This window comes from Mycobacterium sp. NPDC048908 (genome assembly GCF_043197955.1).
In the GTDB taxonomy this organism is placed as follows: domain Bacteria; phylum Actinomycetota; class Actinomycetes; order Mycobacteriales; family Mycobacteriaceae; genus Mycobacterium.
Map to the genome: position 1 here is coordinate 1 of NZ_JBICUE010000015.1, position 57,671 is coordinate 57,671.

Consider the following 57,671-nt stretch of genomic DNA (forward strand, 5'->3'; position numbering starts at 1 on the left):
CGCTCACGCAAAGCCATCGCCACCAGCAACTGATGCGACGCGACCCCGTTGGACACGTTCTGCTCAGCGGCCACCTCCGCAGCGACGGCATCCCAATTGTCCAAGCACCACTGGTCGCGCTCGGCCGAACCGTCGGCCGACCACCGCGCCTCCAGCAGGTCAGCGGTCGCCGCCAGCCGCCGCGCGCACGCCGCGTTCTCCACCCGCGCCCACCCGCCCACCGCGGCGGCACCTGACGTGCCCGCGGCGGCTGCGGCCAGCAAATCGAACGTACTTTCGATAATATTCCGCCAACGGCGGTGCACCGACGAGACACCACCGGATCACCCCAGCCTGTGGATGAAATCGCGCCTGGGGATAACTTCGTCGGTGAGCCAAACGGTTGCCGATCTCCGGAACACGCTGTTCGGTGGACCGACGAGGAGGGAGAGGCTGTGACGGCACGACGGGACAACGTGCTGCTCGTGCATTGGCACGACCTCGGCCGCTACCTCGGCGCGTATGGCCGCACCGACGTTTCCAGCCCGCGCCTGGATCGACTCGCCGAGCAGGCCATTCTGTTCACCCGTGCGCACTCGACCGCACCGCTGTGCTCGCCGTCGCGCGGATCGCTGTTCACGGGCCGCTACCCGCAGAGCAACGGTCTGATGGGCTTGGCGCACCACGGGTGGGAGTACCGCGCGGGCGTCCGCACCCTGTCCCACATCCTCTCCGAATCTGGTTGGTACACAGCTTTATTCGGCATGCAGCACGAGACCTCTTATCCGGCCAAGCTCGGCTACGACGAATTCGACGTGTCCAATTCGTACTGCGAGTACGTCGTCGAGCACGCTTCGCACTGGCTCACCGACGCGCCCCCGCAGCCGTTCCTGCTGACCGCCGGCTTCTTCGAGACACACCGGCCGTATCCCCGTGACCGCTACAACCCGGCCGACGCCGACGACGTCGTGGTGCCCGACTACCTGCCCGACGCCGATGAAGTCCGCGAGGACCTCGCCGAGTTCTACGGCGCGATCTCAGTGGCCGACGCCGCAGTGGGCCGACTGCTCGACACGCTGGACCAGACGGGGCTGGCCGAGTCGACGTGGGTCGTCTTCGTCACCGACCACGGGCCTGCGCTACCGCGCGCGAAGTCGACGCTGTACGACGCGGGAACCGGAATCGCGCTCATCGTGCGGCCACCCCGCACCGCATCCATCGAAGCTCAGACCTACGACGAGTTGTTCAGCGGCGTCGACTTGCTTCCGACGGTTCTCGAACTGCTCGGCGTCGACATCCCCGCCGACATCGAGGGACTGTCGCACGCGCGCAGCCTGCATACCCTGCCCACCACTCCGGTCCGGACCGAGGTCTACACCACGAAGACGTATCACGACTCGTTCGACCCCATCCGTGCCATCCGGACGAAGGAATACAGCTACATCGAAAACTACGCAGCACGCCCGCTGCTCGACCTGCCGTGGGACATCGCCGAAAGCGCGCCCGGCAAGATCATGGAACCGCTGGTGCATGCGCCAAGGCCGCAGCGCGAACTCTACGACCTCGTCGCGGATCCGACCGAGTCACACAACCTGCTGGATGCCGAGGTCTCGGACGAGACCGAGGCCATCGCCAACGATCTCGCGCTGCTCCTCGACGACTGGCGCCAGAAGACCAACGACGTGATCCCCTCCGAGTTCGCAGGCACTCGCATCGCGGAGCGTTACACGCAGACCTATCTACGCATCCACGGCCGCGCGGTCACCAGCCGATCGGCGATCGCAGCCGAACGCGGCGTCGGAGACGAGCGCCGCGGCGGCCAATAGATTTACTCATCGTGATCGCAATCATCAGCCGTTCCAACCGATTTGATTGCAGTTAGGCTCACCCGCATGTCGCATCCGACCGCGTATCTGGTGCTTGCCTCCCAGCGCAGCGGCAGCACACTGCTCGTCGAGTCGCTGCGGGCCACAGGGGTGGCGGGCGAGCCGGGCGAGTTCTTCCAATACCTTCCGACGACGAGCCAGTCACCGCAGCCGCGACAGTGGTTCGACGGCGTTGACGACCCGTCGATTGTTCGCCTGCTCGATCCGCTCGACGAAGGCAAGCCCGACCTGGCCCCGCCCGAGATCTGGCGTGACTACATCCGCACCGTCGGACGCACCCCCAACGGAATCTGGGGCGGAAAGCTGATGTGGAATCAGACCCCGCTGCTGGTGCAACGCGCCAACGGCCTGCCCGATCGCTCGGGCGCCGGATTGCTCTCAGCCATCCGAGACGTCGTCGGCAGTGATCCCCTTCTCATCCATGTCTACCGTCCTGACGTTGTGTCCCAAGCGGTCTCGTTCTGGCGAGCAGTTCAGACCCGCGTGTGGCGCGGCAGGCCCGACCCCGTGCGCGATTCGCGAGCCGAGTACCACGCCGGGGCGATTGCGCATGTGGTGAGCATGCTGCAACAGCAGGAAAAGGCTTGGCGGACATGGTTCGACGAGGAAGACGTCAACCCCATCGAGATCTCCTACCCGGTTCTGTGGCGCAACCTCACCGAGATCGTCGGCGACGTTCTGGAGGCGCTCGGCCAGGATCGCCGGCTGGCACCCTCCCCTGTGCTGGAACGGCAGGCCGACCAACGCTCGGACGAATGGGTGGATCGCTACCGGGCGGACGCGGCGCGCGACGGCCTGCCGACCTGAGCCACCACGAAGATTCGGCGGAACGGGAAAAACGTCGTACCGTCGGCCCGCGCCGGGTAGGCGGCATCGAGCATGGGGATCAGCTCCCGCTGGAATTGCTGCCATTGTTCCTCGTCGAGACGACTCTTCACCGGCGTGAGCGCGGTGCCGGTGATCCAATCCAGCACCGGATGCTGCCCACTCAACTCGTGGATGTACGTGGTCTCCCATGCGTCGACGTTGCACCCGGCGTCGCTGAGCAGCGCCGCGTAATCCGCAGGGTCAACGACTGGTCCTTCCCGAAATGGAAAGTCGCGCAGTGGTTCTGACCACTTATCGCTGTGTACCAGCTCGCGCACCGCTCGATGCGACGGCGCGTCGAAATTGCCAGGCACCTGCATCGCGATCCACGAGCCCGCCGACAGCTGACTCGCCCATCGGACCAGCAAGTCGGCGTGTTCCGGCACCCAATGCAGCGTCGCGTTGGTCAGCACGACGTCGGTGTCGGGTTTGGGCGTCCACTCACGGACGTCACCGACGTGAGCGTCGACACCTCTCTCCCTGGCCGCCTCGACCATCTCCGGTGAGCTGTCCCATGCCTCAACGACCGCGTCCGGCCAACGCTGAGTGAGGGTGGCAGTGAGATTGCCGGGCCCGCAGCCGAGATCGACCACGCGGCGCGGCTTGTCGGCGTTGATCCGCGAGAGAAGGTCGAAGTACGGCCGGCCCCGGTGGTCGGCGAAGGCCAGATAGACGTCGGGATTCCACATGACGCCAGTGTCGCACCCACGCGACTCACAGCGGGTTCCCAGCGGTGGTACAGGGCCGCAGCTGGTAACACCGGCACGGTATGCGGGTGACCACGGTGGTCGAGCAACCGGTGTCGGGGCAGGCGGCCCCGCACATTCCGGCTGGGCGCTTGTCGCGCTGGTCGTTGTGCGCGTTGTTGGTGGCGACGGCCGTGCTGTACCTGTGGAACCTGTCGGCGAGCGGGTACGGCAATAGCTTTTACGCCGCCGCCGCGCAGGCCGGTTCGCAGAGCTGGTCGGCGTGGTTCTTCGGCTCCCTTGACCCGCGGAATTTCATCACGGTCGACAAGCCGCCTGCCTCGCTGTGGGTGACCGGGCTTTCGGTGCGTCTGTTCGGCATGAACAGCTGGTCGGTCCTGGCGCCGCAGGCCCTGATGGGCGTCGCGGCCGTCGCAGTGTTGTACTGCGCGGTGCGACGCGCGTTTCCTCACCCGGGTCATGGCGCCGCGGCGGGATTGTTGGCCGGCGCGGTGCTGGCCGTTACGCCTGCCGCCACCATGATGTTTCGCTTCAACAACCCCGATGCGCTTCTGGTGCTGCTGCTCACCGTGGCTGCCTACTGCCTGATGCGCGCCACGATGGCCGCATCATGGCGTTGGCTGATGGTCGTCGCCGTAGTGATGGGCGCGGCGTTTTTGACCAAGATGCTCCAGGGCTTCCTGGTGCTGCCCGGTTTCGGCCTGGCGTATCTTCTTGTCGCACCGACATCTTGGGGCAGACGGATGGCTCACCTCATCGGTGCGACGGGTGCCTTGGTGGCGTCGGCGGGCTGGTGGGTGCTGCTGGTGCAGTTGACACCCGCCTCCGCGCGACCCTACATCGGTGGCTCGACGGACAACACGGTGCTGGATCTCGCGTTCGGTTACAACGGAATCAACCGGCTTCTCGGTCGCCACCGCGCAAGCCGACCACTCGGCAATTGGGGCGGGGCGAGTCCGATGTTCGGTGGGCGTACGGGCGTGCACCGGATGTTCACCGGCGAGATGGCCAACGAGATCTCGTGGCTGATGCTGGCGGCGCTGTCCGTCGTCGCATTCGGCGGCTACCTGACCCTGCGTCACGCGTTGAGCCGCGGTGAACTGTGCGCCTGGCTGATGTGGGGCACGTGGCTGCTGGTGACCGCGGTGGTGTTCAGCTTCATGGGTGGATTGATTCACCCTTACTACACGGTCGCGTTGGCACCCGCGATCGCAGCGCTGGTGGGCGTCGGCGCGGTATGGGCGTGGCGGCGACGGTCCCGGTGGGACGGCCGCTGCGCGCTGTTCGCGATCATCACGGCGGCCGCAGTGCCTTCTGCTATCTTGTTGCAACGCAATCGCTTTGGCCCATCATGGTTATCGTGGTCGATCATCGCGCTCGCCATGATCAGCGCCGTCGCGGTGCTGTGGCACCGGCCACCGGTCGCCGCGCTGGCGGCCGGAGCGTTGGCCGGCCTGACGGGCACCGCGGTGTTCTCCGTCGCCACCGCCGCTACCGCGCACCACGGCACGATGCCGACGGCAGTGCGGCCGTCCATGGTCGCAGGCGGCTGGTTGAACGACGACGCCGGCAACCCGCAACTCGCAGCACTGCTTTCCGCAACGCGGACGCCGTGGTCGGCGGCGACCAACGGGTCGCAGTCCGCCGCTGCCCTCGAAATCACCTCGGGCACAGCGGTGATGGCGGTCGGCGGCTGGACCGGTGACCCGGTGCCGACCCTGCAGCAGTTCATCGACGCCGTCCACGCGGACAAGATCACGTATTACGTCGAGGCCGGTCGAGGACCGACGTCACCGGCCGTCCACGGCGAGGTCATCCACAGCACGCGCCACACCACATCGCACACCCGCGAGATCGCCGACTGGGTGGCCGCGAACTATCCCGGCACCTTCATCGGCGGATCGACGGTGTACCGGATGAACTGAGCGCTACCATGCCGATGTGTCCAGTTCGCGGGACTCCGAACCTGTCGATCCGCCAATCCCCGTCCCCGATGTTCCCGGTGCCGACGCGTCGGTGTGCGGACTGCCCCGTCGCATCGACCTCACGCTGCGGCAACGCCTGATCGTCGACTCGTCCGCTGTTGCGGACATCGCCCTGCGCACGGGCATCGCGTCGCTGCTGAGCGTGACGATGGTGCCGACCCTGTTCGCCACCGCGTTACGCCGGTCGCAGGCTCAGGCCGAACGCGACCACCTGCGGTTCTACGCCGAGCTGGCCAGCGTGCGGGATCCGGAAGTGTCGTTCCCGAGGCCCACCGAACCACCGCGGATCTCGTCACGGCCCGCCAACCCGGTCGCCGAGTGGATGGCCAAGGGCCGCGTGAACAACATTCGCTTCGACAGCAGTTTCGAGGCGGTCAACCCCGCGTTGCGTGATCAGTGCCGAGGATACGTCCGCAACAACGTGGTGCGCGCGCAACACTGGGTCCACGATGACGGCCCGCACCCGACACTGTGTGTGATCCACGGGTTCATGGGATCGCCGTATCTGTTCAACGGGCTGTTCTTTTCGCTGCCATGGTTCTACCGGTCCGGATACGACGTGCTGTTGTACACCCTGCCGTTCCACGGTGCACGCGCCGAAAAGGGTTCACCGTTCAGCGGTTACGGCTACTTTGCCCACGGCTTCGCCGGCTTCGCCGAAGCGATGGCGCAGGCCGTTCACGACTTCCGGTCACTCATCGACTATCTGGAGTTCACCGGCGTGGACCGGGTGGCGCTCACCGGGATGTCCCTTGGTGGTTACACTTCGGCCCTGATCGCCTGCGTCGACGACCGCATTCAGGCGGTGATACCCAACGTTCCTGTGGTCACACCCGACAGGACGGTCGATGAGTGGTTCCCCGCCAACTACGCGGTCAGGCTGCGGGATCTGATCGCGGGCGCGGACGACGAAATCGTGCGTGAGGCCACCAAGTATCCGTCCCCGTTGAATTATCCCCCGCTCGTGCCGAAGGACCGGCGACTGATCATCACCGGCCTCGGCGACAGGCTGGCACCTCCCGGGCAGGCCGAAATGCTGTGGGAGCATTGGGACCGCTGCGCGTTCCATTGGTTCCCCGGAAACCACATCCTTCACGTCAGTCAGCCGGATTATCTGCGCCGAATGACACGGTTCATGCGGGACTTCATGTTCCAATGACTGCGCTGATGCGCTGCGTCGACATCGGGTTCAGCGCGTCGAGTGCTGCACGATGCCGCCCGTTCAACGGGATGGCGCCTGCGAAGCTCACGGGTTTGTCCTGTGTCCGGATGGCACACACCGCGGTAGTACGTAGATCGGCTGCGGTACCGCTGATCTCCAGTGCCGTCCACATCTCCCCCACCGGCATGGCGGATAGATCCTGGAGGCTTCCCGCCCGATACGCGGCGAAATACCCAGTGGTGTCACGCATGCCACACCACTTTTCCTTCGCGCCGGGTCGTACGGGGCCCTCGACCGCGCCCACCAATCCGGCATCCCAACCCGTCTCACGGAGGTGGGCGGCCAGACGCCTACCGACGGCTTCCGCAGTCTCCTGCAATGGGATTCGCGGCGAGCGCGCCCGAAGCGCGTCGAGATTGTCGACGGCACCCAACGTCAAGCCGATCCACCTGGTTCGCACCCCGTCGAGGTCGCGGCTGGTGATGCGGATCTTGTCGCACCGGACGCCGTACCGGTCGAGGTAGCTCGCGATCAACGAAACGGGGACCTCGCCTTGCCCGTCGACCTGTAGAAGCACAGCGGTGAACAATGTGGGCTGGGCACTGCGTACAGATCGCGTGCGGCGGCACCACATGTTGAGGCGGCGACGTAACAGCGTCGTGGCGAATGCGCCACGCCACCAGGCGAACAACACGAACACGGCTACCACCACGATGCCCAGCAGCCAACGTTCGCCCGTCGACCGCCACGGATACGCCATCGCGGCGGGCACGATGACCAACGAGGCCAGCGCTATCCGAGCCGTCATGGGGCGGAGTCCTTTCGCCGAAGAAGACCGAGCACGACGAGCGCGGTCGCTATCAGTCCTGCCGCACCGATGAACGCGACGTTGCGTGGCGTGGTGTCCTTCTGGGGCGGCGCCTGCGGTGCGGCGACCTTCCTGACCGCTGCCGCGTCGGGCCGCGGGATCTGCGCGACGTCCCAGGTGAGTGCGGCCAGCGCATCCACTCGGCCCGCACCGACCAGATTGGACGGTGACCGCGCTGCGCCGTGCGCGGTGGCGGTGATCCGGTGGATCACCTCAGCAGCGGTGAGATCAGGAAACCTGCTGCGCACCAACGCCGCGACACCGGAGACATAGGCAGCGGCGTAGCCGGTGCCGCTGATCGCGGACAGCTCCGACTGATCGTTGGGCAGCCCGTTGGCCAGGCCACCGCCAGGGGCGTTGCTCAGCGAGACGATGTTCTCGCCCAGGGCCGCGATGCCGAGCCACGGACCAGCCATCGTGAACAGCGAGGGGCTGCCGCTCACCGCAACCGAGCCGACAGACAACACGAACGGCTGCCACCACGACGGTATCGACACTGACGTGACATCGGCCCACCCGCCGGAATTCGTCTCGCAGGTCGACCCGGTGGTCATCCCGCCTCGAACGTTGCCCGCCGCGGCGACGATCACCGCATCCTTCTGCACCGCTGCGTACCTCAGCGCCGCCCCGAGCCCCGTCTGGTCGATCGTCTTGTTCGCGGCCAAGCATGTCACGGCGGAGATGTTGATCACGCGTGCACCGAGATCGGCCGCGCGCACGACGGCGCGCGCCAGACTTGCGACCTCGACCGCTGCCCTCGCCTCGGCCGCATCGGCGCCGAGACTACGCGGTGCGAACTTCGCCGACGTCTGACGGATCGAAATCAGTCGTGCCCCCGGCGCGACACCGGAGAAGCCGTCGTCGCCCGGCTGGCCCGCGATCAAACCCGCCACCAGGGTGCCGTGTCCGTCGCAGTCGGTCCTGCCATCGCTGGACTCGACGAGATCGCCACCCGCCTCGACGTTCGGCAACCGCGGGCCCGGTTGCACGCCGGTGTCGATGACGGCGACCGGTTGGCCGTCCCCGCGGCTGTGCTGCCATGCTTCGGCTAGGGTGAGCGACAACTGGTTTGGAGTTGACGCGCGCGGATCGGTGTCCGGCAGCACGCCAGTGACCGCACATTGCCCGCGCTGCACCATCGGCACCGGAGGTCCGGCGCTGCCAGGCGGCGGAGTGGCGCCCGGATCCACTTCGGGCGGTGCGATGGCACCCGCGGGCGGCCCTGCGACCACCGCTACGGCGACTACGACCGCCAGCAGGCCGGATATCCGCGGAATCACCGATTCAGCACCAACGCGAACAGGCCGACGAGGTGTGCCGTCACCGGAATCAGCGACGCATCGATACCGGACGCGGCGAAGCCGACCAGCCGTCGCATCGGCAGCGAGTAGCTGTCCGGCCGGCTTGCCGACGGATTGAGTGCGACCGCCACCCACACCGCGACGAGCGCCGCGAGCGCGGCCGCGGCCCACCACGCCGCGTGGTAACGGTGCGAGACGGCGAACGTCACCAGCAGTGCGACCGTCAGTAGGTAGGAATATCCGAGCAGCCACGCCTTGCACGGTGCCGAATCCCACACCCGCGCACGCAGACTCGCACCTGCTGCCGCCGCGACGACCACGTACCACGCCCACGGCGACGCGCCGGGTGGGCCGACCAAGACCAGCGATCCTGTCACCGACAACAACACCGCACCGGCGAGAAATCCGGTCTGATGAGAGTCGCTGATCCGCACCCGGCGCGGCAGATCTTCCAGCACCTTCAACGGCTGCACCGATGGCGTGGGATCACCGGGAGCAGGAATGATCGGCAGTGGAAACCGAGCCGACAGCGCGGACAACTGAGGGGCCTGCACAGTCACCAGCAGCGCGAACAACACGAGGCCGCAGCCCAGCGTCGCAATCGGCAATTCCCACAACGTATCTGCCGATGCGGCGAGCACTACGCCGACACCCACGACCGCCGCGGCGGTGAAGATAGCGATCCCACGTTCTGCAACGGCGACGGCGATGATCGACCACGCCGTCACACCTGCCGCGGCAAGCAATACCTGAGTCGGTCCGAAATCGCCTGGTACAGCAACCAGTAACGCCACACACACGGGCGCCAGCCCTGTCACCGCCAGTCCCGTCGCGAGCCGCGGTGACCGGATGCGGCTGACGAGCGCGGCGGCCACAGTCGCGGCGGCCACCCCGCTGACCACGAATTGGCCGAGCGCCGCGCCGGTTGCGAAGCGATGGGCGACCGCAAATCCGGTGATCACCAGAATCAGGCCGATCAGCGCACCGCCTGCCCCACGTCGAATATGGCTGGCGTCCCAGGGACGTTCGCGTGCCGCGGAGAAGATCACCGCGGCGTCGGCGATGTCCTCGACGATCCCGGGCGCAGGCGGGCCCTTGGGCAGCGGCTGAAGCGCGAGCAGATCGCCGTCGGTCACTCCGACGGTGTCGAGGGTGGCGTCGAGGCTGAAGGGTGCGCCACCTATCGGCGCCAGGCTGAGCGGCCCCGGAGGGGCCGCCTCCTCGTCGACGGGCAGCACCATGCGCTGCACCGCGCGCACGATCTCGCGCAACGGTAGCTCGGCGGGTAACGCGAGTTCGGTCATCCGGGCACCGTCGTCGGCACCGGCCAGCACGGCCACTCGCACGATCGGCATCACAGCGGCGTCGGGCATCGGTTCTCCGTTCTGTCGAAGTCTCGGGTCAGGGTGATGTCGGGGAACCAGGACCCGTCGGGAAGCGTCGCGGTCAGACGGTCGACCGCAGTGGCGATCGCCAGCGGTGTGCCGGGGGCGAAGGTGGAAACCCATTCGCCGTCGTACGCCTGGGCAGGACTGACGAGGATGCGGCCTTGGAGGGTGTCCACGATGCTCACGCCGACGTCGGTGGTGATGCGGTGACCGTCGCGGTGTTGTCCGGCGAGGACCTCGACGTACGTGCGCCGCCGATCAAACGCCGCTTCCACCACCGGCCGCGCGGACACCGGTATCCCCAAGTGGTCCATGACATCCTGCAGCCGCGCTCCATTGCGGAGTTGCTCGTCCGCGTGTGTGCCTACCCTGGCCGGCAGCGAGAATTCGTCGAACCTGGCGGGCGGCTGGCGGGCCAGACCCGCCGCGAGGACCGGCACCAGCGCGTGCGGATGATCGACGTCCATCGCGGTGAAGGTGACCAGATCAGCGGCACGCAGCGCGACAACCGTGCGGTCATCCCTGCGCGCGATCACACCACGTAGCAGCTCGCCGCGGCCCCTGACGAACCGCAGTTCCAACCACTGCGCTGGTCGGCAGGTGGTGCGGATCCATTGCGACACCGTGGGATCGACGGCGCCGTCGGCGGTCATCACACTCATTCGTGTCAGTTGCCCGGTCTGCGCGGCCGCAAAGGCGGCGCACTGCGCCTGCTCCGTGTACGGCTGCGTGATCGCCAGCACCCATGGGAACGAACCGGCGCCGCACGACTCGGCGAGGAACCAGGCCGAGTCGGCGGTCAGCTCAATGGCGTTGGCGCGCACTCAGCCCCATTTGGCGCCCTCGGCCTGATCCCGGGCGCTCATCGACATGGTGTTCGTCTCGTGTGTGCTTGCCATCGCCCGGTACGCGCGGACCAGTTCCTCCATGCCCGCGTTCCACTGTGCTTGCCACGCTTGGTAGGTCATCCCGGTATCGCCTTGCCATCCGCTGGCCAGTGCGGCCTGCTCAGTGGCGATGTCGGTGCCGACGGCATGCAGAGCTCCTGCGTAGCTTGTCATTTCGCTGGAGTGCGCGAGCATGGCCGGATAGTTGTACATGATCTTAGACATGCGTTTCCTTCGATTCAGATTGCGGTGTAGGTGCTGGCGGCGGCGGCGTCCTCGGCCGTGTAGCTGCTCGCGGCGTCGCCGATGTTGGCCTGCGCGATGTCCAGCAGCGTGTTGATTCGCGTGGAGACCTCGACGAACCGGGCGTGTGCGGCTTGGAACGCGGCGGAGGATTCGCCCATGTGGAAGGCCTGCGCCGATTGGGCGGCCTGTTCTGCCTGCGCGATCGTGCTGCGCATCAACGCGGCCTTCGCACCGAACGCCGCCTCGGAGGCGACCAGTTGCGGAATGTGAGCGTCCAGCATGCTCATTGCTCGTCCTATCTCTCGGGATTGTCGTGGTCGTCCCACGTCGACGGAAGCATCGGGTTGACGGGTCCACCGCCGAACGAATCACCCGGCAATGTGGCCAATCCGGCCGCTTGCCGCGTTCCCGCGGTTGCGGTGCCCGAGAAGCCCATCGGGCCTACTCCGCGGGTGGACGCCGTGATACGTGGCTCCTCGACCGGCGGGCTCGGGTCGAGGCCGGTGTCCATGTCCATGAACTCGTCTCCGTAATCGCGGGCGATGGCGCCCCGCTTCTTGCGGGCACGTCGCCGTTCGCGAGCCGAGGTAACGCTCGGTGCCGCTGCGAGCGCCGGGATATCGGCCGCGGGTGCCTTCGCCCCGGTGCCCTCCCGCACGGTGGGCGTGAAGCCTTCACCGGGGTCACCGCCGGGCACGAGGTAAGGCACCGACGTCGCGGCAGCGGGCGCGGCTGGTGCGCCCGGCGATGGGGGTGCACCAGCGCCTGCCGTCGCGGCCGCCGACCCGGGTGTGGCCACCGTGGGGGCGACACCGGCCACCGGCCAGACGCCCGGTGGGTCCGTGCGGGCCGGGGCCGGCGACGCGGGCGCGGCCGCTTCGGCGGGGACCTCCGCAAACGGAGTGGTCTGGTCGAGGCGCTTCGAAGCGAGCCCGCCGACGACACCGAGGGTGATCGCCAGCAGTGGCTGAATCAGCAGCTGCGGATACGTGAGAGAGGCGCCGACCCAGGAAAAGACTTGGTAGGCAACCGCGAACAGAAGCGGACCCCAGGTGGCCAACGCCTCAGACGGATTGGTCAGGAAGTCGGTGATCAGTTGCAGCGAGTTGCCGATCGGGTCCTGAAGGAAGTTGATGATCGGCTCGAACAATCGGTATGTGTAGTCGCTGTACCACTTCAGCAACTGGGCGATGAGATCTGCGATGTTCTGCCCGGCACCCGCGTCCGCGGCCTGGAGTTGAGCCCCAGACTGGTTCACGTCGGCCGCGGCACGGCCCACCTCCCCGACGCCGGGTCTCAGCACGAACGGCGCGGGCGGCGTCGCCGGTGTCGCGGCCACCGCCGCGCCCGCGACGGCTTGATAGGTGGCCATCGCGGTGGCGGCCTGAATCCACATCCGGACGTAGTCGGCTTCGTTGAGCGCGATCGGGATGGTGTTGACGCCGAAGAAGTTCGTCGCCAGCAGAACCGCATGGGTGGCGTGGTTGACGGCGAGTTCGGCAAGAGTCGGCATGGTTACCAGCGCGGTGGAGTAGGCCGCCGCCGCAGTTTCATGGTGCGCCGCGGTCGCAGCGCTGTCGGCGCTGGCCTGTGCCAGCCAGGCGAGATAGGGCGCGTGGGCGGCGGCGTACTGTTCCGCGCTCGGGCCTGCCCAGGAGCCGGCCTGTACAGCACCGAGCACAGCCGTGAGTTCTGTTGCCGCCCAGACGTACTCGGCGCTCAGCGATTGCCAGGCACCAGCGGCGGCCAGCAGCGACCCTGGGCCGGGGCCGCCGGACAGCATCGCCGAGTGCACCTCGGGCGGCAACGCCATCCAGACGGGTGCGGTCATGCTCAACCGCGCGCAATCACATACGACGCCGCCGCGAGCGCGTCACCGGTGGCATAGCTGGACCCTGATTCTCCTACACCCACACCGGACCGGCCCAGTTCCTCGACCCCCTGCACCGCCGTCGCCTGGTGTTGTGAACCCGCTGCGCTGAACGCGGTTGCGGTCAAAACGGATATCGCGTCGGCGGCAGGTGGAAGTACTGCGGTGACCAACGGCGCCGCGGCGGCGTGAGCGGCGGCCACCCTGGCCGTCAGCGCCTCGACTGCTGCGCTGGCCGCGGCCAGGCCTTCCGGGATGACCCGCAAAGTCATCAGTTGTATTCCCTTCCGTGCGAGGCCGGTTCGGCGACAAGAGGATTGACGAGTTGCACGAACATCGGGGTGTCGGTGTTGGTCAGCACCATGGCGCGGCCCGCGGGCAGTCGACCGAACCGGTGGCCGCGGATCTTTCCGCCGTCGTGCGGATTGCCCGACAACATGATGGTGGTGGCCTGTAGATCGTTGAGCCTGCGCAGCAGCGGGGCCGTCATCACGGCGTGTGCCGACCCTGCTGCCCGCGCGGTGACGATGACCCGCAAACCCAGATCCGAAGCCTGCGCCAGCAGCCCGAACAACGCCGCCCACGGTCGCTGTCCCGCATAGGGCCCTGCGACGGCGGGGCTGTCGGGGATCTGGTCGACGTCATCGACGATCAGGTAGTGCGTGTGGCCCTCATACTTCCACCCGCGGAGCCGTCGGGTGTCCAATCCTTCCGGGGGACGGCGTTTCTCGAGCAGCGCCGACAAACCGAGCATGGCGGGCAGGATCCTGTCGACGTTGGGCGTGTACTCGTTGTCGGGAAACAGTGGCTCGTCGACGAGTTGCAGGCGGCGGTCGATCACCGTGAACGCGACCTGGTCGGGCCGCGAGTTCTCCCGAATGGTTCGGATCAGGTGACGCAGCAGCGTCGTCTTGCCGGACTTGGCGTCGCCGAACACCATCAGCAGCGGGTTGTCGGCGAAGTCGACAACGACGGGTGCCAGGTCGTCTTCGCGCTGTCCGAGCACCACCTGATCGGTCGCGGGGTACAGCGGTGCCACCGTCTCCGGTGACAAGTCGGCTGGCAGGAGCCTGACCTCGGGTGCCGTGAGGCCCGGGTGCCTGGCATTGACGGCGGTGATCGACTCGAGGTCCGGACGCGCGAACAGGAAGTGTTCAGCGGCCATGGTCAGGCCACGCCCGGGTTGGTCGGGCGGCACGGTGTCGGCCGGCCGCCGTAGCGCGCCGGGTACGCGGACATTGCTGTCCGCAGAATCGGTGAGCCGCAACTCCAGTCGCAGCCCCAGACCGTCGCGCATGGCCAGCGGCACCTCGATCCAGTTCGGCGTTGTCACCACCACGTGAATGCCGTAAGCCATGCCGGTGTTGGCAAGCTCGGTCACCTTGGCCAGCAGTGGGTTGCGGGTGTTGAAGGCGTCGGTGTTGTCGCGGCTGAACGCGTAAAGGTTGTCGATGACGAGGAACACTTCGCCGTAGTCGTCGTCCCGGTCGGTGGCGCCTCGTTCCTGCCGGGCCCGAAGCACCTGCTCCAGCTCACCGAAGGTGCGGCGGATCCGCTCGGGTTTCAACGGTGACGCGACAGTGCCGACATGCGCGAGGTCCTGCAACACCCGCAGTTCGCCGCCGCCGTAGTCCAGGCAGTAGAACGTGATGTCACGGGGCGAGTGAAGGGCCGCCGCGGACAGGATGAACGTCTGCAGCGCAGTCGATTTCCCGGATTTCGGGCCGCCGTGAATGACCAGGTTCCCGGCGGCGGACGTAGCATCGAACACCAATGGGTCACGTCGCATCTCGAACGGCCTGTCGATCTCACCCAGTGGCCACCGCCACTCTGCGGCGGGCACTCCGGACCGCTGCAGTAACGCGTCGAGGTCGATCGGGTTGTCCAGCGGCTCCAGCCAAAGCTGCGGGGCTTTCGGTCCGTACCGGGCCAACTGGTCGCCGATGGTTGCGATGAGTTTGCGCGCGGGCCGAATCTCGGCGTCGGCGTCGTCGACGATCACGGTGCCGGGTTCCGGCTCGGCGCGGCCTGCGGTGAACAACTGAGGCCGCGGAACGGCTGGCACCACAATGGATTTGTCGATCCGCGGCGGTTCATAGATGCCGTCGACGTAGGTGCTGCGGAACTTGATCGGTGCCGCGCCGGGTGCGGGCACCAGGAAGCCGACACCCTTGTGCCCTCGGCCGGATTCGATGTGGTAGGCGTCTTCCACCCCGATGATCTGGCGCGAGATGGCGGGACTGGCCACCTTCAGACCGATGCGGTAGGACGTGTTCTTGTCGATGTCCTTGATCCTGCCGACGTCCAACGTCTGTGATGCGAACAGGACGTGGATTCGAAACGAGCGACCCTTGCGCGCAACATAATCGAACAGGTCGGCGTATTCCGGGTGATCGGCCAGCATCAAGGTGAACTCATCGGCGACCACGAACAGCGTCGGCAGCGGTGGTAGGTCAGTGGTCGCGTCAGCGCCCGAGTTGCGGGCGTGCTCGTATTCGGCGACCGAGTTGAACGCGCTGCCCTGCACACGTCTGCCTGCCTCCTTCAACAGCCGTTCGCGACGAGCCACCTCGCCCCGCAGCGTGTCGGCGAACCGGTCGGCCAGTGAGCGCTTCTCGGCCATATTCGAGATGACCGCGACCACCTGTGGGAAGTGCCGGAAGATGTCAGCGCCGGCCTCGCCCTTGAAATCGGCATAGATGACGATCAGCCGGTCGGCGGGATGAGTGGTCAACAGCGACAGGAGGATCGACATCAAGGTCTGTGACTTACCCGAACCGGTCATGCCGATCATCAGGCCGTGCGGGCCGATCCCACCTTCAGCTTCGTCCTTGAGGTCGAAGTAGAGCGGCTCACCGGTGGCGGTGACCCCGATCGGCACCCGAAGTTCCTCGTCGCGGCTGCGCGGCGCCCACAGGCTCGCGACGTCGAGCGCGGACGCGTCGGGGATGCCGAGCAGGTTGCTGAAGGTGGTGCCGCCCGTGCTCGCGACACGCGACACGTTCGACGGGTTGGAATCCCACCGCGACAATCGCCTTGCGATGTGACGCACCTCGTCGGCTCTGAGGTGGTCGGCGGTGCGGATGAACGGCTGCCAGCCACCGCTGTGCCAGCGCTGGATCGCGCCGTCGGTGACCTGCAGGATGGGTCGCTCCGGATCCGCATACTGTTCGCGGTGAGGCTGTTTGGTGGTCCGATGAATGACGGTCGTCCCCGCGGCGAGCAGTGGCCGCGGATCGGTGTCCGGGTCGTCGAGGATGACCAGCCAGTGCTTGGCGTTGCCCGCGGGCGGCCGCAGCCCGGACACCTGGGTGCTCAGGTAGCGGGCCGGCCCGACCCCGTCGACCTCGCCGGATTTGTCGACATGCGGCAACCACTTCAACCAGGACCAGTCGGTGCTCTCCAGATCTGGTCCTGCGAAGGCGATCCCGAGCACTGCGGGGTCATGCCATGTGGCGGCTTGCGCGAGCCACGCGCGCAGCGCACCGCGCACCTCGTCGTCCTCGCCGAGCACAGTGATCTGCGACAGTTTGGTGACGTCGATGGCGGTGGGCGCGTCGCGAAGGGTGCGCTGCGTGTCGAGCAGCCCCCTCAGGGTGCTGTGCGAGACCGGCTCGAGGTCGACTTCGTCGGCTGTGTCCTTGACCCGCAGCGCGGTGTCGAGTGGCACGTCGTGCAGACCGGCGCGCAGCACCAGGAAGTCGTCGTCGCGTGGGTCGCGTTCCCATTGCCGCCTGGTTCCGGGGACAGCGGCGAGCGCGGAGGGGTCCGGATGCGACCACTCGAGGCGGGCCCGCTGGTTCGCGGCGTGGGCCCGTACGTTGTCACGGACCACCGACAAGTACCGCAGATAGTCGGCGCGCTCAGCGTCGACCTCTTCGGTGCGCATCTTATTGTCCGAGCCGCGGTACAGCGCGGTGGCGGCCAGCAGCAGCACGAACGGGAAGAACAGCGTCTGCGGGGTGATCAGCCGCATGCCGGTGGCCACCAGCGCCACGACCATGCCGACGATCAAAATCACTATCAGATACGGCAGCACCCGCCGCAACAACGACGGCGGCACCTGGCGCGGTAATTCCGGTGGCGGCTCGATGGTGATGGTGCCCGTGCGGGTGGCCGGTGTCGGCAGGCGGCGTCGAGCTTCGAAGATCAACCGGCTCACGGCATTTCGCTCCGGTCGGACGGCAGGGCATCGTGCGCCAGCAGCGCGTCGGCGCGGGACAAGGTGGGTCCCGGCGCGAACTGGGACAGCATCGACCATGGAATCGGCAGCGGCCGCCCACCCAAGCCCAATGCCGCGGCGGCCTTCTCATCCTCGACGCCATAACGGACGCCGGTGTCGCTGACCCAGAACAGCGAGCCGGCGCTGTCCACCAGGTAGCCGGTGCCCGGCGCCAGTGCCACCCGGTTCGGGGAGCCCACGAGCGCAACGGTATGCAAACCGTCGGGCACCGGGATTGCGGAACCCGACAGCAGGTCGAGCGAATTCGTGTTCTCTCCTTGAGGTTTGGCCCACCGCGCGCAGATAGCCGGGTGATCAGCGGCATCCGCAACACTCACCCGATCCGCCGGGAAGGCGGCTGTGTCGATCTCCCGGGCCATCGGCAGTCGCGCCACCTGGTCTGCGCCGAGGCGCGGCGGCTGTTCGAGGCCGAACGAGTTGGTGTTGCGCAGGATCGCGGCGAGCACCTCCGAAATCGGCTGTAGACCCTCACTGAGCACCGCGTAGTACCGGATCGTGTTGTCCGCGTCGTATGCCGCCACCACGGCGCCCACCGGCGCAGACGCAGGCAGCGGGAACCTGGGAGGTTCACCGGCATGCGAAAGAACAGGCGCCGTGAGGGCGGGCCCCTCGGGGATGGCATTGAACAAGCCGGTGGCGACGGGCCGTAGCGCCGGGATATCCGTGCCGAGACCAAGCGCATCGGTGACGGCCCGGTCGGCCAGGTCAACCGCGCTGCGCCGACCGTTCCACAGCAGCCAACTCCGGCCATCATGCTGCACCAGAACGCCATGGGTTTTCGGCATATCGGTGGCGCGGCCGCTGCCCGCCCCGAGTTGGCCGGCGATCACCGTGACACCCGGATCGGTGGAACCGTCGCAGACCGTCCACTGTGCATTGCCAGAGGTGCTCTGCACCAGCCGTTCTGGTGCCCCGGGAATACCGAGTAGGTTGCCCCTGGCGAATTTGTCGAGCTCGCTGGACTTCACGCTGGTCGGGTTGTCCGGTCGTCCGGCGATCAACCGGGCGGAGGCGAGGTTGAGCACCGGATGCAGCCGCTCACCGACCTTCACGTACAGCGCCGCGGTCGACCGGTCGGCCAGCACCGCGTCATTGCCTGCAACACCGGAGGGGCGAATCAGCGAGAAGACGAAGCAGCCGGCAAGACCGGTGATCAGAATCAGCGCACCGACCAGGACCGCGCGCGTCTGTGTTCGCAACGGGTCGACCAGCATTCTGGTGTCGTGCAGCGCGACGCCAGATGCGATGCGCCGCATGACGAATCGCCAACCCGACACTTGATGGCGAGTGACGAACCCGCGGCGATACACCACGCGATCGGGGTTGTCGTTCACGGGAGTGCGCGATGAGAACTCCCGCCGATCCTGCCCGGTCAATTCGGCACCGGAAGGCCGAGGCCACGCAGCAACGACGCGGCCGAGGCGGTCACGTCGTCTACGGTGACGGTCATCAACTCGTCATCGGTGAAGTCCTTCGCATCGGAATGGTCGAGGCGGTATTCCCGCTCCTCCTCCGACCGTTCGACGAGGTTACGGACGAACCGGCCGTTGCCCGCGATGTCGAGGCTGCGCCGCGCCACGCCCGCCGCGTCGGGTGTGGTCGCCTCGGCGAGGCGGCCGAAGAGTTTCTCCATATCGGCCAGGGCCGCCGGTTCGAACAAGCTGTCTCGCTTTTCGGCCATCCGTGTCGCGATCTCGACGAGTTCCGCTGCCGAGTACGAAGGGAAGTCGATGCTTCGGGTGAAGCGTGAGCGCAGACCCTCATTGGTGTCGAGGAAATGGTCGAGGTCTTTTCGGTAACCGGCGACGATGACCACAAGGCGGTCGCGGTCGTTCTCCATCCGCGCAAGAAGCGTGTCGATGGCGACCAACCCGAAGTCGTTCTTTGCGCCAGTGGAGACCAGCGCGTAGGCCTCGTCGAGGAACAGCACACCGTCGAGCGCACTGTCGATGATCGCGTTCGTCTTGGCTTCGGTTTCACCGATGTGCTGACCGATCAAATCTGCGCGGTGCACCTCACGCACGGTCTCCTTCCTCAAAAGGCCCAGACCGCAGTAGATCTTCGCGACCACGCGGGCGATGGTGGTCTTGCCGGTGCCGGGCGGCCCCGCGAACACCAGGTGGTTTGTGCGCTGCGCGACGGTCAATCCGCGCTCTTGACGACGAATCGCCATCGCCACCGAACTCTTCAGCCGGGCTACCTGGAACTTGACTTCCTCGAGACCGATGAACTCTGCGAGTTCCGCCTCCGCCTCGACCAGCAGGTGAGCCTTTCGCTCCTTGGCACCGGGATCGACGAAATCCGCCTCGCTCGGCTCGGAATCGGGGTCCCACGGATCGGTCCTGGCTTCGATCCGCGCAGCGGTGGTGGTGACCAACCCGAATGACGAATCCGAAAGCGCCTCTTCGATGTTCGTGTTCAGCGGGTTCGCCGCGTACAAATCCTGCAGCAGCTCGTTGGCCTCGTCGCGGTCCCCATGGGCGCGCAGCGAGAGCGCCTTCGCCAGCGCGGCGTCGACAGCCGCGACCTCGATCGGGCCGTCCGGTACTTCGAGGTACGACAGCGCGGGCGAGAACATGCCGAGCCGGGCCAGCGCGATCCCGAGCGCCACCCGCGCGGCGTGACTGACGACCTCATCGAGCGCCCCGTCGGTGACCACGACGGTGAGCAACCGCACCACATCGGACCAGCGTTCGGCGCGGTAGCAGATGGCCACCCGCACCCAGGTGGCGTTCAGCCAGCCGGGCCGGCGGTCGGCCACATCGCCGACAAGCCGGTCGGCATCGGCGTACCTGCCTGCGTCGGAAAGGGCTGCGGCGTAAGCCAATTGGAAGTCATCGCGATCGGTGGCTCGCAGCCGCAGATAGAGGCCGGTGTCGTAGGTGAAACCGAGCGCGTCAGCAGCGAGGCCGACCTCACGCTGCAACACTCCGGCCGTGAGCGCCGTCCGCCAGATCGACTCGAGCACGCGGGCGTCCGCTTCGCCTGCAGCGGCCAGGCCGGTCCACGCGTCGCATTGCTCGTGCGCGACGCGGGTGAGCGCGGCGAACCCGGAACGGGCGGCGGCCAAATCGGCCGGGCGTTGCCGATCGTCGACGGATAGGCCAAGGGCACGGCAACAGGTGGCGAATCGGCTGACGACGTCGCGGTCGGGGCGGGTGAAGGCCTGGGGAACCGCCAGAGTGTCACTCTGCACGGCGCCCCCTCACTTAGCATTGCCTCAGCTAACTCGATGCGAAGTTAGCATTGCGTAAGCTAAGTGTCGAGACGTACGTCCCGCCGCGACGGAATAAATGCGACCGCGCTGCCGTCAGCACAAAGCGTGACCATTCGACTTGGACTGCAGATCCCGAACTTCACGTACGGCACACCGGTCGCCGACCTCTTCCCCGCCGTCATGGCGCAAGCCCAGGAGGCGGAGGCTGCCGGTTTCGACACCGTGTTCGTGATGGACCACTTCTATCAACTGCCGACGTTGGGGGAACCCGACGAACCGATGTTGGAGGCCTACACGACACTAGGTGCGCTGGCCACCGCAACCGAACGAGTCCAGCTTTCGACGTTGGTCACGGGCAACACGTACCGCAACCCGACCCTGCTGGCCAAGGAGATCACGACGCTGGACGTGGTCAGCGGTGGGCGGGCCGTATTGGGCATCGGTGCCGGTTGGTTTGAACTCGAACACCAGCAGTTGGGCTTCGAATTCGGCACCTTCACAGAGCGTTTCGAGAAACTGGAAGAGGCGTTGCAGATCATCGTTCCGATGACCCACGGTGAGCGGCCGAGCTTCTCAGGCAAGTGGTACCACACCGAAAACGCCGTCAACGAGCCTCGCTTTCGCGATCATATTCCGGTGATGCTCGGCGGCAGCGGCGAGAAGAAGACGTTCCGGATGGCAGCACAGTACGCCGACCATCTCAACATCATCGCCGGCATGCCGGAACTGCCCGGCAAGCTTCGCGCCCTGCACGACCGGTGCGCAGAAGCCGGTCGCGATCCCAAGACACTGGAAACCAGTTGCCTACTCACCGCGGTGGTCGACGGCTTCGATTCGCACCGCGAAATCGACGAGGCGCGCGGCGATCGAGCAGTCTCGGGATCACCCGAACAAATCGCCGACGAGATCAAGCGGCGGGTGCTCGATGTCGGCATCGACGGTGTGATCGTCAATCTGCCGACACACCGCTACACGCCGGGCGTGATCACCAAGGTCGGCGAGGCGCTCAAGCCGCTGGTCAGTTCTTGATCGCGCTGACCAAGCTGATGTTGCCGGTCATCGCGCCGGCCTCGGAATCGGATTCAGGCACCGGCCTGCCCAACGTGCGCAGCTGAAACGCCAATGGAGTGGCCACCGCCCACCAGCCGCGACCACCGAACCACTCGTGCGCGGGCGCGTGCTGCTCGTTGTAAACAAGGCTGAAGAAGTCTTCCTCCCCAGCGGCGCGTTCCTGTTCGCGCTTGGCCGCGAAGACATCGGCGTCCAACGGTGCTGACTCCTCGACGGCCAAGTGGCTACCGGGTGCGGCGAGCGAGTCGATACCACTGAACAGGCGGTGCTGCGCGCTGGCCGGTAGATAGATCAGCAGGCCCTCGGCGATCCATGCCGATGGTTTCGACGGAACGAAACCACTCTCGCACAGCGCCTTCGGCCAGTCGTTGCGCAGATCGACCGCAACCTCTCTGCGCTCGGCGGTGGGCGTGGCGCCATGCGCGGACAACGCTCGGCGTTTGAACTCCAGCACCTGCGGCTGGTCGAGTTCGAACACCACCGTTCCGTCGGGCCACGGCAACCGGTAGCCCCGCGAGTCAAGGCCGGCGGCGAGCAACACGATCTGACGCACGCCGGCTTCGGCGGCGGCAGTGAAGTAGGTATCGAAGTACCGGGTCCGAACGCCCTGGAAGTTGACGAAGTGTTCGCCGAACTCGGTGCGCAGTGGATGCTCCGAGGCGTCGCCGTCGAGCACCTCCGCCCACTCGCCGCCGGCGGCACGGCAAAACACCTCGGCGTAGGTGTCGACCGCCGCGGGATTGGGCTTCTGCGCCTCCAACGCCCGTGCCGCGGCGACGAACAATGCCGTCGATCCGACGCTCGTGGTGATATCCCAGGTGTCATTATCGGTACGCACGTACGCGTTTATACCTGTGCATCCTGACAGCGCGGCCAACGAGCCGCCCTAGACCAGCGGGCGCCCGGTCCGGATCCGCCAGTCGACGTCCTTCAGTAGCACGTTGAACGGGAACTGTCGGACCGGCCGCGGCAGCAAGTGGTTGACGAACCGAAGGACCGCGATCGTGCGGTCGAAGCGCCGCTGCTTCGCGGCGTCCCACTCCAGTTTCATCTCATCTCGGAAGCGCTGCGGCAGAAAGCCCGTCGTGATCATCAAGTTGAAGTCGTCGAGTGCACGCTGAATCCGCCTGGGCAGCTTGATGCCGCGAATGCGGCCCGCCGCGATCGGCCACAGGTACTCGCGCACCGCATCATCGATGTGCACCTTCTCCAGCGAATCCTGCCAATACCGGTCGAACGCGGCGCGGTCCTTCGGCCACATGTCCTCGGGCACCTGCAGCATGGTGCCGAGTGGCATCCCCTCGCGATAGTGCCGGTCGGCCGTGTCTTCGTCCATCTCCCCGACGAACATGCGGTAGATGTCGACGCCGCCCTTGTACAGGCAAGCGCCGACCCACAATTGGAGGTCGCGGTCGAACGCGTGATATTCGACCGGACTCTCGTCGGTCGAATACACCTGGGCGTGCGCGCGGTTCACCGCACGCCGGAACGCCGCCTTCTGCTCGAGTGAACCCTTCGTGGCAACCGCGAGATAGGTGAACGTCGTACGCGCCCGCTTGACCGGATGCAGGTCCACTCGGCCGCTTTCGACGCGGCTCTCCATCACGCCGTAGCCGACGCCTGGCCGGGCCAACTGCATGATCACGTTGGCCGGCCCGGCCAGCAACGCCACCCCCATCAGTGCGTCGTCGAAGCTTGCGCCGCGACGACGCGTCGTTTCAAGCAGCGCCGCAGCGGGCTCGTTGACCGCGCGTTCGACGTGTGCAACCGGATCGCTGATCGCCATCGACCCACCTAGAGACGTTGTGGACAAATGTGAGAACGTCTGTTTCCAGATATATTGCCCGCCCATCGGCGGCGGTGTCAAGATGGATCCGATGGCTCAAGTGCGCCCCTATCGGGGCATCGAGGCGGCCGACCGCGCCGCCGAGCGCCGCAGGCGCTTTCTGGAGGCGGGCCTGGACATTCTCGGATCCGACCCTGATCTCTCCGAGCTCACCGTGCGCGGCATCTGCCGACAGGCCGGCGTCGCACTGCGGTACTTCTACGAGAGCTTCACCGACAAGGACGACTTGGTCGCGGCGGTCTATGACTGGGTGATCGCCGACATCGCGGCGACGACGCAGGCCGCGGTGACAGCGGCGCCGATGAACGAACGCAGCCGCGCGGGAATGGCCAACATCGTGCGGACCATATCCGCGGACACCCGGGTAGGCCGGTTGTTGTTCAGCTCTCAGCTGTCCAATCCGGTGGTGGCGCGCAAGCGTACGGAATCGTTCGCGTTGATGGCGATGCTCACCTTCCAGCACGCGAGCGCCGCGGGCGCGCAGAACATCGACCGCGTCAAGGCCGCGTCCCATTTCGTGGTCGGCGGCGTCACCCAGATGATCACCGCGTGGCTCGCGGGCGACGTCACACTGGACGGCGACCAGCTAGTCGATCAGCTGGCCGCGATGATCGACGCGCTCGCAATGCCTGATCTCTATCGGCCCTAGGGGCGCGCAGAAGTAGTCGATAGCGCGGGCCGGTTCGTCAGGGAAGTAACGGGATTCTCCACAGCGGCATCGACGGGTCGAGCAAGTACAGCCGGGTGGCGGTCAACCGCAGAATGCGTAACGCGCCGCTGATCAATAGCGCCGCGAGCGGTAGCTCGCCTACGACGGCGGTCAACACCGACAGCCACCTGTCTGCAGGCGCCGCCGTCATCACGTCGAACCACGCATCGCAGACCAACAGCACACCGGTGGTGAACGCGGTGAGGATCAACAACTGCCGGCGCAGCAGACCCAGCGCCGCCGTGAGGGCCAGGAACATCAGCAGCAGGACGTCGAAACCTACCCAGGTGGTAAGCCAGTTGTGCACAACGTACTTGTCGGGCAGTGTGATTGCCAGGTAGCCGATCCACGGGATCAACCCGACGACAGCCCCCACCATCACAGTCAGGCGCACCCGCCGCAGCCGGCTGAGCTCCGCCGAACCCAGCAACTCTTCGAGTGGTCGTTCCAACCGGCTGATCAGCTCACGGCGTTCGGTTGCCGACATCGCAGCGATCTCGGCATCGGAAATCCCGCCGTCAGGCATCGCCGGTTCAACGTCCTGCGGGCACCCTCGGTCGGCGATCAGCCGCGGTCTTAGGTGTCGTCTGCGTGTCGAACTCGGTGAATTCCTTGGTCCAGCAGGCGAACTCGAGCGTGATGCCGTCAGGATCGTGGAAGTAGAACGACCGCACGTACACGCCTGGGTGCACCGTCGGCGACACCTGCGCCGCGCTCTCGTCGTGGTTGAGCACCGGACCGACCCGCACACCCTTGTCCTTGAGTCGCTGCCGGTACTCGTCGAATTTCTCCGCGGGAACGTGGAACGCCAGGTGGTTCATGGTGCTGACCGCGCTGACGATGTCGCCGATGCCCGGAATGGCTTCAGGTGACGACACTCCCGGCACCCGATCCGGCGCATCGACAAACCAGAAGAAGGCAACGCAGTCACCATTGCCGGCATCGAAGAAGAAGTGCTGGCCCATGCCGCCCGGTAAGTCCAGCGATTTGATCAGGGGCATGCCGAGGACGTTGCTGTAGAAGTCGACAGTGCGTTCCATGTCGGAACAGACGAGCGCGACATGGTTGATGCCGCCGAGTTCGAATTCGGAGTTGGGGTTGTTTGGCTTGATCACGTCACGGCTCCTCTAGCCAAGCTCGAGATCTGAATCTAACATCAGATTCAGATTCGATCAATGCCCGAGGAGCTCCGTGACCGTCAGCCCCCGTGAGTTGCCGACCGTGCGCGGCAGGCAGACACAGGCGGCGATCGACGCCGCGGCGCGGGCGGTGATCGCCCGCAAGGGCATTCTGGCTACGACGATTTCGGATATCGCCGCCGAAGCGGGCAGGTCCACTGCGTCGTTCTACAACTACTACGACTCCAAGGAAGCGATGGTCCGCGAGTGGGCCGTGCGGTTCCGGGACGAGGCGCGGGAGCGCGCTCGGGCGGCGGCGGTGCCGGGGCTGACCAACTGGGAACGTTCGTACGAGGCGGCCGCCGCACACTGGAACACCTATCGCAACCGGCTCGCCGAGATCATCAGCATCTCTCAGCTGGCCATGGTCAGCGACGACTTCGCCGGATATTGGGCCGACATCTGCTCTCTGCCAATAGCGTTGATCACCGACATGGTGAAACAAGCACAGGGAGACGGCTTCTGCGCGGCAGATGATGACCCTCATCTGGTCGCGGTGGCGATGGTGTCGATGCTCAACCAGTTCTGCTACACACAACTGTCCGGCGGCGCAGGCGGCGTCGATGACGATGCGTGCATCACCACTCTTGCGAACTTCTTCTACCGGACCATCTACCACAAGGAGGCCGGCCTGGCATGACGAGATCCGCTACCTCATCCGGAACGCCGGGCGTGACACGTGAATTCGTCGGCTTGGATTCCCCGACGGCGCGGCGCGCCGGATCAGGCGGGCATCCGTGCCAAGGGCTCTACCACCGTGGCGTCGGGCGTAAACCAAAGGTGGCGATGATCGCCGCGCACTATCAGATCGACTTCTCCGAACACTATCTCGCCGACTACATGGCCACCCGAGGCATCGGTTTCCTCGGCTGGAACACCCGCTACCGCGGTTACGAGAGCAGTTTTCTGCTCGACCACGCGCTGGTCGACATCGGCGTCGGCGTGCGGTGGCTGCGCGAAGTGCAAGGTGTCGAGACCGTTGTGGTGCTTGGCAATTCGGGCGGTGGATCGCTGATGGCGGCCTATCAGGCGCAGGCCGTCGACCCACACGTCACGCCATTGGACGGCATGCGGCCAGCGGCGGGCCTCACCGACCTACCCGCCGCCGACGGATACATCGCCAGCGCTGCGCACCCCGGTCGGCCCGATGTGCTGACCGCGTGGATGGACGCGTCCGTTGTCGACGAAAACGACGCGCTCGCGACCGATCCCGACCTCGACCTGTTCAACCAGCACAATGGGCCGCCCTACTCCAAGGAGTTCGTGCAGCGGTACCGGTCGGCGCAGATCGCCCGCAACCACGCGATCACCGACTGGGCCGAAACCGAACTCAAGCGGGTGCGCGCGGCCGGCTTCTCCGACCGCCCGTTCACGGTGCTACGGACGTGGGCCGATCCACGGATGGTGGATCCGGCGATCGAACCGACGAGGCGCCCCGCCAACATGTGCTATGCCGGCCCACCGGTCAAGGCCAACCGTTCCTCACACGGCATCGCCGCCGCCTGCACGTTGCGTAACTGGTTGGGGATGTGGAGCCTTCGGCATGCCCAGACCCGCGCCGAACCGCATCTGGCCAAGATCGACTGTCCGGCCCTTGTGATCAACGCCGAGCAGGACACCGGTGTCTACCCCAGCGACGCACAACGTATCTACGACGCACTGGCCAGTTCCGACAGGATGCAGTGTTCCATCGACACAGACCACTACTTCACCACGCCGGGAGCGCGCAGCGAAAAGGCCGATACCATCGCGAAGTGGATCGCCAAGCGGTGGCGCTAAGAGTCCTCGCACACTTCACTCCGGGTTCGAAGGTCACCGAATTCCTTACATCGGAGACGGATTGGCTCGACATCCGGTATTGCGCCGAAGACGACGACGCCTGCTTCTGCCGCGAGTTGCCCGAGGCTGAGGTCATCTGGCACGTGCTGCGACCCATCTCGGGTGACGACCTCGAAAAGGCGCCGAAGCTCAAACTCGTACACAAGATGGGCGCCGGGGTGAACACCATCGACGTCGGCGCCGCCACCCGCCTCGGCATCGCGGTGGCGAACATGCCCGGTGCCAACGCGCCGTCGGTCGCCGAGGGCGCCGTGTTGCTGATGCTTGCCGCGCTGCGCCGGCTGCCCGCGCTCGATCGGGCGACCCGCGAAGGCAGAGGCTGGCCGACGGACCCGAGCCTCGGCGAGAGCGCCCGCGACATCGGCGGCTGCATCGTCGGCCTGGTCGGCTACGGCAACATCGCGAAGGCGGTCGAGAAGACGGTGCTGGCAATGGGTGCGCGCGTACTGCACACCAGCACCCACGACGACGGCCATCGGAGCTGGCGCTCACTGCCCGACTTGCTGTCTGCCAGCGACATCGTCTCCCTGCATTTGCCGCTCACGGAGAAGACCGCACACATGCTCGACCGCACCGCGCTTGCCCGGATGAAACGAGGCGCGGTCCTGGTCAACACCTCGCGCGGCGGCGTCGTCGACGAAGGCGCGCTCGTCGACGCCCTGCGCACCGGCGGCCTGGCCGCCGCGGGCCTCGACGTCTTCGCGGTCGAACCGATCGCCGTAGGCAATGCCCTGCTCAGCCTCGACAACGTGGTGCTCACGCCGCACGTCACCTGGTACACCGCCGACACCATGCGGCGCTACCTGGAACACGCCGTCGGCAACTGCCGCAGGATCCGGGACGGCCAGCGACTGGCCAACGTCATCAACGAGTAATCTCGTTCCCAACCCACCGGTTAATAGGGAAGGCAATGGAGCATGCCCATCGCGATCAGTCCTGAGCACAACGACCTGGCCGACTCGGTGCTGTCACTGGTAGCCCGGGTGGCGCCGTCGGAGGTGCTCCACGAGGCCCTCGAGTCGCCAGTACCCAACCCGCCGCCGTACTGGAAGGCCGCTGCGGATCAGGGCCTTCAGGGCGTGCACCTGGCGGAATCGGTTGGCGGACAAGGCTTTGGCATCCTCGAACTAGCCATCGTGCTCGCCGAGTTCGGCTACGGCGCGGTGCCGGGCCCGTTCGTGCCCTCGGCAATCGCCAGCGCACTGATCTCGGCCAACGACCCCGACGCGAAACTGCTCAACGACCTGGCGTCCGGCGCCGTGATCGCCGCCTATGCGATCGACTCCGGGCTGACCGCCACGCGGCACGGTGACGGCTTGGTCATCCGTGGCGAGGTGCGCGCGGTGCCCGCCGCCGCGCAGGCGTCGGTGCTGGTATTACCGGTCGCCATCGACAGCGGTGAGGAATGGGTGGTGCTGGACGCCGACCAGTTGGAGATCGAACCCGTGCAGGGTATCGATCCGCTGCGGCCGGTCGCGCACGTGCGCGCCAACGCCGTCGAGGTCGGCGACGACCGCGTACTGAACAACCTGAGCCGCACCCTGGCGCGGGCGCTGATGTCGACGTTGCTGTCCGCCGAGGCAATCGGCGTCGCGCGATGGGCGACCGACACTGCATCGGCCTACGCCAAGATCCGCGAGCAGTTCGGCAGGCCGATCGGCCAGTTCCAGGCCATCAAGCACAAGTGCGCCGAGATGATCGCGGACACCGAGCGGGCCACCGCCGCGGTCTGGGACGCCGCCCGGGCAATTGACGAGTATCGCGAAACCGGCTCGCAGGACAGTGCTTTCGAGTTCGCGGCCGCGGTGGCCGCAACGCTGGCGCCTGCGGCGGCGCTGCACTGCACCCAGGACTGCATCCAGGTGCACGGGGGCATCGGCTTCACCTGGGAGCACGACACCAATGTCTACTACCGGCGTGCGATCATGCTGGCAGCCTGCTTCGGCCGCGCCGCGGAATATCCGCAGCAGGTGGTCGACGTCGCGACCACCACCGGCATGCGCAAGATCGACATCGACCTCGACCAGGACACCGAGAAGCTTCGCGACGAGATCCGCGCGGAAGTGGCTGCGCTGAAAGCGATTCCGCGCGAGGAACGAACTACCGCCATCGCCGAGGGCGGCTGGGTGGTGCCTCACCTGCCCAAGCCGTGGGGTCGCGCAGCCAGCCCCGTCGAGCAGATCATCATCGCGCAGGAGTTCACCACCGGTAAGGTGCGCCGGCCCAACATGGGCATCGCAGCATGGTTGATCCCCTCGGTTGTCGCGTTCGGCACCGAGGAGCAGAAACAGCGCTTCCTGCCGCCGACGCTGCGCGGCGAAATGATCTGGTGCCAGCTGTTTTCCGAGCCGGGCTCCGGCTCCGACCTGGCGAGTCTGAGCACGAAGGCCACCAAGGTCGACGGCGGTTGGCGGATCACCGGCCAGAAGATCTGGACCACCGCCGCCCAGTTGTCGCAGTGGGGCATGCTGCTGGCCAGGACCGATCCGAGCGCTCCGAAACACAATGGCATCACGTACTTCCTGCTCGACATGTCCAGCGACGGTGTCGAAGTCAAGCCGCTGCGTGAGCTCACCGGCAATGCGATGTTCAATACCGTCTTCCTCGACGACGTCTTCGTTCCCGACAACTTGGTGCTCGGTGAGGTGAACCGCGGCTGGGAGGTCAGCCGCACCACGCTGACGGCCGAGCGGGTGTCGATCGGCAGCAGTGAGGCGCCGTTCCTGGCCAACCTCAACGGTTTCGTCGAGTTCATCCGCGACGGGCACTTCGACCAGATCGACCAGAACCATGCGGGCAAGCTGATCGCCGAGGGCCACGCGGCCAAGCTGCTGAACATGCGTTCCACGCTGCTGACGCTGGCCGGTGGAGACCCGATGCCCGCCGCGGCCATTTCCAAGCTGCTGTCGATGCGCACCGGCCAGGGCTACGCCGAATTCGCGGTGTCCTCGTTCGGCACCGACGGTGCCATCGGCGACCCCGACCAGCCTCAGGGCCAGTGGGCACAGATGCTGCTGGCCAGCAGGGCCACCACGATCTACGGCGGCACGTCGGAGGTGCAGCTCAACATCATCGCCGAGCGGCTGCTGGGACTGCCCCGCGACCCGTAAACTTCCCGCGCGAGCAGACGTAAAACTGTCCATTTCAGGCGCGAAATAGGCAGTTTTACGTCTCCTCGCCGGATGAAAGGCGGCGCCCACGAGCGGTGACTTCACGTTGCGGCAGTTGCGCTACTTCGCCGTGCTTGGCGAAGAGCTGAACTATCGTCGCGCCGCCGAGCGCTTGTTCATCACACAGCCCGCGTTGTCGACGGCGATCAAGCAGCTCGAGCATCAGCTCGGCGTCATGCTGTTCACCCGCAGCACCCGTGAAGTCACGTTGACCGAACTCGGCCAAGCCTGGCTACCGAAGGTGCGCGAAGCGCTGCACGGGATCGACGCCGCGGTCGACGACCTCATCGCGCTGTCGGCACACTATCGCAGGATCCGGTTGGGCTACCTGATCGGCACCGGCGCGGACCTGTTGTTCCGGCTGCTCCGCCACTTCGAAGCCAAGTATCCGGAAATCACCTTGGAGCCAAGGGAATTCGATTTCTCCGACCCGACGGCCGGGCTCGCCGACGGCAGCACCGAGGTGGCCATCATCCGGCCGCCGGTGGATCTGCCCGAACACCGGATGTTCATTCTGGACGCCGAGAACTGGGTGGCGTGCCTGCCGCGTGATCACCCGCTCGCGAGCCGGTCCGACCTCACCATCGCCGAACTGCTCGACGATCCGATCGTGGTGGCGCCGGCCAGTGCCGGTCGCTGGCGCGACTACTGGATGGCGATGGACGCCCGCGGTGGCAAGCCGCCCACAATCGCTGCCGTCGCGGCGACATACGAAGAGGAGACCACGACCATCGCGCGCGGCCTCGGGATCAGCTTCACCAGCGAGGCCAGCGCACGGCTGTACAACCGGCAGGGCATCGCCTACGTGCCGATTCGCGACCGACCCCGCAACTACACGGCACTGGCATGGCATCCGGCGGGCCTGTCCCGTGAGGCGGCGCAACTCGTACGACACGTCCGGGAAGAGTGGAGCTTCGGCGAAGGCCAGGCGGTCGAGCGGCCGGCAACCTACTACTGATAAAGCCAACTTATAAGCAGATCAGAAACTGGAACTTCCCTGGCAACGTCGCATCGGGTTTCCTCACCTCATGACTGACACCGCTTCACCGGCGACCGCCCCACCGGCCAACGCCGAGGACGCCAAACTCGCCGAGTTCGGCTACACCCAGAGACTCGACCGGTCCGTCGGCACCCTGGCATCGTTCGCGATCGGATTCGCGACCATCAGCGCCACCACCGCGGTGTTCACCGGCTTCGGCGCCGGCTACTTCACCGCGGGCGGCCCATTCGTGTGGACCCTGCTGCTGGCGGGCGCGGTGTTCGCGTTGTGGGCGTTCATCGCGGCCGACCTCACGGCCAAGCTTCCCCTCGCCGGTTACTCCTACCAGTGGATCAGCCGCATCAACGGACCCGACCTGGGATTCTTCACCGGATTCATCGCCCTGATGGGGTGGGTCTGTGGCATGACCGGTGTCGGCTTCATCTTGTCGGGCTACCTCGGCGGGCTCTTCGGGTGGAGCATGAGTCAGACCGCGCAGATTCTGCTGGCCATCGGCGTGGTCTTCCTCTGCGTACTGATCAACATCTACGGCGTCCGGTTCGCGACCATGGTCAACAACATCGGTGTCAGCCTCGAACTGGTGATCACCGTCGGTGCAACCGCGCTTGTCGCGATCATCGCGTTCTCCGCGCCCGAGAATCACCAGCCGATCTCGGTGCTGTTCACTGGCGGCGACTCCGGCGACAAGAACACCTATCTGCTGGCGTGGCTGGCCGCTGCGCTGGGCCCATTCTTCGGGCTGATCGGCGTCGAGTCCGGTGCCGACGTCGCCGAGGAGACCAAGAACGCCCGCTATGTCGTGCCGCGCACAATGTTCTACGCGCTGGTCACGTCCATTGTCATCGAACTGCTGATGTACATCGTCTACGTGCTCGCCATCCGCGACGTGGGCGCTGTCGAGGCGAACACCGCTGCCCCCATCGAGGAGATCATCAACCAGCAGGCCGGCCCTGCGGTCACCAAAGTCGTTGTCGCCGTTGCTCTGACCAATATCCTGGCCTGTCTGCTGGCCAACATTCTGGTCGCGACCAGGCTCACCTATTCGATGGCACGCGACAACATGCTGCCCTTCTCCCATATCTGGCGGCACGTTTCGTCGAAGACGAAGACCCCTACCTATGCCGTGATCGGCCTCGGCTGCTTGTCCACCGTGCTGCTGTTGTCAGCGCTGGTCAATGAGGCAGCGTTCAACTACATCATCGGCATTGCTTCGCTGTTGTTCTTCTTCGTCTACATACTGCAGACCATCGGCCTGCTGGTGGGTTACCGCAAGGGCACCATTCCCGCGCCAGAGCCCGGCACCTTCGACTTGGGCAGGTGGCGGTTGCCGCTGTACGTCACCGCACTGCTGATCTTCCTTGCCGTCGCCGTGGCCCTGCTTTTCCTGCCGCAATTCACCAACAACAAGTGGGTGTTCCTCGGCGTAGTCGCCGTGGCCGGCGTGTGGTGGGCCACCGGATTGCGCTCGCGCTTGAGCCGCGGTGACGCGGGCTCTGACTACGCCAAGACCCACCTGAACTGACATACCGAAAGGACGCCTATCCCAATGACTGTCGTAGACCAAGGCACCAGCAACCTCGTCGCCGTCGAGCCGGGCGCCATCCGCGAGGACACCCCGCCCGGTTCGGTGATCCAGTACAGCGACTACGAACTGGACACCTCGAGCCCGTACGCGGGCGGTGTCGCGTGGATCGAAGGCGAATACCTGCCCGCGGAGGAGGCTCGCATCTCGATCTTCGACACCGGCTTCGGCCATTCGGATCTGACCTACACCGTCGCACATGTGTGGCACGGCAACATCTTTCGGTTGGGTGACCACCTCGACCGGTTACTCGACGGGGCGCGCAAGCTGCGTCTGGATCCCGGCTACAGCAAGGCAGAGCTGGCCGAGATCACCAAGCGCTGCGTCGCCATGTCACAGTTGCGCGAGTCGTTCGTCAACCTGACGATCACCCGCGGATACGGAAAACGTAAGGGCGAGAAGGACTTGTCCAAGCTGACACATCAGGTGTACATCTACGCGATCCCGTATCTGTGGGCGTTCCCCCCGCACGAGCAGATCTTCGGCACCACGGCGATCGTGCCGCGGCACGTGCGCCGCGCGGGCCGCAACACGGTTGACCCGACGATCAAGAACTACCAGTGGGGAGACCTGACCGCGGCCAGTTTCGAGGCCAAGGACCGCGGCGCACGCACGGCGATCCTGATGGATGCCGACAACTGCGTGGCCGAGGGGCCCGGCTTCAACGTCGTCATCGTCAAGGACGGCAAGCTCGCCTCGCCGTCACGCAATGCCCTGCCTGGCATCACCCGCAAGACCGTGTTCGAACTCGCCGACGCGATGGGAATCGAGGCGACGCTGCGCGACGTCACCAGCCACGAACTGTATGACGCCGACGAGCTCATGGCGGTCACCACGGCGGGCGGCGTGACGCCGATCAACACCCTGGACGGCGAACCCATCGGCGACGGCACGCCAGGACCGCTCACCGTGGCGATCCGCGACCGGTTCTGGGCGCTGATGGACGAACCGTCGCCGCTGATCGAGAAAATCACCTACTGACGGTCGCGTCGAATCAGGTCTACGATCGAAATAGTTGATCTTCATAGATCGTTAGATCTGTTATGAATACTTTCCGACGACGCGTTACGCGCCTTTTCGTCGGCGGAGCCGCGGCCATGGCAGTCGTGACCGGCCCCGCGGTTTTGTCCACTGTCAGCGCGCCGGCGGCGTCGGCGCAGCCCTGCTACAACGGCGTCGTGCCGTGGGGGCCGTTCGTTCCAAGCTGCACGGTGCCCGGTCCGCAAGCCCCGCGGGTGCGCGGGTCGGCGCCGGACGCCAACGCGATCATCGCCTGCCGCAACCATCCCGGCTGTCTGTCCTGGTACGTGAACGGCGGACCGTAGTTTCCGCCTCCTCGAACAGGGAACCCGATCGACATGACCCACGACGTTGAGAAGCGTTTCGACCGGCCCGACGCGTTCCGCGCCGCCGCCAGATATGTGGGCGTCGTCGTCGCCGTCACAGCGGCGGTGTTCGCGATATACGCATTCACCGCTAGGGACTCGGTGATTGCGGCCTCTTTGGTGCCCGCCATCCTGTTCGTCGGCGGCGTCGGCGCGTTCGTCAAGACCTACCGGATCTGGAAGGCCGAGGGCGCATGGCCGGCATGGCAGGGCGCAGGCTGGTTCCTGCTGACCCTGATGCTGGTGACCCTCGCCGTGCCAGGCGCCGCGATGATGGCAGGCGGCTAGGGCACTATCGAATCGACATATCCGCCGTCGACACGCAACGCACCTCCGGTCGTCGCCGAGGCCAGTGGCGACGACAGATACGTGACCATATTCGCTATTTCGCCCGGTTCGATCAGGCGCTGCAACAGAGATTGCGGCCGGTGCTTGCGCATGAACTCGCGTTGCGCGTCGCCCCATGGCAGCGACTTGTCAACAAGCTGATACACGAAGTCCTCGACGCCCGCGGTGTGGGTGGGCCCCGCGATCACCGAGTTGACCGTGACGCCGGTTCCGGCCGCGTCCTTGGCGAATCCGCGCGACACGGCCAGTAGGGCGGTCTTCGACACCCCGTAATGAATCATCTCTTCGGGTGTCACCAACGCGGAGTCGCTGGCGATTTGGATTGCCCTGCCCCAGCCGCGTTCTGTCATGCCGGGCAGATACATACGGATAAGTCGAACTGCGGCAAGCACATTCACGTCGAAGTAGGTACGCCACTGCTCGTCGGTGATCTCGCGGGCAGGCACGGCGCCGAAGATGCCGAGGTTGTTCACCAGGATGTCGACGTCCGGCAACTCGCGCTGTAGCGTGGCCGCGCCCTCCTCTGTGGCGACGTCGGCGGCGACGCCGATCACGTCGCCAGTCAACTTCGCGACAGCCTCGTCCACGCGCTCGGGCGTGCGGCCATTGACGGCTACCCTGGCGCCGCTGTTGGCCAACCCCTCCGCGATAGCCAGCCCGATACCTTGCGTCGACCCCGTGACAAGGGCCGTCTTCCCACTCAGATCAATGTTCACGCCGTGGTACTACCACCGGGCCCGGCGGACTATTCCGACTTGTCGTCGCCGCCGACTTTTGCCGTTTTGTCGTCTTCGCCGACTTCTGCCTTATCGTCGCCTCCGCCGACGGGCATCTCCCGCAGTTCCCGTTTCAATACCTTGCCCGTCGGGTTGCGCGGCAGTTCGTCGAGGAACACCACCTCACGCGGCACCTTGTATCGAGCCAGGTGTTCGCGCACGTAGGACTTGATGTCATCCTCGCCGAGGCTGGCGCCGTCCGCTTTCACGACGAATGCCCGCAACCGGTGGCCCCATTCCTTGTCCTCCACGCCGAGCGCGGTGGCTTCGACGACGTCCGGGTGACCGCTGATCAAGTCCTCGACCTCGGCGGGGAACACATTCTCGCCGCCCGACACGATCATCTCGTCGTCACGGCCGCTGACGTACAACAGGCCGTTCTCGTCGAAATAACCGACATCACCTGAGGACATCAGCCCATCGATGATCTGCTTGTGGCCGCCGCCGGTGTAGCCCTCGAACGGGAAGAAGTTGCCAACGAAGATTCGGCCCACTTCGCCCTGCGGCACCTCGTTGCCGTTGTCGTCGAGAATCTTGACCTTCACGCCCTTGACCACGGGCCCGACGGTGGCCGGATTGACCGACAGATCCTTGGGCCTGGCGATGGTGGCGAAGGCGATCTCCGTCGACCCGTACAGGTTGTAGACCACGGGGCCGAGATCCTTGAGCGCGCGCTGTGCGAGTTCGGCACCCAATTGCGATCCAGACACGAACACGATCCGCAGCGACGACAGATCCGGCTTGCGCTCCATCGCCTCGAGGGCATCAAGCATGCGCGACAGCATGACCGGCACCACGACCACCGCGGTCACGTTGTGCTTCTCGATGTCCTCGAGGACCGTTGCCGGCCTGAACTTCCGCCGCAACACCAGCGTCGCGCCGAGCATCATCGCGATGGTGGCGTGCAGGTAGCCAAGCGCGTGGAACATCGGCGCCGGAAGTGAGGTCACCTCACCGGATTTGAACGGCACGTGCGACAGGACGCCGCCGATCGGCGCGAGGGTGGGTGGGGTACTTCTGTTGGCGCCCTTGGGAGTTCCAGTGGTGCCACTCGTCAAGATGATGATCGATGAATGCTTCGTCACCTTCGGTGCAGGCTTGCCCGAGCTTCGCGCGACGAGGTCCTCCAAGGTCTCGTCGGTGCTTGCCGAGTCCTCCTTGTCGGGGTTGACACCCAGTGCGCGCAGCTTGCCGAGCTCCGGTTCGGCCTTGGACACCGCATCGAAGTACTCGTCGTCGTAGATGATCAGCCTGGCGCCCTCGCGCTCAGAGACCTCTTTGATCTGCGGTCCGGAGAATTCGCTGTTGAGTAGGATGATGCGGGCGCCTGCCCTGGCGCACCCGTACACCGCGATCAGGAACCAGCGGTGGTTGCGCGCCAGAATCGCCACCCCGTCGCCGCCCTTGACGCCCATCTTCAGCAAGCCGTTGGCCACCTCGTGCGCAGCCTCGTCCAGCTCTTTGAACGTGATCTCGCCGAAGTCGTCGATGATGGCGGTTCGGTTCGGCGTGCGACGCGCATTGAGCGCGGGGATCATCCCGAATTCGCCCCACCGGCGGATATCGGCCAGCATGGCGGCGATGTTCTGGGGTGGCTCGAGTTTGAAGGCGCCGGCCTCCAACATCTTGTACGCGTAATGCAACTCCGCTGAACCGCGTTCGACCAGCTGTTGAGCTTTGACGACTGCCTGCGACGGAAAATCGGTGAGCTTAGGCATGACCCCACACTAGTGACGGGCGTCTCAACGCGACCGGGAAATTACCATGACGGTATGGCCTCTCCCATGTCGCTGGACGTGGACGGTCGGCAGGTCATGATCACCCACCCTGACAAGGCCGTTTTCCCGGATATCGGGATCACGAAACTCGACTTGGTCCGCTACTACCTTTCCGTCGCCGGCGGCGCGCTGCGGGGGGTGAGCGACCGTCCGATGATCCTGAAACGGTTCGTCAAGGGCATCACCGAGGAGGCGGTCTTCCAGAAGCGAGCACCGGAGAAGCGACCGGATTACGTCGACGTGGCCGAACTGAAGTACGCGTCGGGCACGTCGGCGAAGGAAGCTGTCCTCCGCGACGCCGCAGGGCTGGTGTGGGCAATCAACATGGGTTGCGTCGACCTGAATCCACACCCCGTGCGCGCGGACGATCTCGCTCACCCCGACGAGTTGCGTGTCGATCTGGACCCGATGCCCGGCGTGCCGTGGCGACAGATCGTCGACGTGGCCATGGTCGCGCGCGAGGTGCTCGAGGAGCACGGCCTGACACCGTGGCCGAAGACATCGGGCTCCCGCGGTTTTCACATCTACGTGCGGATCGAGCGGCGGTGGCCCTTCAAGTTGGTCAGGCTGGCCGCGCAAGCGGTGGCCCGCGAAGTGGAACGCCGCGCACCGGGCCAGGCGACGGCGCGATGGTGGAAAGAGGAACGCGGCGAAGAAGTGTTCGTCGACTTCAACCAAAACGCGTTCGACCGCACTGTCGCGTCCGCGTACTCCGTTCGGGCCACCGCTGACGCCAGGGTGTCGACGCCGCTGTTCTGGGGCGAGGTCGTCGACTGCAGGCCGGAGAACTTCACGATCGCGACCGTGCCGAAACGCTTCGAGGAGACCGGCGATCCCTGGGAGAGCATGGACGACCATCCCGGCACCCTCGACGGCCTACTCGAGCTTGCCGACCGGTTGGGCCCCGCCGAGAAGGCGCCAAGGGGCACCCGGAAAACCGCACAGAAGGGGACGGGCCGGCGTCAATCCTCGATGCCCCTCATCGAGGTCGCGCGCACCAGGACCAAGGACGAGGCGATGGCCGCACTGGACGAGTGGCGCGGACGTTACCCGTCAGTAGCCGAAATGCTCAAGCCGGCAGACATTTTGGTCGACGGCATGCGGGGTCCCAGCTCGATCTGGTACCGGATCAGGATCAACTTGCAGCATGTGCCCGAAGGTCAGCGGCCGCCGCAGGAGCCGCTGATCGCCGACTACAACCCCTGGGAGAACTACTCAGGACCGCAATGGATGCGCCGTGACTGAGGCGTTTGCTGACCGATGCAAAAGCTGTTCTTAATAAAGTATTAGCCGTTACTCCCCGTTGCCTTAAATCGGCTCCGTAGCTTCGTAACCAGTTAAGCAATCGAGGGGAGGCTGCACATGTACGGCAATCCGGCAATCGAATGCGACGGTGCCCAGGTGCGGGCGTGCAGCCGCCAGCTGGCCACGGTGGTGACTGTCACCGGGAATCTCGATGATGTGAACCTCGACAAGGTCAGCCAGTACACCAAGCGCTTCGTCCTGAGGGAGAAGCCTGTGGTGCTGGATCTCAGCGGCGTGAGTTGTGCTACTCCACATGTCATTTCGTTGTTATCCGAACTGGACGACGCCTGCAGTGCCGCCGGCGTCGAGTGGTCGCTGATCGCAAGTCAACCAGTCAGTCGAGCGGTCCAGACTTTCGACGACCGCCTCGAGTTGCCGACGGTGGAATCGGTTGCGGACGCGCTGCACAACTTCGCCGAAGCCATGATGGAGCGTCGTCGGCTCCTTCCGCTCCTCACGAAGAGCGCCTAGAGACAGGGACGACCACAGTGCTAATCGACATTCGGTGGCTGGCCTACCTTGTGCACGGCCGGCACAAGCCGCGTTCGCGGCCATTGGCTCTCACCGCCCGCTGAGCACCGCATAGCCGGCTGAGATCGCTGCCCACCGGGCCGGCCTGGGTGGCATGGGTGCGGATCGTCGCTGCTGCTCGCACTCGCTCTGTGGCGGTGGTTGACCGTCACCATGTCACCACGCAGCCGACGTGGCTGGGCAGGCTGACCCCCGCGGAGCGTCGGCAGTGGCGCCGACACTGACGACCAGCTTGCCCGCGGCTGTGGATTTGATGTTGGTGTTGATGTACAGCGGGATTCGCGCGGTTTGACCATCGACCGGTTGGGTACGTGACGATCATGGGACGCACCGCGAACTGGGTACTCGCGCTGGCCACCGTGCCGGGCGCTATCGCGGTCGTGGTTTTCCTTTATGTGCAGGTGCTCGGCACGGCAGGGTGCAACCATCAGCCCTGCCCGCGCCAGGGGCCCGGTGAACTCGGTTTCACACTGATCCAATACGGCACGCCGATCGTCGCAGTCGCGGCGGTCGTGCTGTCGTTCTTCACCGCCCGGCACCGTAACGGGTTCATCGTTCCGTTGGTTGCCTGGCTGGTGCTGATCGCCGCCTTTGTCGTGCTTGCCTTTTCGTTCAGCTCGACCGGTTAGCGGATCGGCAGGCCGGTGATCGCGCGACCCATCACAAGCCGCTGAATTTCGCTCGTGCCTTCGAAGATCGTGAAGATCTTTGCGTCCCTGTGCATCCGCTCGACCGGATAGTCACGGGTGTAGCCGTTGCCGCCGAGGATCTGGATCGCCTCATCGGTCACATAGACCGCGGTTTCGCTCGCGACGAGTTTGGCCATCGACCCTTCGGCGTTCACGAACGGCTTGTTGTTGCGAGCCATCCAGCCGGCCCGCCACACCAGCATCCGGGATGCGTCAATGCGGGTCTTCATATCGGCGAGTTTGAACGCGATCGCTTGGAAGTCTCCGATTTTGCGGCCGAACTGTTCTCGCTGCTGCGCATATTCCAACGCATACTCATAGGCGGCCCGTGCCACCCCCAGCGCCATCGCACCCACCACCGGGCGGGTGCGTTCGAACGTCTTCATCGCCGCTTGGGCTGCGGCGCTTTGCCCTTCGCGGCTGCGGGCGATGCGATCGTCGAATTTCTCCTTGCCGCCGACGATCAATCGACCCGGAATGCGGACGTCCTCGAGAATCACCTCGGCGGTATGCGAGGCACGGATCCCATGCTTGCTGAACTTCTGCCCCTGTTTGAACCCGGGCGTGTTCGGCGGGATGATGAACGTGGCCTGGCCACGGCTACCCAGATCGGGATGCACAGACGCAACGACGATGTGCACGTTGGCAATTCCGCCGTTGGTGGCCCAGGTCTTCACACCGTTGAGCACCCACTCGTCGTTGGCCTCGTCGTAACGAGCACGAGTCAGGATCGCGCCCACGTCGGAGCCTGCGGCCGGCTCAGACGAACAGAACGACGCAAGCAACGGCTCGTCCGGCGTACCGAACATCTGCGGCAGCCATTCGCCGAGTTGTTCCGGCGTGCCGTTGGCGGACAGGGATGCGGCGGCCAAGCCGGTGCCGAGGATCGACAACGCGATGCCCGCATCGCCCCAGAACAATTCCTCGAACACGGTCAACATCCCGAGGCCGGTCGGTTCGGCGGCCTGGGTGGCGAACAACTCCATGGAATACAGGCCGACCTTGGCGGCCTCCTTGATGATCGGCCACGGGGTTTCCTCACGCTCATCCCACTCCGCGGCGGCAGGGCGCACGACGTCGGCGGCGAATTCATGAACCCAGTCCCTGATTTGGATGACGTCCTCAGACAGTTCAAGAGAAAACGACACAGCCAACCGTCCTTTCTGATTCGGTGAACAACCGTACACTGATACTTACCGCCCGGTAAGTCCGGGTTGTGTGGAGTGCCTCACTACCGGGCTGGGTACGTCACCGCGGTGACCGAGCAAGGCTTTCCCCTCGACCTGTTGCAGGAACTGCTCTTCACGTACGGCCCGTGCGGGCAGGAAGACGCGGTCCGCGACATATGCAGGCGTGAGCTCAGCCCACTGGTCGACGAGACGCACATCGACGAAGCGGGCAATCTCATCGGCTTGATTCGGGGCAACCCGAATGCGAAGGTCCCGGCCATCCGCGTGATGGCCCACATGGACGAATTGTCGATGCTCGTCAAGCGCGTCGAACCCGACGGCACGCTGCATCTCACGCAACTGGGAACGATGTACCCGGGCAACTTCGGCCTTGGCCCAGTGGCGATCCTCGGCGCGAAAGAGACACTGTGCGGGGTGCTGACGCTGGGCTCGGAGCACACCACCAGCGAAAGTCAGCAGATCTGGGAGACCAAACCCGACGGCGGTGACAAGGCGCTGGACTGGACGCACGTCTACGTCTTCACCGGCCGCAGCACCGACGAATTATCGGCCGCGGGCATTCGCCCCGGCACCCGGGTGTGCGTCGACAACAGCAAGAGGTCACTCGTCGAGTTCGGTGACCATCTCGGCTGCTACTTCATGGACGACCGCGCGGCGATCGTCGCGCTACTCGATGCGGCACGTCAGATGCGCGCCACAGAGAGACGCCCGGCCGGCGATGTCTACTTGGTGTTCACGACCGATGAGGAGATCGGCGGTATCGGCGGGTCGTATGCGAGCCGGAGGCTGCCCGGCGACCTCACCCTCGCGCTGGAGGTCGGCCCTACCGAGGCGGAGTACGGCACCAGCGTCAGTGGCGGACCGATCGTCGGCTACAGCGATGCGCAGTGTGTGTACGACAAAGAGGTCGCGGACGAATTGATGAGAGTGGCAACGGATTTGGGTTTGGATCCGCAGCCAGGCGTGCTTGGCGCCTTCGAATCCGATGCCTCTCATGCAAAGGCCAACGGGCTGACGGCACGCGCGGGACTGCTCTGCCTTCCCACGCTGAGCACGCACGGTTACGAAGTCATCCGACGCGCTGCAATCCCCGCCATGCGTGATGTGCTCGTCGAGTTTCTGCTGGGTTGACCAGGGCCGCGCAGGCGGACTACTTGGCTGTTGGCTGACCGGCCCGTCGAGGACGCGCAACCCGCGCAGCACGACGCGTCGGAATACCCGGGGAGCGCCGACGAACCGGGGGACGATCAGTCGGCTGATGCCTGAACGGCGCTGGTAACCCGCCGAGGTCTCAGCGCGAACGTGACTCTAGGGTCTAAGCGTGGGTCGCTTGGACCGGTTCTTCGAAATCTCCGAACGCCAGTCATCGATTGCTGCCGAACTCCGCGGCGGCCTCGTCACCTTCATCGCGATGGCCTACATCATCGTGCTGAACCCGATCATCCTGTCGAGTGCGCCGGACGTCACTGGTCAGAAGCTCCAGTTCGCCCAAGTCTCGGCCATGACGTCACTGGCCGCGGGCGCCATGACGATACTTTTCGGCGTCATCGCGCGGTTGCCGTTCGCATTCGCTGCGGGTCTCGGCATCAACTCGTTCCTGGCGACCACCGTGGTCGGCTCCGTGACGTGGGCCGAGGCGATGGGCCTGGTGGTCATCGACGGGCTGATCATCGTGCTGCTTGCGGTCACCGGGCTGCGCAGGCTGGTGTTCGACGCCGTGCCGTTGCAGCTCAAGCTCGCGATCACGGCCGGGATCGGATTGTTCATCCTTTTCATCGGACTGGTCGATGCAGGGTTCATCGGCGCCACCGGACAATCGTCACCGCCGGTAGGCCTCGGTCACGGAGGCGTCGGCTCGATAAACACCGTGCCCGCAGTCGTCTTCGTGTTCACGCTGCTGGTGACCGGCATCCTCGTCGTGCGCCGGGTGCGTGGCGGCATCCTGATCGGCCTCGTGATCGGCACGCTGCTCGCGGTGGTCATCGAGGCGATCTGGCATCTTGGCGCAGCGACCGAACATCCCGGCGGGTGGAGCCTTTCGGTGCCGACGCTGTCGGGTTCACCGGTCGCGCTGCCCGACCTGTCACTCGCAGGCGACTTCAGCTTCGGCAGCTTCGGGCGGATCGGCGTGCTCGCCGCAGTCATGCTGGTCTTCACGCTGGTGTTCGCGAACTTCTTCGATGCCATGGGTACGTTCACCGGATTGGCACGCGAGGCCGGCCTCGCCGACGACCAGGGGACATTCCCTCGACTGCGATCGGCGTTGATCGTCGAGGGTGCGGGCGCCGTGGTGGGCGGGGCGACGTCATCGTCGTCCAACACCGTGTTCATCGAATCGGGCGCAGGCATCGAGGAAGGCGCCCGCACGGGGCTGGCGAGCCTCGTGACAGGCGTGCTCTTCCTGGCCGCCATGTTCGTTTCCCCGTTGGCGTCCATCGTGCCGACGGAGGTGGCGGCGGCGGCGCTGGTCATCGTCGGCGTGATGATGATGTCGCAGCTGCGCCACATCGACATCTCCGAGTTCTCGGTGGCCGTGCCTGTGGTTCTCACGGTGGCCGTGATGCCGTTCTCCTATTCGATCGCCAACGGCATCGGCGTCGGATTCATCGCATGGGTGGCGCTGCGGTCGGCAGCGGGTAAGGCACGTGACGTCAGCCCGCTGCTGTGGGTGGTGGCGGCGGGCTTCGTGCTCTATTTCGCGCGCGGCTGGATCGAATCGCTCATCGGGTTGTGACGGTCCAGCTGGCGAGCAGTCGCAACGCTTCCTCCGACGATGACCCCGCCTCCGCGGTATAGATGCACAGCGTCTGGTCGGGGTCACCAAGCACCGCAACGGATTCGTAGTTCACCGTCACGTCACCCACGATCGGATGGTGGTAACGCTTGACCCCGTGGGTGCGTTCGCGCACATTGTGATCCGCCCACCATCGCCTGAACTCCGGGCTCTTGACCGACAGCTCGCCCACCAACTCGACGAGTTCGGGATCGTCGGGGTGGCGTCCGGCGTCCATCCGCAGTATCGCGACGTTGTCACGGGCCAGCTCCTCCCAGTCGACGAACAACTCTCGGGTGGATTCGTCGAGAAAGGCGTACCGCAACAGGTTTCGGTCACGCGGTGGCATTGTGTCGAAGTCGGCCATCAGCGCACGCGCAAGACGATTGGCGGCGAGGATGTCCATTCGGCGACCGAACACGAAGGCGGGAGCGACGTCATCGAGCGTCTCGAGGATGCGACGCACCCCCGTCCGGACCCGCTGCACTTGCGCGGTCGCGCGGCGGCGGGCACGACGGTTCTTGCGGGCCACCTGGAACAGGTAGGACCGTTCGGTGGCATCCAGTCGCAGCGCGCGCGCCACGGCGTCGAGCACCTCATCGGAGACATTGAGGTGGCGGCCCTGCTCCAGTCGGCTGTAGTAGTCCACGCTGACGCCGGCCAGTTGGGCGACCTCCTCGCGCCGTAGCCCCGGCACCCTCCGCGTGCGCCCCGTACCGCCGATCGCCACATCCTCCACGCTCAGGCGGGCACGTCGGCTCCGCAGGAATTCCCCGAGCTCCGCGTTGTGCTCCACATTGCCAGTCTGAGGGAAGCGAGCGTGCTGCGTCCCTGCAAACGTAGGTCTGCTGGACCTAGGTTGACCGCGGCGCTGTTTCGCGGCTTACGGAGCCATCCCCTGGTTGTTGTCTCAGGCACGCGGCACCACCGCCGCTACCGACACAACAGGAGAGTGCACACATGACCAGTTCGATCGACACCGCAGCTCCGTTGGCCGGCCGCGTCGCGGCCATCACCGGCGCGTCCAGTGGCATCGGCGAAGCCACCGCGAAGAGGCTCGCCGCCGCGGGCGCGAAGGTCGCCGTCCTCGCGCGCCGCGCCGACCGTCTGGAGAAGCTCGTCAATGAGATCGAGGAATCCGGTGGTACGGCGCTGGCCGTCGCCGCCGACGTGACCGATGCCGACGCGCTGCGCGACGCGGCCGCCAGGATCGCGAATGAACTGGGGACCGTGGACCTGCTTTTCAACAACGCGGGTGTCATGCTGCCCGCACCTGTCGAAGAGTTGCCGATCGAACAGTGGCGGCAGCAGATCGACATCAATATCAGCGGGTTGATGAACGCGGTCGCTGCGTTCGTGCCGCAGCTGATCGCCGCAGCCGATGAGAAGGGCGTCGCTGATCTGATCAACACGTCATCGATTGCAGCGCAGAACATCTTCCCGAACTTCGCGGTGTACTCGGGCACCAAGGCGTATGTCACTCACATGTCGCGGACCCTGCGCGCGGAACTCGGCGCCAAGAATGTCCGCGTCAGCGCTGTCGAGCCGGGCATCGTGGAAACTGAGTTGCAGGGCCACGTCACCGATGCAGGCGCGCAGGAATGGCTGGAAAGCACACGGGGACAGATCGATTGGCTGGCGCCGGGTGATGTCGCCGAGGCCATCACCTTTTTGGCCTCGCAGCCCGCACGTGTGAACATCCAACAGCTGACGGTCATGCCGACCAAACAAGCCTCCTAGTGCCGACTGCCGTTGCCGCTACCGCCTGTTGCCACCCACCTCGGCTGGTAGCGGCGGCGGCAACGGCGTCGTCGGTGTCGGGGTGGCGGGCGCGGGCCCTGGCCCGGGCCCCTGGCCGACGGGTGCGTCCATTCGATGCGTGTCCACCATCGGCTCGTCACGGATCACGTCGGCGCCCTGGCTGATCACCAGTGATTTGGCGGTGACGGTGTAGGTGATGCCGTCGTTGTCGGCGACGAAACCGTCATTGGACAACGACGCAGGCACGACCAGCCTGGCGCCATCGCGCATCCGCACGCCCCGGTATTCGTACTGGCCGCCCGGCGTTTTGCAGATCGCCACACGCGAGGAGTCGGTACTGCCGAAGAGCACCGCAGAGTTCGGCGACGCACACCGTGCGGTCGAGTCCACGTATCCCTGGGCGTCGGTCGTCGGCGCGGCGGCGGCCCTCGGTAAACCGCACACCGCAGCACACGCCACCATGGCGGCGATTAGCCGGGCTGTGCCCGCATTCGAGGAAGACGACATCAACCCTCACCACAGCACGCCAGCCGCGTCTGCGCGAGCGTCGACGCCGAATCACAACCTAATCGTTAGCTTCGACGCCGCTCCTTCTCGTTGTCGGCCAACTCCTCTAGCCGGTCGGCCGTCGCGATCTTGTTCGCCGCCGTGTCACGCTTGTCTTCGACGTCTTCCAGCTTGGCATCGGCTGCCGCGACCGCGCTCTGCTCGGCGGCGCGGACCATCGCCACTTCTTCACGTTTGGCCGCTTCGACAGCGGCTTCGCGTTGTGCGGCAGCCTCATCGGCCCGCTGCTTGCCTGCGGCGATGCGCTTTTCGGCGGTGTCCACCGCGGCCCGTTTGCGATTCGCCGCGGCTGCGCGGGCGTTGTTGGCGGCGGACTCCTCCTCCGCCGTGGCCTGTTCGCGCTCTTTCTCCGCCTTCTCCCGGCTGGCCCGCACGTTGGATCCCGCCGCCTTGATGTTCTCGGTTGCGGCAGCATCCAATTCGGCCGCCTGTCGAAGAGCATCGGCGCGCGCGACCAACTCCGCCCCTCGCTGTTGGAGTTCGGGCACCCGTAGCAGGTTTCCGACAGTCATGTCCAGCATGCCAAGTGAGCGCTCGTAGAACAGCCGCGCCGGCGCATCGGACTCCATCCGACCGAACACCCGATCATCCACCAACTGCAGCGGCAGCCGCGCGAGCCGGTACTGAATCTTGAAGACTGCGAACGGGAAATCGGTGATGCTCATCGGTCACTCCTAGTGTCAGCCTGCGCCCTGAGCCGGTCCGCCTCGGCTCTCGCCTTGGCAGATTCGCGAACCGCCTCCTTGTGGTCGTCGAGGGCGTCAGCGACCTCTTCATCCGCGGCGCGGATCGCCTCTCGCTCCTCTGCCTTGGCCTGCTCCACCCGGCGTTGCGCGTCACGTTCAGCTTCTGCCTGCTGCTTGGTCAGATCTTGATGAGCGGCCTGTTCGGCGGCGCGCTTCTGCGCCGCCTGCTCCGTCCGGATCTGCGTTTCTTCTGCCGCCGCTTCGGCGTTCACCGCACTGCGCTCGGCGGCGCCCTCACGCTTGGCCTCAGCGGCCTTCGCCCTCGCCTCGCGCGCCTCGGCGTCAGCGATCGCCTCTGCCTTACTGGCCTGTTTGCGCTGCTGCGCCTCGGTCTGCTCCAGTTGCCCCTCCGCGGTCAGCGAATCGTTACCGGTCACCGCGCCGACGACTTCCTTCGCCTTGCCTTTCACCGAGTCGATCAAGCCTTTGCGAGCCTGGTCGGCCTTACCGGAATCAGTCATCCCATTCCCCTCGTTCGTCGATTCCCGCCCGGATTCCACGTATCTGGCAGCCCAAAACACCGTGCGGGCGGCGCCACGGCCCAGCGGCGGGCCGGGACTGGGGTTAGCCGGTTGGGCGCCATCCAAACGCGGATAGGGTCGAAACATGAGCGGCGGAGAGCAGCGCGCCGGAGTGCAGCTGACTAATCTCGATCAACCGCTGAGCCCGGATTCGGACGCCACCAAGCGTGACCTGGTCGACTACCTGCAGGCGGTCGCCGACCGCATGCTGCCCGTTCTGACCGACCGGCCACTGACCGTGATGCGCGTGCTGCGAGGACAGCCACCGTTCATGCAGAAGAACGCGCCGAAGTACACCCCCGATTGGGTGAAGACCGTCACCATCTGGGCGGAGGCCTCGAGGCGCGAGGTGCGCTATCCGCTGTGCAATGACCGACGGACTCTGCTGTGGCTGGCCAACCAGCGCGCTGTCGAATACCACCCCTCACTCGGGCTGGCCGACAACATCTACCACCCGACGCATTTGGTGCTCGATCTTGATCCGCCCCGCGATACAGATTTCCGCGCTGTCGTGGCCGTCGCCCGCCTGGTGCGTCAAGCCCTGGCGGACAGTGGCTTGGCCGGTGTGGTCAAGACGAGCGGCGCCAAGGGACTGCACGTCTTCGTACCGGTCGATGGCAACGCGCCGGGCGATGACGTAGCGGCGGCTACCCGAGCGCTTGCCGCTCGGGCCGCGGCGCTCGATCCGTCCATCGCCACAACCGCTTTCATCGTCGAAGACCGCGAGGGGAAGGTGTTTGTCGACTCCACTCGGGCCGGCGGCGCGACAGTCGTCGCCGCCTACAGTCCCCGTCTTCGTCCACGCATACCGGTGTCGTTTCCTCTGGACTGGGCCGACCTCGACGACGTCACCCCCTCCGACTTCACGCTGCACACGGCGGTCGACGCGCTTTCCGGCCGTGACCCGTGGGCCGAGGCCATGCCCGCACCACAACGCCTGCCGCGCGAACTCATAGAGTTCGGCCGTACGATTCCCGTCGCCAGGGTCGCAGCCATGCACGAGGGAAAGCGCCGCGCCAGGGCGGCGAGGAGGAGTCGGTGACAGGTACTGAGTTGGCGGCGGCGACGTCGGTTTTGGAACGCCTTCCCGTCACCCGTTGGCATTGGCGGTTGGTCGTCATCGTCGGCCTCGGCACATTCTTCGATCTGTACGAGGTCTTCCTCGGCGGTGTGCTGGCACCGGTACTGGCCACCGAATTTCACCTTGGCACACTCGGCAAGGCGATGGTGATCGCGTCCGGGTTCGCTGGCATGTTCGTTGGCGCAAACGTGTTGTCAATCGTCGCGGATCGGCTCGGGCGCCGACGGGTTTTCATCCTGAATTTGCTTGTCTACTCGTTGTTTTCACTGATGACCGCGTTTTCACCGAACATCGAGACGTTCCTCGTACTGCGTTTTCTGGCAGGCATCGGACTCGGCGCGGAACTGGTTCTCGTGGACACCTACCTAGCCGAATTCCTGCCTGCGAAGGTCCGTGGCCGCCTGACGGCTTGGGCGTACACGCTCGGCTTCGTCGGTGTGCCACTCGCGGCGCTGCTGGGCGGCAAGCTCGTCGCGCACCACCAGTTACTCGGCTTCGACGGATGGCGGTGGTTGCTGGTTTTCGGCGCGTTCGGCGCGGTATTCGTGCTCGCGGTTCGCACCATGCTGCCGGAGTCGCCACGTTGGCTGGAAAGCCGCGGCCGCAACGCGGAGGCACGCGCAGTGGTCGCATCGATCGTCGCCAACGTCGCACCAGGCACCCCGTTGCCTGCGACGCAGGCGGACACGGCGCTCGGCAAAGACGATGCGCGCACCGTGCGCGACGTGTTGCGTATCGCCTTCCGGGATTACCGGAAACGCACGGTGATGCTGATCATCTTCCAGGTGTTGCAGACGGTGGCGTACTACGGATTCGGCACGCTGGCCCCATTGGTGCTGGTGAGCAAGGGCTTTGAAGTGACGCAGTCGCTCGGATACGCAGCTCTCACGTTCGCCGGCTATCCGCTGGGATCCCTGATCTCGGTGCCGCTGGTCGAGCGGTTCGAGCGGAAATTCTTGATCATGGGCTCGGCACTCGGAATCGGCGTATGCGGCATGGTGTTTGCCGCCGCCGATCACGTGGCGTTGATCGTCGTGGCGGGATTCCTGCTCACCGCCGTTTCGAACATCTTCTCCAACGCGTTTCACATCTACCAGGCCGAGATCTTCCCGACCGCGATCCGCAGCACAGCTAGCGGCATCTGCTATTCGCTGTCCCGCGCGACGTCGACCGTGCTGCCGTTCATCGCCGTCCCCGCACTGGCGGCGCTCGGGCCTGTCGCAGTGTTCTCCGGGTCGGCGGTCCTGATCGTCCTGCTCTGCCTCGATGTCGGGCTGCTTGGTCCGCGCAGCACCGGCCTCGAATTGGAGAAGGTCCAACAGATCAGCTGACGCGTCAGAAGGCGTAGCGGATTCGACAGCTGGGCAGCAATTCGCCGACCAGATCGGTGAGCTGCTGCACCCAGCGACCCTTCCACGGGCTCTTGTAGCGGACGTTCCACTGGCCGCTCTGGCTGCGTTTGAGCTGCTGCAGATCCGGCCGCCACAGCAGATCTTCACCCTTGGGGTGCCAGCCGAGATTCACGTCGTGCAGCCCCTCGTTGTGGGTCAGAAAGATCACCTCGGCCGCCAGTTGCCGCTTGGTGCGCTCGTTGGTGCCGTCGGCGATTTGCTCGAGCAGTGCTGCCCAGTCCGCCAGCCAGTTCTCGTGAACGATCACCGGGCTGAAGTTCAGGTGCGCTTCGTAGCCGGCTTCGACGAAGTCGTCAAGCGCGGCGATCCGATCGGCGATCTTGGAGGTGCGCACGTCGACGAGGCGTGACGTGTCCTCCGGCATCAGGCTGAAGCGCACCCTGGTGCCGCCGCGGGGAGCGTAGGTGAGCAGATCGCGGTTGACGAGCTTGGTGGCAAAGCTGGCTTTCGCGTTGGGGACTCGCGCGAACAGATCGACAAGATCGCGAACGTTGTCAGAAACCATTGCGTCGACCGAACAGTCGCTGTTCTCACCGATGTCGTAGACCCAATCGTCGGGATCGCACTGGTTCGGCGCCGGCTTTGTGCCTTGCCGGGCGGCGTGCCGTTCGAGGTAGCCGGTGATCCTGTCGATGTTGGCGAACACCGTGACCGGGTTGGCGTAGCCCTTGCGGCGCGGCACGTAGCAGTACGAGCACGCCATCGCGCACCCGTTCGCCGTCGACGGCGCGATCCAGTCGCTGGAGCGTTCGTTGCGGCGCGCCGAAAGGCTCTTCTTCTCGCCGAGGACGAGCACTTCCCGCTTGATGCGGACCCAGTCGTCGACGTTGCCCTCGTTGCCGTACAGGCCCGGAATCGCTTGATGCGAAGGCACCTCGATTCGCTGTGCGCCGGGGAACCGGTCGAGTACCTGACGGGCGCGGGGGAACCGGTCGATGTCGGGTTCGTGAAAGATCCGCTTGACGTCGAGCAGTCGACCCGCGAGGTCGGCCGGCGTCCGGCGGGGCGGTGTATCAGTTCCCAGCGTGGACGTCACAGAGCTACAACGCGGCCGCGTCCAGCGGGGTTCCGATCGTGGGCTCGAAGGGCACCTCGGTGCAGGTCAACGCGCTGCGGGCACCCGGTCGTAGATCGCCGAATCGTCTATGTTGACGCGTGAACGGTCAGGCAGCGCAAGACAACAGACCACGGTGACGACCGCCGCAACGACGATGTAGATCGAGATCGAATACGGCGTTCCGGTTTCGTGCAGGAGCCACGTCGCCAGCAGCGGAGCCGGTCCGCCCGCGAACACCGATGCCAGCTGGTAGCCGAGCCCCGCGCCGCCGTAGCGCAGATGCGTCGGGAAGCTTTCTCCGATCAGCGCCGCCTGCGGTCCGTACATCATCGAGTGCACGATCATCGACAACACGACCGCGATGAAGATCGACAGCTGCCCGCCGTGCGTCAGCACCATGAAGTACGGGAACGCGCCGAGGCCCGCGATCACCGCCCCTGCGAGGTAGACCCGTTTTCGGCCCACCGAATCGGAGAGATGGGAGAAATACGGGATCGTCGCCAGTTCAACGGCGGCGCCGACGAGTACGGCGGTCAGCACGAAGGTCTTGCTGTAATGGTGGCGCTGCACAACATAGGTCAAGACGAATGTGGTGAACAGATAGAAGGGCATCTGCTCGGCGAACCGCAGCCCGGCGGAGAGCAGGATCTCGCGCCAGTGCCGACGGACCACTTCCGCGACCGGCGCGGTCGCGGCTTTCCCTTCGTCCAGCACCTTGCTGAACATCGGCGTCTCGAGGATCTTCAGCCGGATGACCAGGCCTATCGCGACCAGCACCAGACTCGCCAGGAACGGCACTCGCCAGCCCCACGAATTGAACGCCTCATCCGACATCGTGGCGGACAGCAGGGTCATCCCGCCTGTGCCCAACACCAGCCCGACGGGAACGCCGACCTGAGCGAAGCTGCCGAGCAGACCACGCCTCTTCTGGTCGCCCCATTCCATGGTCAGCAGCACTGAGCCGCTCCACTCGCCGCCGACGGCGATGCCCTGCAGCACCCGAAGCGCCACGAGCAGCAGTGGTGCGGCAACCCCGATTGCCTCGGTGCCGGGCAGCACGCCGATGACGGCCGAGGCCAGACCCATCACCAGCAGCGTGATGATCAGTGTCGTCTTGCGGCCTATGCGGTCGCCCCAGTGTCCGAAGATGGCCGCGCCGATCGGGCGGGCGGCGAACCCGACGAAGTAGGTGGCGAAGGACTGCATCGCGCCGGCGTAGGTGCTGGACGCGGGGAAGAACAAGTGCGGGAAGACCAGCGCGGCCGCCGTGTTGTAGAGGAAGAAGTCGTACCACTCGATGGTGGTGCCGATCGCGCTCGCCAGCGCGGCCCGCCGCACTTGAACTTGACGCTGACCCGGATCGAGCTGTGCCGTGCGGGCTGACCCATCATCTCCAACAGCCATCCGATGACCTCCTGTGACCGACGCCACTTCATAGGATGCGCCACGCCGAGGACTTTTAAACGCGAATTCAGCCGGGGATCACAGGCAGCGTCAGCGAGGAGGGGTGCTGCGCGTCGTGCAGGACGCTTTGGGTCGCCGTCTGTGTCGCCGCGTCGGATCCAAACCCCGCGCCGGTGTTGGGGTTCGGAGCAAACTGGGGATAGTCGCTGCTGGATATCTCCAGCCGGATGCGATCACCCGCACGGAATTCGTAACTCGTTGGCCATACTTGAATTTGGTACTCATACGCGCGACCTGGCGTGGTAGGCGCCGGATCTGACAACGAGTCCCGAAAAGACGTGCGCACGATGCCGTTGTTGAGATTGATGACCGCACCGTCGGACTTGACCACCGCCAGCTTTGCGGTGAAATCGGTGTCTGGCGCGGTGGTTTGAGCCCACAGGCGAACGGAAATCGGACCAGTCACCTCGGTGTCACGGTCCAGTTGCGCACTGGTGTACACCAGGACGTCTGATCGCTGCTCGACAGGAGTTTGGTCGTAAGGCCCCTGCGGGCCCGCGCTTGCTGAACAGCAGGAGTGACCGCCCAGGCTCGGTGCCGGAAACGCCGGGTCGTAGGTGTAGACGTCCGGAGGCTGCGCGGTAGGGGCGGTGGTCACCAGTTCGCCTTTGCGAGGCTTGATTCCTCCCGGTCCTGAGAGAAAGTAGGTGGTCCACTTCGTCTGTGGAAGAGGCCAACTCGTTGCCGACTTCCACGTGTCGGCGCCCATCACGAAATAGTCGACCCGCGGTTTGCCGGCGACATCGTTCTTCTGGCCCTTGAGGAAATGGTCGAACCACGCCAGCATCAAGTCGTTGATGGGGCTGTTGGCTACCGCGCCAATGGACTTCAACAGCGGCGCCGGGGCAGCGTCCGGTCGCCCCCAGTCGACGTGGTCCCACGGCCCGATGACCAGACGTTGGTTGTCGCGGGCGAATTCGGTGCCCCCGTGCGCCGCCATACCGGCGAAGTTCTGTGTTCCGCCGGCGAGGAAGGCGTCATACCACCCCTCGAAGTCGAGCACAGGTACCTTCACCGATGGGTAGCGCTCCCTGATGCTGAACTGGCGCCAGAAGCCATCGCGAGCGGAGTGCCTGAGCCAGTCGAAGTACCACGGGGCAACAGCGGGGTTCTGAGGTTGCAGCGGCGGCAAGTCCTTCAACGGCCGGAAGTTCATCCAGCGCGTCGGGTCAGCACCCGCGGCCTTCAATTGCTCGACCGTGGCCTGGTCGTTGCGGTTCTGCGCCGCCGAGGTGGCCAGTCCCATCGCCCACGGCTCGACGAAAGCCAGCCGGAATTCGCCGCCCTCATAGGTCCATCCGTCGTAGTAGTCCGACGCGGTGTTGGCGGGCACGATCGTCGTGAGGTGCGGCGGCGCGGTCACCGCGGCCAGCCACTGCGTGGCGCCGACGTATGACGACCCGTACATCCCGACCTTGCCGTTGGATCCTGGCAACCCGGCGGCCCACTCGACCGTGTCGTAGCCGTCGGCCATCTCGTGGGTGAACTCGTTGAACGTGCCGCCTGATGCGCCTTGGCCGCGCACGTCCTGAATGACGACCAGATAGCAGTGCGATGCGAACCAATCCGGTGGCTGGTAACGCGATCCGGCCTGTGCATCCGACTTCCCGTATTGGGTCCGCATCAGGATCACCGGTACGGCATCGGCGGTGCGCGGCCGGTAGACATCTGCGCGCAGAACAGTGCCGTCGCGCATCGTCGCCGGCACGTCGGACTGCTTGGTGACGGCGCACGGCCCGCGCCCCGCATGACCGGGAAACCGCGCCGGGGCGCCCTGTTCGCCGGCGGTGCAACCGGTCAGGGCCAACATCGTGGCCGCAGCGATGACGCAGAGGCGGATGGCAACGGAGCGCATTTCCTCAAAGCTAGTACGTGAAGTTCTGAGCCTCCGGCGCGGCTCGAACCGGCAAACCCGCTGCGCTGTCCGTTCAGCTACGGGTGCCGAGCGCCGTGAGGGTTTCAATCCCCCGTCCCCAGGTCAAGAATCTGGTGCTATCCCACTGCTCACGGCTCTTGGTGTGGTGGGCCGCCAGGGGCTCGAACCCGGAATAGGGTAAAAGCCGAGAGTGATAAGCCATTTCACCAACGACCCCAGTGCGCTCGGCAGGACTCTAACCTGCAGGCCCGCGCTCACACGGCAAGGATGAGCTTTCCGGTGTTCTCGCCGTTGAACAGCGTGAGCAGCGCATCGGGGAAGTCGCTGATTTGCCCGGTTTCGATGTGCTCATGCGAACGGAGCCGACCGTCGGTCAGCCAATTGCTCAGTTGCTCAAGGCCTTCCGGATACCTGCTGGCGTAGTCGAAGATGACGAAACCGGTCATCGACGCACGCGCAACCAACAGCTGCATGTAATTCGCAGGTCCACGTGGGGCGTCGTTGTATTGCGATACCGCACCGCAGAGCACGATGCGGGCGCCGTGGGCCAACCTGGCGAGAGCGGCCTCCAAGGTCGCGCCACCGACGTTGTCGAAGAAGACGTCGACACCGTTGGGCGCGTGGGTCTTCAGTTCCGCGCGCACGTCGGTGGTCTTGTAGTCGATCGCGGCGTCGAACCCGACCTGCTCGACGAGCCAGCGGCACTTTTGCTCACCGCCGGCGATACCGACCACCCGGCAGCTTTCGATGCGGGCGATCTGCCCGACGACGTTGCCAACCGACCCGGCCGCCCCGGACACCAACACGGTCTGGCCCTGCGCCGGCTTGCCGATCTCGAGCAACCCGAAGTAGGCGGTCAGACCGCTGATGCCCAGCGCCGCCAGGTAGGTGGTTGGCGGCGCCACTGAGGTGTCGATCTTGGTGACGCCCGCGCCATCGGACGTGGCGAAGTCCTGAACGCCGAACAGGCCGGATACCACATCTCCTGCCGCGAAGTCCCGGTGTCGCGACTCGACGACCCGCCCAATTGCCAACGCGCGCATGACTTCGCCGATGCCTACCGGCGGAACGTAGGAGCGACCTTCGTTCATCCAGGTACGCATCGCGGGATCGATCGACAAGTAGTCGATGGCGACCACGAACTCGCCATCACCGGCGACCGGAATGGGCTCCTCGACGAACGCGAAGTCATCGCGCGTGATCCGCCCCGTTGGGCGCGCGGCCAGTCGGCACTGGATGTTCACGGTTTTCACTGGCTCCGCTCCTGAGTTGTCGACAACAATCGGTTGGTGGCGGCGGCACAGTCGAGAACCGCCTGGCCCGCTTCGTCTTCCGCGGTGGCAGGCACCACCGCCACCGTGTCAGCGCCGGCGCGCAGGTAGGCCTGCAGCCGCGCGGCGATCTGTTCCGGGTCGCCGAACACGCCGATTTGTTCGACGAGGTCGAGCGGGATGGCCGCCGCCAACTCGGAACGACGGGTGCCTGCGCGTGCCTTCTCGACCAGGTCGGGATAACCGAGATCGGCGAACATTTCGCCGTACCCGGGCGGCGCGAGATAGACGGCCAACTGCCCGGCGGCCTGTCGCAATGACGCATCGCCCGGTCCCAGCGCGGCAGGTACCCATACCGTCAGGCGGGGCGGTTGGCGGTCTACCGCGGCGGCGTGCGCGTTCACCCGTTCGCGGACGGCGGCGACACGTTCGGGCGTCGCCAGGTTCAACACCACCTCGTCGGCGAGTTCAGCCGCCAACCGAATCATCCTCGGGCCGAAGCATCCGATACCAACGGTGCTCTGCGGCAACGCTTGACGAAGCCGGAAGCCGTGACTGCGGACATGGCGTCCGTTGAAGTCGGCGCGCTCGCCGCGCAACATCGGACGTAGGCACTCGACGGTCTCGCGCATACGGGCAGCGCTGTGCCGCCAGTCACGGTCGTGCCACCCGGCGACGATGACCGGGCTGGAGGCCCCCAGCGCGACGTCTGGTTCGCGGCCGGTCAACATCGCGACCGAACCGGCGCCCAGTGCAATGGCTGCGGGGGTCCGGACGCTGATGGGCAGCGGCCCCAGTGCGAGCCGCAGACCTGGCGCCTGCACTCCGATTGCGGTCGCCAACGCGAACGCGTCGAAGCTGGCCATCTCGCCGATCCAAAGTCGTTTCAGGCCTGCGTTTCTGGCCGCGAGTGCGATGTCAACCGCCTCGTCGTCGGGCCGGTTGAGCCAGAACGGAAGCACCGCCTCGATTGACTCCCTCACAGCATCGCCGCTTCTGTTGGCTGGCCGAGCAGGATGCGGCCGGGAAGTTCACGCGAGGCCAGATTGACCTGAAAGTGTGCGGTCGCGGTGAAAGCGTCTCGGAAGCGGCGCTGCAACGGTGCCCCGTCGTAGATGGCGCTGCCGCCGGCCAGGTCGTACATCCTGCGCACGACGTCGGCGGCCGTACGAACCCCGTGCGTGGCAGCCAGCCGCAATCGGGTACGCGCTTCCACCGGCACCGGCGGGTCGGCTTGGCTTGCCCGCCAGGCGGTTTCGACGGCCTGATAGTACAGCGCCCTGGCGCTCTCCAGATCCGCCTCTACCGCCGCGACGGCCGCCTGGACGGTCGGACGTTCGGCGAGTGTGCGCGCCGACGAGACACCCTTTTTGGCGCCGGCCAACTCGACGAAGTCGTCGATCGCGGCGCGGGCGTTGCCCATTGCGGCCGCGGTGATGCATGCGGCGAAGAATCCAAAGGGCGGGAAGCGGTACAGCGGCCGGTCGATCATCGGCCCGTCGAAGATGGACAGCACACGGTCAGCGGGGACGAACACGTCGTCGGCCACCGCGTCGTGGCTGCCGGTTCCCCGCAGGCCCAGAGTGTGCCACGTATCGAGCACCTGCAACTGCGCCGTGGGCAACGCGACAACCGCGGGTCGGTCGTCGTGCACGCAACCGGCGAACAGCACGTCGGCATGTGTGATGCCGCTGCAGAACGCCCATCGGCCCGTCACCACCACCCCACCGGGAACCGTGCGGGCTTTACCGTGTGGCGCCCACACGCCCGCGGCCACGCCGCGTCCGCCGCCGAAGTACTCCTCCCGACTGGTCGGCGGCAAGTAGGCGACGAGCAGGCTGGCGGTTGTCGCTATCGAAACGCACCAACCGGCCGAGGCGTCGCCACGGGCAATCTCCTCGGCGCAGCGCAGCGCCGTGCCAGGGTCCAATTCGCCACCACCCACCTCGGCGGGAGCACCTGCACGCAGCAGGCCGGCCTCGCGCAGGGCATCGACGAGATCGACGGGTAGTCGGCGCCCGGCATCGATCTGCTGCCCCAAGCCGCTTGCCATCTCCGCGATCCGGCGGGCGTGCTGCTGGATGTCTGGTCGTGTCGTGTCAGCGTTCACCGCGTCCCGGCCTCTCCACAAGCTACATT

At 65.8% G+C, this 57,671-nt stretch carries 52 protein-coding genes, 1 tRNA gene and 1 pseudogene; 23 read left to right on the forward strand and 31 right to left on the reverse strand.

Translation table 11 applies throughout. The annotated features are described in order from the left end of the window. Positions 1-263, reverse strand: a 263-nt coding sequence (locus ACGFK1_RS27250; protein ID WP_393436954.1) for a DUF222 domain-containing protein, incomplete at its 3' end; no start/stop codon positions are given. Between the two features lie 171 nt (positions 264-434). On the opposite strand from ACGFK1_RS27250, the gene ACGFK1_RS27255 reads away from it, so the two are divergent. After that, positions 435-1,805: a sulfatase gene (locus tag ACGFK1_RS27255; protein WP_393436957.1), complete on the forward strand. Its 1,371-nt coding sequence runs from the start codon at positions 435-437 to the stop codon at positions 1,803-1,805. Positions 1,806-1,871: 66 nt separating this feature from the next. After that, positions 1,872-2,672 carry a Stf0 family sulfotransferase gene (locus tag ACGFK1_RS27260; RefSeq protein WP_393436959.1) on the forward strand — a complete coding sequence of 267 codons (801 nt, stop codon included), beginning with the start codon at positions 1,872-1,874 and terminating at the stop codon, positions 2,670-2,672. Here the strand turns inward: ACGFK1_RS27260 and ACGFK1_RS27265 are convergent. Then, entirely contained in the window at positions 2,633-3,421 is a 789-nt protein-coding gene (locus ACGFK1_RS27265) for a trans-aconitate 2-methyltransferase (protein ID WP_393436962.1), read from the reverse strand. The genes ACGFK1_RS27260 and ACGFK1_RS27265 overlap by 40 nt on opposite strands. Positions 3,422-3,501: 80 nt before the next feature. Here ACGFK1_RS27265 and ACGFK1_RS27270 point away from each other — a divergent pair, with 80 nt between their 5' ends. Together ACGFK1_RS27270 and ACGFK1_RS27275 are read left to right on the forward strand one after the other, a co-directional pair. Beyond that, complete coding sequence (locus tag ACGFK1_RS27270; RefSeq protein WP_393436965.1) at positions 3,502-5,364, forward strand: ArnT family glycosyltransferase; 1,863 nt, start codon at positions 3,502-3,504, stop codon at positions 5,362-5,364. 16 nt (positions 5,365-5,380) lie between these two features. Beyond that, on the forward strand, positions 5,381-6,583 hold the full coding sequence (locus ACGFK1_RS27275; RefSeq protein ID WP_393436968.1) for an alpha/beta hydrolase family protein: 1,203 nt from the start codon (positions 5,381-5,383) through the stop codon (positions 6,581-6,583). On the opposite strand, the gene eccE is transcribed toward ACGFK1_RS27275, so the two are convergent. The 11 genes from eccE to eccA are packed head-to-tail and all read right to left on the reverse strand — an operon-like array spanning position 6,570 to position 20,585. Then, on the reverse strand, positions 6,570-7,394 hold the full coding sequence (gene eccE, locus ACGFK1_RS27280) for a type VII secretion protein EccE (protein WP_393436971.1): 825 nt from the start codon (positions 7,392-7,394) through the stop codon (positions 6,570-6,572). The genes ACGFK1_RS27275 and eccE overlap by 14 nt on opposite strands. Beyond that, entirely contained in the window at positions 7,391-8,734 is a 1,344-nt protein-coding gene (mycP, locus tag ACGFK1_RS27285; RefSeq protein ID WP_393436974.1) for a type VII secretion-associated serine protease mycosin, read from the reverse strand. The genes eccE and mycP overlap by 4 nt, the downstream gene beginning before the upstream one ends. After that, positions 8,731-10,128 carry a type VII secretion integral membrane protein EccD gene (eccD, locus tag ACGFK1_RS27290; protein ID WP_393436977.1) on the reverse strand — a complete coding sequence of 466 codons (1,398 nt, stop codon included), beginning with the start codon at positions 10,126-10,128 and terminating at the stop codon, positions 8,731-8,733. The genes mycP and eccD overlap by 4 nt, the downstream gene beginning before the upstream one ends. Beyond that, positions 10,110-10,967, reverse strand: coding sequence for an ESX secretion-associated protein EspG (locus ACGFK1_RS27295; protein ID WP_393436980.1), 858 nt, complete (start codon positions 10,965-10,967; stop codon positions 10,110-10,112). Before ACGFK1_RS27295 ends, eccD begins: the two co-directional genes overlap by 19 nt. After that, positions 10,968-11,255, reverse strand: a complete 288-nt coding sequence (locus tag ACGFK1_RS27300; protein WP_393436983.1) for a WXG100 family type VII secretion target — start codon at positions 11,253-11,255, stop codon at positions 10,968-10,970. A gap of 14 nt (positions 11,256-11,269) precedes the next feature. Then, on the reverse strand, positions 11,270-11,563 hold the full coding sequence (esxG, locus tag ACGFK1_RS27305) for a type VII secretion system protein EsxG (RefSeq protein ID WP_393436985.1): 294 nt from the start codon (positions 11,561-11,563) through the stop codon (positions 11,270-11,272). Between the two features lie 8 nt (positions 11,564-11,571). Then, positions 11,572-13,107 (reverse strand): PPE family protein, encoded by a 1,536-nt coding sequence (locus ACGFK1_RS27310; RefSeq protein ID WP_393436988.1) that lies wholly within the window; start codon positions 13,105-13,107, stop codon positions 11,572-11,574. 2 nt (positions 13,108-13,109) lie between these two features. After that, on the reverse strand, positions 13,110-13,418 hold the full coding sequence (locus ACGFK1_RS27315) for a PE family protein (RefSeq protein ID WP_393436991.1): 309 nt from the start codon (positions 13,416-13,418) through the stop codon (positions 13,110-13,112). Further along, a complete protein-coding gene (eccCa, locus tag ACGFK1_RS27320) occupies positions 13,418-17,308 on the reverse strand; it encodes a type VII secretion protein EccCa (protein ID WP_393436993.1) in 3,891 nt (1,296 codons plus the stop codon). Before eccCa ends, ACGFK1_RS27315 begins: the two co-directional genes overlap by 1 nt. Beyond that, positions 17,305-18,765: a type VII secretion protein EccB gene (eccB, locus tag ACGFK1_RS27325; protein WP_393436996.1), complete on the reverse strand. Its 1,461-nt coding sequence runs from the start codon at positions 18,763-18,765 to the stop codon at positions 17,305-17,307. The genes eccCa and eccB overlap by 4 nt, the downstream gene beginning before the upstream one ends. Further along, positions 18,762-20,585, reverse strand: coding sequence for a type VII secretion AAA-ATPase EccA (eccA, locus tag ACGFK1_RS27330; RefSeq protein WP_393436998.1), 1,824 nt, complete (start codon positions 20,583-20,585; stop codon positions 18,762-18,764). The genes eccB and eccA overlap by 4 nt, the downstream gene beginning before the upstream one ends. Before the next feature lie 126 nt (positions 20,586-20,711). Here eccA and ACGFK1_RS27335 point away from each other — a divergent pair, with 126 nt between their 5' ends. After that, positions 20,712-21,635 (forward strand): LLM class F420-dependent oxidoreductase, encoded by a 924-nt coding sequence (locus ACGFK1_RS27335; RefSeq protein ID WP_393437001.1) that lies wholly within the window; start codon positions 20,712-20,714, stop codon positions 21,633-21,635. Here the strand turns inward: ACGFK1_RS27335 and ACGFK1_RS27340 are convergent. Together ACGFK1_RS27340 and ACGFK1_RS27345 are read right to left on the reverse strand one after the other, a co-directional pair. After that, positions 21,625-22,515 (reverse strand): class I SAM-dependent methyltransferase, encoded by an 891-nt coding sequence (locus ACGFK1_RS27340; protein ID WP_393437004.1) that lies wholly within the window; start codon positions 22,513-22,515, stop codon positions 21,625-21,627. The two genes, ACGFK1_RS27335 and ACGFK1_RS27340, sit on opposite strands and share 11 nt — an antisense overlap. A 48-nt stretch (positions 22,516-22,563) precedes the next feature. Then, positions 22,564-23,463, reverse strand: coding sequence for an oxygenase MpaB family protein (locus tag ACGFK1_RS27345; protein WP_393437007.1), 900 nt, complete (start codon positions 23,461-23,463; stop codon positions 22,564-22,566). 82 nt (positions 23,464-23,545) lie between these two features. Between ACGFK1_RS27345 and ACGFK1_RS27350 the strand changes: the two genes are divergently transcribed. After that, positions 23,546-24,172 carry a TetR/AcrR family transcriptional regulator gene (locus tag ACGFK1_RS27350; protein WP_393437009.1) on the forward strand — a complete coding sequence of 209 codons (627 nt, stop codon included), beginning with the start codon at positions 23,546-23,548 and terminating at the stop codon, positions 24,170-24,172. Between the two features lie 37 nt (positions 24,173-24,209). On the opposite strand, the gene ACGFK1_RS27355 is transcribed toward ACGFK1_RS27350, so the two are convergent. Beyond that, the gene (locus ACGFK1_RS27355) at positions 24,210-24,758 is read right to left on the reverse strand and encodes a hypothetical protein (RefSeq protein ID WP_393437012.1); all 549 of its coding nucleotides are present in this window, start codon (positions 24,756-24,758) and stop codon (positions 24,210-24,212) included. A 7-nt stretch (positions 24,759-24,765) separates the two neighbouring features. Further along, entirely contained in the window at positions 24,766-25,347 is a 582-nt protein-coding gene (locus tag ACGFK1_RS27360) for a VOC family protein (protein WP_393437014.1), read from the reverse strand. 76 nt (positions 25,348-25,423) lie between these two features. Here ACGFK1_RS27360 and ACGFK1_RS27365 point away from each other — a divergent pair, with 76 nt between their 5' ends. The 9 genes from ACGFK1_RS27365 to ACGFK1_RS27405 all read left to right on the forward strand — a co-directional run bounded on the left by ACGFK1_RS27365 (position 25,424) and on the right by ACGFK1_RS27405 (position 34,674). After that, positions 25,424-26,050 (forward strand): TetR/AcrR family transcriptional regulator, encoded by a 627-nt coding sequence (locus ACGFK1_RS27365; protein ID WP_393437017.1) that lies wholly within the window; start codon positions 25,424-25,426, stop codon positions 26,048-26,050. After that, positions 26,047-27,189: an alpha/beta hydrolase gene (locus ACGFK1_RS27370; RefSeq protein ID WP_393437020.1), complete on the forward strand. Its 1,143-nt coding sequence runs from the start codon at positions 26,047-26,049 to the stop codon at positions 27,187-27,189. The genes ACGFK1_RS27365 and ACGFK1_RS27370 overlap by 4 nt, the downstream gene beginning before the upstream one ends. Then, positions 27,165-28,124: a 2-hydroxyacid dehydrogenase gene (locus ACGFK1_RS27375; RefSeq protein WP_393437022.1), complete on the forward strand. Its 960-nt coding sequence runs from the start codon at positions 27,165-27,167 to the stop codon at positions 28,122-28,124. The genes ACGFK1_RS27370 and ACGFK1_RS27375 overlap by 25 nt, the downstream gene beginning before the upstream one ends. Positions 28,125-28,166: 42 nt before the next feature. Beyond that, positions 28,167-30,359, forward strand: coding sequence for an acyl-CoA dehydrogenase (locus ACGFK1_RS27380; protein WP_393437025.1), 2,193 nt, complete (start codon positions 28,167-28,169; stop codon positions 30,357-30,359). A gap of 115 nt (positions 30,360-30,474) precedes the next feature. Then, positions 30,475-31,377: a LysR family transcriptional regulator gene (locus ACGFK1_RS27385; RefSeq protein WP_393437028.1), complete on the forward strand. Its 903-nt coding sequence runs from the start codon at positions 30,475-30,477 to the stop codon at positions 31,375-31,377. 70 nt (positions 31,378-31,447) lie between these two features. Then, the gene (locus ACGFK1_RS27390; protein ID WP_393437031.1) at positions 31,448-32,941 is read left to right on the forward strand and encodes an APC family permease; all 1,494 of its coding nucleotides are present in this window, start codon (positions 31,448-31,450) and stop codon (positions 32,939-32,941) included. Between the two features lie 24 nt (positions 32,942-32,965). Continuing rightward, positions 32,966-33,982, forward strand: coding sequence for an aminotransferase class IV (locus ACGFK1_RS27395; RefSeq protein WP_393437034.1), 1,017 nt, complete (start codon positions 32,966-32,968; stop codon positions 33,980-33,982). A gap of 116 nt (positions 33,983-34,098) precedes the next feature. Then, positions 34,099-34,326: a hypothetical protein gene (locus ACGFK1_RS27400; protein ID WP_393437036.1), complete on the forward strand. Its 228-nt coding sequence runs from the start codon at positions 34,099-34,101 to the stop codon at positions 34,324-34,326. Between the two features lie 33 nt (positions 34,327-34,359). Further along, complete coding sequence (locus tag ACGFK1_RS27405) at positions 34,360-34,674, forward strand: hypothetical protein (protein WP_393437039.1); 315 nt, start codon at positions 34,360-34,362, stop codon at positions 34,672-34,674. Here the strand turns inward: ACGFK1_RS27405 and ACGFK1_RS27410 are convergent. Next, positions 34,671-35,450: an SDR family NAD(P)-dependent oxidoreductase gene (locus ACGFK1_RS27410; protein ID WP_393437042.1), complete on the reverse strand. Its 780-nt coding sequence runs from the start codon at positions 35,448-35,450 to the stop codon at positions 34,671-34,673. The two genes, ACGFK1_RS27405 and ACGFK1_RS27410, sit on opposite strands and share 4 nt — an antisense overlap. Positions 35,451-35,479: 29 nt before the next feature. Continuing rightward, positions 35,480-37,228: a long-chain-fatty-acid--CoA ligase FadD2 gene (gene fadD2, locus ACGFK1_RS27415; protein ID WP_393437044.1), complete on the reverse strand. Its 1,749-nt coding sequence runs from the start codon at positions 37,226-37,228 to the stop codon at positions 35,480-35,482. A 54-nt stretch (positions 37,229-37,282) separates the two neighbouring features. Between fadD2 and ACGFK1_RS27420 the strand changes: the two genes are divergently transcribed. The 3 genes from ACGFK1_RS27420 to ACGFK1_RS27430 all read left to right on the forward strand — a co-directional run bounded on the left by ACGFK1_RS27420 (position 37,283) and on the right by ACGFK1_RS27430 (position 39,753). After that, the gene (locus tag ACGFK1_RS27420; protein ID WP_393437047.1) at positions 37,283-38,533 is read left to right on the forward strand and encodes a DNA polymerase domain-containing protein; all 1,251 of its coding nucleotides are present in this window, start codon (positions 37,283-37,285) and stop codon (positions 38,531-38,533) included. A 117-nt stretch (positions 38,534-38,650) separates the two neighbouring features. After that, a complete protein-coding gene (locus ACGFK1_RS27425) occupies positions 38,651-39,064 on the forward strand; it encodes an STAS domain-containing protein (RefSeq protein WP_393437050.1) in 414 nt (137 codons plus the stop codon). 380 nt (positions 39,065-39,444) lie between these two features. After that, on the forward strand, positions 39,445-39,753 hold the full coding sequence (locus ACGFK1_RS27430; RefSeq protein WP_393437053.1) for a hypothetical protein: 309 nt from the start codon (positions 39,445-39,447) through the stop codon (positions 39,751-39,753). On the opposite strand, the gene ACGFK1_RS27435 is transcribed toward ACGFK1_RS27430, so the two are convergent. Continuing rightward, complete coding sequence (locus tag ACGFK1_RS27435) at positions 39,750-40,961, reverse strand: acyl-CoA dehydrogenase family protein (protein ID WP_393437056.1); 1,212 nt, start codon at positions 40,959-40,961, stop codon at positions 39,750-39,752. The two genes, ACGFK1_RS27430 and ACGFK1_RS27435, sit on opposite strands and share 4 nt — an antisense overlap. A gap of 108 nt (positions 40,962-41,069) precedes the next feature. On the opposite strand from ACGFK1_RS27435, the gene ACGFK1_RS27440 reads away from it, so the two are divergent. Together ACGFK1_RS27440 and ACGFK1_RS27445 are read left to right on the forward strand one after the other, a co-directional pair. After that, a complete protein-coding gene (locus ACGFK1_RS27440) occupies positions 41,070-42,134 on the forward strand; it encodes a M42 family metallopeptidase (RefSeq protein WP_393437235.1) in 1,065 nt (354 codons plus the stop codon). 190 nt (positions 42,135-42,324) lie between these two features. After that, a complete protein-coding gene (locus ACGFK1_RS27445) occupies positions 42,325-43,737 on the forward strand; it encodes an NCS2 family permease (protein WP_393437059.1) in 1,413 nt (470 codons plus the stop codon). On the opposite strand, the gene ACGFK1_RS27450 is transcribed toward ACGFK1_RS27445, so the two are convergent. Continuing rightward, on the reverse strand, positions 43,724-44,572 hold the full coding sequence (locus ACGFK1_RS27450; RefSeq protein WP_393437062.1) for a helix-turn-helix transcriptional regulator: 849 nt from the start codon (positions 44,570-44,572) through the stop codon (positions 43,724-43,726). The genes ACGFK1_RS27445 and ACGFK1_RS27450 overlap by 14 nt on opposite strands. A 164-nt stretch (positions 44,573-44,736) precedes the next feature. Between ACGFK1_RS27450 and ACGFK1_RS27455 the strand changes: the two genes are divergently transcribed. Continuing rightward, a complete protein-coding gene (locus ACGFK1_RS27455) occupies positions 44,737-45,516 on the forward strand; it encodes an SDR family oxidoreductase (RefSeq protein WP_393437065.1) in 780 nt (259 codons plus the stop codon). Between the two features lie 18 nt (positions 45,517-45,534). On the opposite strand, the gene ACGFK1_RS27460 is transcribed toward ACGFK1_RS27455, so the two are convergent. From ACGFK1_RS27460 to ACGFK1_RS27470, 3 genes are all read right to left on the reverse strand, one after another. Beyond that, a complete protein-coding gene (locus tag ACGFK1_RS27460; protein ID WP_393437067.1) occupies positions 45,535-46,044 on the reverse strand; it encodes a hypothetical protein in 510 nt (169 codons plus the stop codon). A gap of 65 nt (positions 46,045-46,109) precedes the next feature. Next, entirely contained in the window at positions 46,110-46,769 is a 660-nt protein-coding gene (locus ACGFK1_RS27465) for an IF2 family translation initiation factor (protein WP_393437069.1), read from the reverse strand. Continuing rightward, positions 46,766-47,311, reverse strand: coding sequence for a CsbD family protein (locus ACGFK1_RS27470; protein ID WP_393437072.1), 546 nt, complete (start codon positions 47,309-47,311; stop codon positions 46,766-46,768). Before ACGFK1_RS27470 ends, ACGFK1_RS27465 begins: the two co-directional genes overlap by 4 nt. A gap of 145 nt (positions 47,312-47,456) precedes the next feature. Here ACGFK1_RS27470 and ligD point away from each other — a divergent pair, with 145 nt between their 5' ends. Both ligD and ACGFK1_RS27480 read left to right on the forward strand, forming a co-directional pair. Beyond that, positions 47,457-48,413: a non-homologous end-joining DNA ligase gene (gene ligD, locus ACGFK1_RS27475; protein ID WP_393437074.1), complete on the forward strand. Its 957-nt coding sequence runs from the start codon at positions 47,457-47,459 to the stop codon at positions 48,411-48,413. Then, positions 48,410-49,783, forward strand: a complete 1,374-nt coding sequence (locus tag ACGFK1_RS27480) for an MFS transporter (protein WP_393437076.1) — start codon at positions 48,410-48,412, stop codon at positions 49,781-49,783. Before ligD ends, ACGFK1_RS27480 begins: the two co-directional genes overlap by 4 nt. Positions 49,784-49,787: 4 nt before the next feature. Here the strand turns inward: ACGFK1_RS27480 and ACGFK1_RS27485 are convergent, their stop codons facing one another. The 7 genes and pseudogenes from ACGFK1_RS27485 to ACGFK1_RS27515 form a co-directional block, all read right to left on the reverse strand. Further along, the gene (locus ACGFK1_RS27485; protein WP_393437079.1) at positions 49,788-50,900 is read right to left on the reverse strand and encodes a spore photoproduct lyase family protein; all 1,113 of its coding nucleotides are present in this window, start codon (positions 50,898-50,900) and stop codon (positions 49,788-49,790) included. A gap of 66 nt (positions 50,901-50,966) precedes the next feature. Further along, positions 50,967-52,325: an MFS transporter gene (locus ACGFK1_RS27490; RefSeq protein ID WP_393437081.1), complete on the reverse strand. Its 1,359-nt coding sequence runs from the start codon at positions 52,323-52,325 to the stop codon at positions 50,967-50,969. Between the two features lie 67 nt (positions 52,326-52,392). Further along, the gene (locus ACGFK1_RS27495) at positions 52,393-54,240 is read right to left on the reverse strand and encodes a CocE/NonD family hydrolase (RefSeq protein WP_393437084.1); all 1,848 of its coding nucleotides are present in this window, start codon (positions 54,238-54,240) and stop codon (positions 52,393-52,395) included. 240 nt (positions 54,241-54,480) lie between these two features. Further along, positions 54,481-54,567, reverse strand: a tRNA-Thr gene (locus ACGFK1_RS27500). Further along, a pseudogene (locus ACGFK1_RS27505) lies at positions 54,519-55,514 on the reverse strand (NADP-dependent oxidoreductase); the annotation flags it as partial. The pseudogene ACGFK1_RS27505 and the gene ACGFK1_RS27500, both read right to left, overlap by 49 nt. Further along, entirely contained in the window at positions 55,511-56,515 is a 1,005-nt protein-coding gene (locus tag ACGFK1_RS27510) for an LLM class F420-dependent oxidoreductase (protein WP_393437087.1), read from the reverse strand. The pseudogene ACGFK1_RS27505 and the gene ACGFK1_RS27510, both read right to left, overlap by 4 nt. Next, complete coding sequence (locus tag ACGFK1_RS27515; protein WP_393437090.1) at positions 56,512-57,642, reverse strand: acyl-CoA dehydrogenase family protein; 1,131 nt, start codon at positions 57,640-57,642, stop codon at positions 56,512-56,514. The genes ACGFK1_RS27510 and ACGFK1_RS27515 overlap by 4 nt, the downstream gene beginning before the upstream one ends. Positions 57,643-57,671: the final 29 nt, after the last annotated feature.

Excerpts from the sequence above, each read along its gene's own strand:
- ACGFK1_RS27400 (WP_393437036.1), top strand. The coding sequence starts at position 34,099 with ATGGCAGTCGTGACCGGCCCCGCGGTTTTGTCCACTGTCAGCGCGCCG.
- ACGFK1_RS27455 (WP_393437065.1), top strand. The coding sequence starts at position 44,737 with ATGACCAGTTCGATCGACACCGCAGCTCCGTTGGCCGGCCGCGTCGCG.
- ACGFK1_RS27465 (WP_393437069.1), bottom strand. The coding sequence starts at position 46,769 with ATGAGCATCACCGATTTCCCGTTCGCAGTCTTCAAGATTCAGTACCGG.
- ACGFK1_RS27425 (WP_393437050.1), top strand. The coding sequence starts at position 38,651 with ATGTACGGCAATCCGGCAATCGAATGCGACGGTGCCCAGGTGCGGGCG.
- ACGFK1_RS27395 (WP_393437034.1), top strand. The coding sequence starts at position 32,966 with ATGACTGTCGTAGACCAAGGCACCAGCAACCTCGTCGCCGTCGAGCCG.
- ACGFK1_RS27490 (WP_393437081.1), bottom strand. The coding sequence starts at position 52,325 with ATGGCTGTTGGAGATGATGGGTCAGCCCGCACGGCACAGCTCGATCCG.
- ACGFK1_RS27270 (WP_393436965.1), top strand. The coding sequence starts at position 3,502 with ATGCGGGTGACCACGGTGGTCGAGCAACCGGTGTCGGGGCAGGCGGCC.
- ACGFK1_RS27470 (WP_393437072.1), bottom strand. The coding sequence starts at position 47,311 with ATGACTGATTCCGGTAAGGCCGACCAGGCTCGCAAAGGCTTGATCGAC.
- ACGFK1_RS27430 (WP_393437053.1), top strand. The coding sequence starts at position 39,445 with ATGGGACGCACCGCGAACTGGGTACTCGCGCTGGCCACCGTGCCGGGC.
- ACGFK1_RS27260 (WP_393436959.1), top strand. The coding sequence starts at position 1,872 with ATGTCGCATCCGACCGCGTATCTGGTGCTTGCCTCCCAGCGCAGCGGC.
- esxG (WP_393436985.1), bottom strand. The coding sequence starts at position 11,563 with ATGAGCATGCTGGACGCTCACATTCCGCAACTGGTCGCCTCCGAGGCG.
- ACGFK1_RS27460 (WP_393437067.1), bottom strand. The coding sequence starts at position 46,044 with ATGTCGTCTTCCTCGAATGCGGGCACAGCCCGGCTAATCGCCGCCATG.
- ACGFK1_RS27405 (WP_393437039.1), top strand. The coding sequence starts at position 34,360 with ATGACCCACGACGTTGAGAAGCGTTTCGACCGGCCCGACGCGTTCCGC.
- fadD2 (WP_393437044.1), bottom strand. The coding sequence starts at position 37,228 with ATGCCTAAGCTCACCGATTTTCCGTCGCAGGCAGTCGTCAAAGCTCAA.
- ACGFK1_RS27300 (WP_393436983.1), bottom strand. The coding sequence starts at position 11,255 with ATGTCTAAGATCATGTACAACTATCCGGCCATGCTCGCGCACTCCAGC.
- ACGFK1_RS27390 (WP_393437031.1), top strand. The coding sequence starts at position 31,448 with ATGACTGACACCGCTTCACCGGCGACCGCCCCACCGGCCAACGCCGAG.
- ACGFK1_RS27370 (WP_393437020.1), top strand. The coding sequence starts at position 26,047 with ATGACGAGATCCGCTACCTCATCCGGAACGCCGGGCGTGACACGTGAA.
- ACGFK1_RS27315 (WP_393436991.1), bottom strand. The coding sequence starts at position 13,418 with ATGACTTTGCGGGTCATCCCGGAAGGCCTGGCCGCGGCCAGCGCAGCA.
- ACGFK1_RS27345 (WP_393437007.1), bottom strand. The coding sequence starts at position 23,463 with ATGGCGATCAGCGATCCGGTTGCACACGTCGAACGCGCGGTCAACGAG.
- eccD (WP_393436977.1), bottom strand. The coding sequence starts at position 10,128 with ATGCCCGACGCCGCTGTGATGCCGATCGTGCGAGTGGCCGTGCTGGCC.
- ACGFK1_RS27380 (WP_393437025.1), top strand. The coding sequence starts at position 28,167 with ATGCCCATCGCGATCAGTCCTGAGCACAACGACCTGGCCGACTCGGTG.
- ACGFK1_RS27265 (WP_393436962.1), bottom strand. The coding sequence starts at position 3,421 with ATGTGGAATCCCGACGTCTATCTGGCCTTCGCCGACCACCGGGGCCGG.
- ACGFK1_RS27355 (WP_393437012.1), bottom strand. The coding sequence starts at position 24,758 with ATGCCTGACGGCGGGATTTCCGATGCCGAGATCGCTGCGATGTCGGCA.
- ACGFK1_RS27420 (WP_393437047.1), top strand. The coding sequence starts at position 37,283 with ATGGCCTCTCCCATGTCGCTGGACGTGGACGGTCGGCAGGTCATGATC.
- ACGFK1_RS27310 (WP_393436988.1), bottom strand. The coding sequence starts at position 13,107 with ATGACCGCACCCGTCTGGATGGCGTTGCCGCCCGAGGTGCACTCGGCG.
- eccE (WP_393436971.1), bottom strand. The coding sequence starts at position 7,394 with ATGACGGCTCGGATAGCGCTGGCCTCGTTGGTCATCGTGCCCGCCGCG.
- ACGFK1_RS27350 (WP_393437009.1), top strand. The coding sequence starts at position 23,546 with ATGGATCCGATGGCTCAAGTGCGCCCCTATCGGGGCATCGAGGCGGCC.
- ACGFK1_RS27495 (WP_393437084.1), bottom strand. The coding sequence starts at position 54,240 with ATGCGCTCCGTTGCCATCCGCCTCTGCGTCATCGCTGCGGCCACGATG.
- ligD (WP_393437074.1), top strand. The coding sequence starts at position 47,457 with ATGAGCGGCGGAGAGCAGCGCGCCGGAGTGCAGCTGACTAATCTCGAT.